This is a genomic window from Nocardia sp. NPDC050799 (assembly GCF_040654015.1).
Taxonomy (GTDB): domain Bacteria; phylum Actinomycetota; class Actinomycetes; order Mycobacteriales; family Mycobacteriaceae; genus Nocardia.
Window position 1 is genome coordinate 56,381 of sequence record NZ_JBFAHF010000024.1, and the last position, 57,671, is coordinate 114,051.

Below are 57,671 nucleotides of genomic sequence, written 5' to 3' on the forward strand. Positions count from 1 at the left end.
TCCTGGGAAGCGGCCCGCCGAGGGCCGGGAAAACCGGTGTTCCGCAGCGGAACCGGTCGGGGACGAACTGTTCGGCCCGCGCGGCACGCGGGGCTCGATCTGACAAACATGGCAGCGACGAGGTGACGGCACACCCGGGTTTCCGTTGAGCGGAAGGCTCGAGGTCCGCCGCTGACGATGTCGGTAGACAGGAGACCGGGCCGCCTACACAGGTGCCCGGAGGCTCGGAGAGGACCGATATGACCGACACCGCAGATCTGGTGGCCGCCCTGCTCGACCGGGTGCGGGCCCTCGAGGACAAAGCCGCTGTCCACGAGGTGCTCACCGCCTACGGCCCCGCCGTCGACGCCGGTGACGCCGACGCTGTCGGCCGGTTGTGGGCCGAGGACGCCGTATACGACATCGACATCCGGGTGATGGAAGGACGCGACGCGATCACCGAGATGGTGCGCACCGCGCCGCATCAGGACTACATCCACGAAGGCTGCGGGCACCTGCTCGATCCCGTACACATCCGGGTCGACGGCGACACCGCGGTGGCGACCTGTCATTCGCTGCTGCTGCGCCGCGACGCCGGGCAGGATTCGTTCCGGGTGTGGCGGGTCACCGCCAACCGCTTCGAACTCGTCCGCACCGACGGCACGTGGCTGATTCGGCGCCGCACCGCGCGACTGCTGGACGGCAGTGCCGCTGCGCGGGACCTGCTGGGCCGCGCCGGCCGTTGAGCCGGCCGCCGGGCAGCGGTACAGCAGATTCTCGAGGACGCGCTGAAGGCGATGGCCGACATGGGAGCCGCGAACATCGGCACCGGCGGGCTCGGCGTCGGGGTTCGCCGCCCGGGCGCCGGCCCGGGCGGCGGTGGGTCAGTGCAGGTTGCCTTCGTGGACTGCGCGGTCGAACGGCGTCAGCGGCGAGCCGGTGCGCAGAGTCGTCGCCAGCGCCGGATCGGCGAGATGCATGCGCCCGATCGCGATCAGGTCGAACTCACCGGTCTCGAGGCGGCGCTCCGCCTCGCCGATATTGTCGACCACTTCCGCGGTGCCCTCGATCCGGCTGTCGCGCAGCGGCTTTCCGAGGCCGACGCTGCCCACCGCCATGGCGTGCGCGCCCGTGAGTTCCTTGGCCCATCCGGCCAGCGACAGGTCACTGCCCTCGAACGCCGGTAGATCGAAGCGCCGGATGCTGGCATCGAAGACGTCCACCCCGGCATCGGCGAGCGATCCCAGGATCACCTGCAGTTCGTCGGGCGTCTCGGCGATGCGTGCGGTGTAGTCCTGCTGTTTGTGCTGGGAGAAGCGGAAGAAGATGGGCAGCTCGTCGCCGACGGCGCCGCGGACGGCCTCGACCACCCGGACGGGAAACCGGCTGCGCGCCGATGGATCACCGCCCCACCGGTCGGCACGGATGTTGGTGTCGGGCCAGAGGAACGAATCCAGCAGATAGCCGTGGCCACCGTGCAGTGCGATACCGTCGAAGCCGAGTTCGGCCGCGTTGACCGCGGCGGCCGCGAAGGCCGCGACGACCTCGGCGATATCGTCCTCGGTCATCGGCCGGGTGAGCCGGGCGGCACGCGCGACATAGTCGTCGGGATAGGACGTGATGCCCACGGTCCCCCACCGTCCGGACGGCCGCATCGGCGTGATCGCCGGGTCGACCGCACCCATCGCGCCCCAGAGTGGTCCGACGTGCCAGAGCTGTGGAACGATCCGGCCGCCTGCCGCGTGCACCTCGTCGACCACGGTCCGCCACCCGGCCAGCGCGGCCTCGCCGTACATCCGGGGCACCCGCGGGTTGTCGACCGCGGCGGGGTGTTCGATAGCGACGCCCTCGGTGATGATCAGGCCGGTTCCGCCGGCGGCACGACGCCGGTAGTACCGGGCGACCTCGGGGCCGGGTATGCCGGCGGGCGAGGCCGAACGGGTCATCGCGGACATGACGATCCGGTTCGGCAGTGCCAGGGAGCGGATGGTCAGCGGCCGGAACAGGGCGGCATGGTGATCGGTCATCGTATGTCACAGGGCTTTCATGAAGCGGAAGAAGTCCGGCGGGGCGTCGACCCGCAGGCGGGTGAGCTTGCGGTAGCCGATCAGCCACCGCCCTGCCACCTTGCGGTATTCCTCGTGGTAGTGGCCGTATCCGTGCAGGTGCAGTTCCGCGTCGCCGTCGGACCACCAGAGCAGGTCTTCCATCGCCCAGACACCGCGGGCGGTGGTGGCCGAGGTCAGCTCGATCTCCGGGGTGTGCCCGTGATGCACCGTGGTCACCGGCACCGGGCCGTCGAGCAGGGCACGGATCGTATCGGCCAGGACCTGGTTGCCGACCACGCGGTTCGTGGTGCCGCCGCTGCGGGGTTGTTTATCGCCGGGGAGGCCGCCCCAGGTCTCACTGATCACGTCCTCGGTGTGCAGTCCGGCGTACCTGTGCCACTGCTTGGTGTCCATATACCGCAGACGGGCCGCGAAGACGCGTTTGATCTCTTCTGTCGCCAGCACGGCCGCAGCGGCCGAGAGGCCGGGCGGAAGATGATTCGACGTAGGTTCCGACATGGCTGAGCACACCTTTCTAGGCGCTGAGCAGATCTGCGCGCGGATCGATTCCGAACTTGCCCCGGAAGAAGATCATCGGACCTTTCCGGGCGACGGTTTCCAGCTCCAGCACCCGGCCGATCACCACATCGTGATCTCCGGCCCGGTGCACCTCGGACACCTCGGCGTGCACCCGCATGAGCACACCGGGCAACGATGGAGTCGACCACTTCGAGGTCTCGCAGTCGAGTCCGTCGAACTTGCGCCCGTCGCGCGAGCCGAACCGCGCGCACAGGTCGGCCTGCTCCTCGTTGAGCACATTGACGGTGAAAAATCCGGACGTGCGGATGCGCGGCCAGGAACGGCCCCGGTGATCGGCACAGAAGAGGATGAGCGGCGGGTCGAGCGAGACCGACGCGAACGATTGGCAGGCGAACCCGACCGGGCCCTGTTCGTCGCTCCCCGTCACCACGGTCACCCCGCTGGCGAATTGGCTCAATGCGCTGCGCATCGCGGCCGGCGACACCGACTCCATGGTCATCCGAGCTACCTCCGTTTCCGTTGTGCGGTCGCAAGCTCCGACTGCGTCGACGCTGCGAGCGTATGGCCGGCCGGGGCCGGACCCCACCCTCCTCTCGCTCAGTGGAAGCCTTTGCCGGACGAGGAGCATCCGCTTTCTCGCTCATCGGAAGCGGTGCTGTGGGGGGCACGCCCGCCGCCTGGCACCTCCGCCTCATGAGCACCGACCCGGGCGACAAGCGCAGCCGCGGAGCATTCCGGCCGCACGGCGTCCGCGGCCAGCGCTCGCCGACGCCGACGCGCCCTACCGGGCGCGGATCGAGCGCGAACTCCGCGAACTGGCGTGCGGCACAGCGACCGGCTCTCGGTCACGCACTGGCTCGAAAGCATTCAGGGCCTGCCCACCGCCGCGCACCTGGCCGCCCTGATCGCGACACATCGGGATCACCCGGTCTACCTGTGCGGCCCGCAGCCGTTCATGGACGCCGTCCACGATGCGGCCGCCCGTGCGCGTATACCCCGCAACCGGGTACACGCCGAGACCTTCACCTCACTGTCTGGTGATCCCTTCGCCGAGGTCACGCTTTCCGAGGCCGCCGAGGATGCCGCCGACGCGGCGACCGTCTCGGTCGGCCTCGACGGGGTGGAGCACGAGCTCCGCTGGCCGCGGTTCACTACGACCTGCCCGCCGGGCACCAGGGGCCCGCACCCGACGCCTCGTTCGCACTCACCAGGGCGATGCTGCTCGGGGTGCTGCTGGCGGGCCGAAATGGCGGCGAGGCGGTCCGGGCCGGAAGTATCGGTGTCAGCGGGAACCCCGGAATATTGGCAGAGTTGAAGGAATTGCTCCACACCCCGGACCGGAACTTCCCCATCGTGACACCCTGACCCGGTCGTGGCCGGGGGCGCGCACACCACCCCTTCCGCTCTGTCTCAGTGCCGATAGGACGCCAGCCGATAAATCGGGCAATAGCTACAAAGTTCACATTCCGGGCGCGCAAAACCGCGAGGCGCCGCCGCTGCATTAGCCGCATTTCAGAAGAAATATCGCACGGTACGGATCAGCACGCCGGGATGACACTCGGAAGCCATCCGGTCGACCGGCCCGAAACTTCGTTACGGAACCCCTTGTTCCGCCGAGCGATTACCGGAAATCGGCACGCAAAGCGTTGACAACGCGCAATGAATCCCTTCGCTGTCATTTATCGGAACGTGACATCTGCCGATATTTTGCACGAAGCTCGACACGGTCGATACTGAAAGACTGAATTCGGTTACGGCACACGCTGCCGATTTCGGGGCCTCGGGAAAGAACTCGGGACGCTAAACGAAATTTCGGTCTGTACTCGGGCAAAAACCTCTGCTTACACTGAGGGCGGCCGCTTATGGAGGAGAGCTATGAACCGCTCGGACCCCTATTTCGAGCCAGGATCGGGCGGGAACGGGACGGACCGGTCCGGGACTACGGTCGGAAATCCCGTTCCCCTGTCCGCCGGGCAGCGGGGACTGTGGCTCGCGCAGCAGCTGCAACCGGATATCCCGATATCCGAGGCGCAGTACATCGAACTACACGGTGACCTGGATATCGAGCTACTGCGCCGCAGTCTGCTTCGAGCGGGCCACGAATTCCAATCCGGCTATCTACGTCTGGTGGAAAACGGCGGCGAACCGCAGCAGTTGTACGACCCGTATCTGGCGTCGACGGGGCCGGTCCTCGATATGCGGGGCGAACCGGATCCGGTGGCGGCGGGTCTGCAGTGGATGCGCCGCGAATACACGGCGCCTCTCGATATACTCCGGGACCGCCTGTTCGCCGGGGCGCTGTTGCAGGTCGGCGACAGACATAACCTGTGGTACAACCGGGTTCACCATGTCGCACTGGACGGCTACGGCGCGATGACCATGGTGAACCGGGTCGCGGCGCTGTACACCGCGGCAGTGCAGGACGGGACCGGGGAGCGCGGCGCCCCGGTGGAGGCGTGCCGCGCGGCGGATCTGCGCACCTTGTACGAAGCGGATCGCAGCTATCGGGAATCGAAGAGGTTCACCGATGACCGGGCGTACTGGCTGAAGCGGCTCGCCGGTGCGAAGGAGGGATCGAGTCTCGCGACCGGTTACGCGCCCGCGTGCGCGGAAAGTGTGACCGTGCTCGGCGAACTGGCGCCGGAGACGGTGGCCCGGATCGACCGGTCCGCGACAGCGCTGGCCGCGAGCCCGGCCGCCGTGGTGATCGCCGCCTTCGGATGCTATCTGGCCCGGATGACCGGCCGGGACGACGTTCTGGTCGATATCCCGGTATCGGGGCGTACCAACGCCGTACTGCGGCGCTCCGGGGGCGTGTTCGTCAATGTCGCGCCGTTCCCGATCGCGCTCGGCAACGGAGACACGGTGGCGACGCTGGTGCGGCACGTGCAATCCGACCTGATCGGCGCCCTGCGGCATCAGCGCTGCGGCCTCTACGATATCCGCGCCGCCGCCGGGAGCAACGGACAGCATCGCTACGCCGGCCCGATGGTGAACGTCATGTTCTTCCCCCAGGAGATACGGTTCGGGCCGGTCACCGGGGAATTCCATATCCTCAGTTCCGGACCGGTCGACGATCTGCTGGTCGATCTCTACCAGACCGGCGATCCACCGCGGACGATCCTGCACTTCATGGCCAACCCCGACCTCTACACCGAGGCCGAAGTGGCGGCACACCGGACCGGATTCGCGCGGTTCCTGGATGCCTTCGCGGCTGCCGGGCCGGACACCGGCCTCGGGCAGGTCCACCCCGACAGTGCCCGGACCGGCGCCCGGCTCCGGCGCCACCGCGAAACCCTCACATTCTGGCAGGCCACGCTCGCCGATCTACCGGAGGAACTGCCGCTACCGTTCGATCGGCCGCGTCCGGCGGTGGCGTCGGACCGGCGCGGGCACCGCCGGCTCGGATTGGGCGCGGACCTCGCCGGTGCGCTGGAAGGATTCGCGCGGGACCGCGGCACCTCATTGTTCGCGGTGGTCCATGCCGCGACGGCGGTGCTGCTCGCCCGGTTGAGCGGTTCCGGTGATATCGCGGTCGGCGCCCCCGTGGTCCGGCGGGGCGCCCACGCCGCGGCCGGTGCGACCCCGGAGTTCGCCGATGCGGTGGTACTGCGGACCGAAATAGATCCCGGTGAACCGTTCGCCGGGTTTCTCGACCGCGTAGCGCGGGTCGATTCGACCGCCTTCGACCATGCCGGTATCCCGTTCGCGCGGCTGGTCGAGGAGCTGCGCCCACCCCGGTCACCGGCACGGCATCCGCTGTTCCAGGTGATGGTGGCCTGCGGGAGCCCGCCACACGCGGAGCCGGACCCGAGCGATCCGGACGCCGCGGCAACGGACCTTCTCGAGGCACCCGGGCTCGATCTGCGGGTCGCGGTGTCCGACGCCGGCACCGCCGGTTCGACCGTCACGGTCGACTACTCGGCGGACCTGTTCGATGCGGACACGGTCGACTCCCTGATGGACCGATGGATCCGGATCCTGGAATCGGTGGCCGCCGAACCGGAAGCCGCGGTGGGCTCGATAAACATACTGGACGCTACCGAACGCGCGGGGTTGCTGACCCGGTCCGGTCCCGGCGCCCCGGCTCCCCGTACCTTCCCCGAACTGCTGGCCGCGGCCGCCGCCCGGAACCCCGGCGCGCCGGCACTCGTATTCGGCGATGCCCGGATCGATTACCGGGAGCTGGACGAACGTTCCAACCGATCGGCCAGGGCGCTCATCGCGCGGGGCGCGGGGCCGGAAAGCGTCGTCGCCGTGGCGATGCCGCGCTCCCCCGATTCCGTTCTCGCCCTCTGGGCGGTGGCGAAGTCCGGGGCCGCGTTCCTGCCGATCGACCCGTCGTATCCGGCTGCCCGGATCACCCATATGATCACCGACTCCGGGGCCACACTCGGTCTCACGGTCGACGCGGTGCGCGAGAAACTACCCGGTACCGTCGACTGGCTGCTACCCGGCGCCCACGACCCGCCCGGCGACACCCGGCCGATCACCGACCGCGACCGGACCACCGTGCTACGGCCCGGGCATCCGGCCTACCTGATCTACACCTCCGGTTCCACCGGCACGCCGAAGGGCGTGACCGTGACACATGCCGGGCTGGCCGCCCTCGCCGCCGAACAGCGCGAACGCTATACGGTCACCGGCGATTCACGCACCCTGCACCTCGCCTCCCCGAGCTTCGACGCCTCGGTCTGGGAATTACTGCTCACGGTGGGTTCCGGCGCCACGATGGTCATCGCCGAGACCGGCACCTACGGCGGCACGGAGCTCGCCGATCTGGTACGCCGCCACGGGGTGACGCACGCGGTGGCGACCCCGGCCGCATTGGCCTCGGTGGATCCGGCCGGGCTGGACAGCCTGCGTGTCGTCGTCGCTGCCGGTGACGCCTGCCCGCCGGAGCTGGTACGGCGCTGGGCCGTCGGGGGACGCGAGTTCTTCGACGCCTACGGCCCGACCGAGGTCACGATCATGGCGAACCACAGCGCCTCGTTGGCGCCGGGAGACCCGGTCACCATCGGCGGCCCGATTCGTGGGGCCACGGAGTGGGTACTGGACCAGCGACTGGAGCCCGTCCCGGTGGGCGTGGCCGGTGAGTTGTACATCGCGGGCGCGCTCCTCGCCCGGGGCTACCACCACCGACCGGGCGCGACCGCCGCGCGCTTCGTCGCCTGCCCCTGGAAACCCGGTCAGCGGATGTACCGCACCGGGGACATGGTCCGCTGGACCGCCGCGGAAACCATCCAGTATGTGGGCCGGTCGGATTTCCAGGTCGAGATCCGGGGTGTGCGAATCGAACTCGGCGAGATCGATACCGCCTTGGCGGCCTGTGAGTCTGTGGCATTCGCCGTCACCGTCGGTCACCGTACCGGCTCCGGTACCGCCGCGCTGGCCTCCTATGTCGTACCCGTACCGGATCATTCGATCGATATCGCGTTCCTCACCGAATACCTGCGCGGCCTGCTGCCGGCCTATATGGTCCCGCCCTCGATCACGGTGCTCGAGCACCTTCCGCTCACACCGGCGGGCAAACTGGACCGCAAGGCGCTACCGGACCCCGTCGTCACCGGCACCGTGCCGTTCCGGCCGCCCGGGACACCGGTCGAACGGACCATCGCACGAGTTTTCGCCGAGGTGCTCGGTCTCGGCCCCGTCGGTCTCGACGATTCCTTCTTCGCGCTCGGCGGCGACAGCCTGACGGCCACCCGGGTCGCCGCCCGGCTCGGAACGGCACTGGGTGCCGAGATTCCGGTGCGGTTGTTGTTCGAGGCGCCACGGGTGTCGGCGCTGGCCACCCAGGTGGAGGGTCAGATGCGCACGGGGCGGCAACGCCCGCCGTTGATCGCCGGACCCCGCCCCGACCTCGTACCCCTGGCGCCCGCCCAGCAGCGGATGTGGTTCTTCAACCAGTACGACACCCGCTCCGGTGCCTACAACATGCCGATCGCGGTCCGGCTGCGCGGCGAACTCGACCTCGGCGCCCTGCGTGCGGCGATGACCGATGTCGTGGGCAGGCACGAATCGCTGCGGACGCGTTATCCGGAACGGAAGGGAACGCTGACCCAGGTGGTCGAATCGGTCGACGCCGTCGATCGTGCGTTGAGCCCGGCGCCGGTCGGGCCGGACCGGTTGATCGCCGCGATCACCGACCTCGTGCACGAAGGATTCGACGTGAGCGCCCGGGTACCGGTGCGTACCCGGTTGTTCCGCGTGACCGGCGGTACGGAGACCGAATACGTGCTGGCCGTGGTGGTGCACCATATCGCCGCGGACGGCTTCTCCATGGCGCCGCTGGCCCGCGATGTGGCGACCGCGTATGCCGCCCGTGTTCGTGGCGAGGCACCGTCGTGGCCGCCGCTGCCCGTCCAGTACGCCGACTACGCCCTGTGGCAGCGCGCTGTCCTGGGCGACCTTGCCGACCCCGGATCACTCAGCGCCCGGCAGATCCGGTACTGGACGGAAACGCTCGCCGATCTACCGGAGGAGCTGCGCCTGCCGTTCGACCGGCCGCGGCCGGCGGCCCGGTCCCACCGGGGTGCGAGTCACCGATTCGGGCTGAGCGCGGACCTGGTGGGGAAGCTGCGCGCGTTCGCCCGCAATCGCAGCTCGTCGTTGTTCATGGTGATCCACGGCGCGCTCGCGGCAACTCTCGCCCGGTCGAGCGGTTCCGGTGATATCGCGATCGGTACGCCGGTGGCCGGGCGGGGCGCCGCCGTCCTCGACGACGTGATCGGAATGTTCGTCAATACGGTGGTCCTGCGGACGGAGGTCGACCTCGGCGAGTCGTTCACCGCCTTCCTCGACCGGGTCGAGCGGATCGATCTGGCCGCGTTCGGGAATGCCGACGTTCCCTTCGAGCAGTTGGTGGACGAACTCGCTCCGGAGCGGTCCCAGTCGCGGCATCCACTGTTCCAGGTGCTGCTGGCCTTCCAGAACCTGGCCCGCGCCGATCTGGAACTACCCGGCCTGGACATATCGGTGCTCGACCTACCCGAGGACGTCTCCCGGTTCGATCTGCAACTGGTGCTGGCCGACGACGAGAGCGGCGGGCTGGCGGTGACGGTCACCTACTCGACGGAGCTGTTCGACGCGAGCACGGTCGAATCCCTGGTGCGCCGGTGGGTTCGGACACTGGACGCGGTGGCGGTCGATCCGACCGTCCCCGTGGGATCGATCGAGGTGCTCGAGCCCGCCGAACATGCCGATCTGCTGACGCGTTCCGGTCCGGCCGGTGTCGCGCCCCGCACCCTGGCCGAACTGCTGGCCGCCGGCGCCGCCCGGGATCCGGCGGCGACGGCGCTCGTCTTCGACGGCGCCCGCATCGATTACCGGGAACTGGGCGAACGCGCCGGCCGATGGGCCCGGATGCTCATCCGGCGGGGCGCCGGTCCCGGTGACATCGTCGCGGTGGCGATGCCGCGGTCCGCGGATTTCGTGCTCGCGGTCTGCGCGGTAGCCGCGTCCGGTGCCGCGTTCCTGCCGATCGACCCGGCGTATCCGACTGCCCGGATCACCCATATGATCACCGATTCCGGTGCCGTACTCGGTGTGACGATCGACTCGGTCCGCGACCAACTACCCGGCGCCATCGACTGGCTGACCCCGGACGACACCCCGGAGCAGGACGGCGGCACCGGGCCGATCTCCGACGCCGACCGGGTGCGCCCGCTACACCTCGACGATCTCGCCTACGTCATCTACACCTCCGGGTCGACCGGGCTGCCCAAAGCCGTCGCGGTCGGGCACCGCGGGCTGGCCGGCTGCGCGAGCGAGCACCACGACGGCCTGCACATCGGACCCGGTTCGCGCGTCCTGTGCCTGTCCTCGCCGAGCTTCGACGTCTCGATACTGGAACTGCTCTCGGCATTGGCCGCGGGCGCGACGATGGTCATCGCGCCCGGTGCGGTCTACGGCGGCGACGCTCTCGGCGAACTGCTCGACCGCGAGCAGGTCGGTCACATACTCATCACCCCCTCCGCGCTGTCCACCGTCGACGCCACCCGATGGCCGCTACCGCACCTGCGCACACTGATGGTCGGTGGCGAGAGCTACGGGACCCAATTGGTGCAGCGCTGGAGCCACGGCCACGAGGTGCTCAACACCTACGGGCCCACCGAGCTCACGGTCGCCGCGACCCGCCCGAACCGGATGGTGGCGGGCGAACCGGTGACGATCGGTGGCCCGATCCGCGGCGCCACGGTGTGGATTCTGGACCAGCGGCTGCAACCTGTCCCGGCCGGTGTCAGGGGTGAGCTGTATATCGCGGGCCCGCTGCTCGCCCGCGGCTACCATCGCCGGCCGGGCACGACCGCCGAACGCTTCATCGCCTGCCCCTGGAAACCCGGTCGGCGGATGTACCGCACCGGGGATATGGCCCGGTGGACCGCGAATGGAACCATCCAGTACCTGGGCCGGTCGGATTTCCAGGTCAAGATCCGCGGCCTGCGTATCGAACTCGGGGAGATCGACGCGGTATTGGGCGCCCACGAGTCCGTCGGATTCGCCACCACCGTCGGCCACCACAACCCCTCCGGCGCCATGGCGCTGGCCTCCTATGTCGTTCCCGCACCGGGTCGTTCGATCGATACAGCACAGCTGACCGAATTCCTCGGCGGCCACTTGCCGTCCTATATGATCCCGCCGTCGATCACCGTGCTCGAACACGTCCCGCTCACACCGGCGGGCAAATTGGACCGTAAGGCGCTGCCGGATCCGGTCCGCGCGGACAGCACACCATTCCGGGCGCCACAGACACCGCTCGAACGCACCATTGCCGGGGCATTCGCCGATGTACTGGGTATCGACACCGTCGGACTCGACGATTCGTTCTTCGCGCTCGGCGGCGACAGCATCATGTCGATCCTGCTGGTGACCCGGGCCCGGACGGCGGGCGTACTGTTCTCCGCGCGCGAGGTGTTCGACCACCGGACCGTCGCCGGGCTGGCCCGGGTCGCCGTCCGGGATGACGAGGTCGCGCGGGCTTCCGGTTCGGTGGAACCACCCGGCGCGGGTGTGGGACCGATCCCGCTGACGCCGGTCATGCACTGGTTCACCGAGCACACGCGATCCGGAGCAGGCCGCATCACCCAGGCCGTGCTGCTGGCTCTGCCCACCGGAACAGAGCGGCGGCGGCTGGCCGAAACCGTGCAGGCGGTCCTCGATCGGCACGATATGCTGCGCTCCCGGTTACGCCGGGCCGACAACGGAAGCTGGACCTGGGAGACGTTACCGGTCGGCGCGATCCGATCCGACGACATCATCCACCGGGTGGCCACCGCGGCGGCGCCGGGTAGCCCCGGGTTCCGCGCCGTGACCGCCGCGGAATCGGCGGCCGCGGCAAACCGGCTCGACCCGGGTGCGGGCATCGTGGCGCAGGTGGTCTGGTTCGATCCGATGGACCCCGCGGTGCCGGACCGGATGCTGATACTGGTGCATCATTCGGCGATCGACGGTGTCTCCTGGCGGGTGCTGGTGCCGGACCTCGCGATCGCGTGGGCGCGGACGGAATCCGGCGAGCCGCCCGATCTCACCCCGGCGGGGACATCGATGCGCGGCTGGGCGCACGGGCTTGTCGAGGCAGCCCACCGTCCGGAGCGAACCGCGGAACTCGGCCGGTGGCAGGCCGTATCCGCGGAACCCGATCCGGTGATCGGGTCCCGCCCCCTCGACCCCGGGGTCGACGTGGCCGAGACGGTGCGCACCGTAGAGGTCGAGCTCTCGGCCGAGGTCACCGCGGCGCTGTCGACCGATCTGCCCGCCGCATTCCACGGCACCGTAGCCGATGGCCTGCTGGCTGCGCTGGCGCTGGCAACAACGACGTGGCGCCGCGAGCGCGAACCCGCGGCCGCGGGCAACCGGCCCGCGGCAACGGTGATCGGTCTCGAAGGCCACGGTCGTGAGGAAGAGGTCGTCCCGGGCGCGGATCTGACGCGGACGGTCGGCTGGTTCACCACGAGTTTCCCCGTACGACTGGATCTTTCCGATATCGACCTCGACGACGCGTACGCCGGCGGGCCGGCGATCGGCGCAGCGGTCAAAGCCGTCAAGGAACAGTTGCGCGCCTTCCCGGACCATGGCATCGGCTACGGCCTGCTGCGCTATCTGAACGAGGACACCGCACCGGCGCTCCGCGCGCTGCCGACGCCGCAGATCGGGTTCAACTATCTCGGCCGCATCGTCGCCGGACCCCGCGGGCAGGCCCAGCCGTGGCAGCCGGTGGACGACGGCGGCGACTTCTCCGGCGCGGCACTCGCCCGTGCCCTGAATCCGGATATGCCGGTCACAGCGGCGCTCGATATCACCGCCCGGATCGTCGACGACGGGGTCCGGCAGCGCCTGCGGGCGATCTGGTCGTATCCCGCCGGAGTGCTGGACGCCGCGGAGGTCCGCCGGGTCGCACAGTCGTGGTCGGACGTGCTGACCGCGCTGGCGGCATACGCCCGGGATCCCGGGGCCGGCGGATGGACACCGTCGGATCTGGATCTGATCCCGCTGGGGCAGTCCGAGATCGAGCGGCTCGAGCAGCGATATCCCGCAGTACAGGACATCTGGCCGTTGACCCCGTTGCAGCAGGGTCTGTTGTTCCACGCGCTGGCCGCCGAGGAATCGGCGGACGCGTATGTGGTGCAGCTGGTCCTGGAACTCCGGGGCCGGGTCGATCCGGAGCGGCTGCGGCGGGCCGGACAGCTGCTGCTCGACCGGCATGCGAATCTGCGCACCGCATTCGTCACCGATATCGGACCGGTCCAGGTGGTCGACAGCGGTGTGGCGGCACCCTGGTCGGAGGTCGACCTGTCCGGTCTGGACGACGACGCGCGGGCCCGGGAATGGGAGCTCCTGACGGCCGCGGACCGGGCGACCCGGTTCGACCCGGCGCGCCCACCGCTGTTGCGCTGGATGCTGGTCACCACGGGGCCGGACAGCTACCGCCTGGTGCTGACCCAGCATCACCTATTGCTCGACGGCTGGTCCACCCCGCTGCTCCTGCGCGAGTTGCTGGTGCTCTACGCCACCGACGGCGACGTCGCGGTGCTGCCCCCGGTCCGGCCCTACCGGGACTTCCTGGCGTGGCTCGGCGCGCAGGACCGGACCGCGGCGCTCGAGGCCTGGGCCCGCGCCTTCGACGGCACCGATGAGCCGACTCTGGTGGCTCCGGCGAACCCCGGGCGCGGCTACACCGGATCCCGTGATGTGACCGGCGAACTGACCGAGGCACAGACCACGCGGCTGACCGGCCTCGCACAGGCCCGGGGAGTGACTCTCAATACGGTGGTTCAGGGGGTGTGGGCAATCGTACTGGGCCTGTTGACATCCCGCGACGATGTGACCTTCGGGTCGACGGTCTCCGGGCGTCCCCCGCAGATCCGGGATATCGAATCGATGATCGGGTTGTTCGTCAACACCCTGCCGGTGCGGGTCCGTCTCGATCCCGCCGAGAGCGTGGGACACCTGCTGGAGCGGATCCAGGCGGAGCAGGCCGCCCTGCTCGATCACCACCATGTGGGCCTGGCCGATGTCGAACATGCCGCCGGGCCGGGGGCGGTGTTCGACACGATGACGGTATTCGAGTCCTATCCGGTCGACCGCGGCGGGCTGACCGCGGAGACCGATATCGCCGGCCTGCGGGTTGCCGACGTGACCGGTACCGACGCCGCCCACTACCCGGTGGGCGTGGTCGCGCACACCGACACCCGGCTCCATCTCCGCGTCACGTACCTGCCGGAACTCTTCGACCAGGACGCGGCGGCCGCGATATTGCGCCGGATCCTGCACGTATTGGACCTCCTCGTCACAGACCCGGATCGGCCGCTGGGCCGGCTGGATCCGCTCTTCCCGGCGGAGTACCGCGAGCTGCTCTCGGTAGCGGGTGATCCGGCGGTGACCGAGCGGGTCCTCCCGGAACTACTGGCCGCCGGCCGAGACCCGGAGGCGGTCGCGGTGGTGTGCGGAGACCGCCGGTGGACCTACCGCGAACTCGACGCGCACTCGAATCGGCTGGCGCGGTGCCTGATCGCCCGGGGCGCCGGCCCGGAGACCGGTGTCGCGGTAGGGTTGCCGCGGTCGGTCGAGTCGGTGCTGGCGCTCTGGGCGGTGGCCAAATCGGGGGCGGCGTTCGTTCCGGTCGACCCCGCCTACCCCGCAGGCCGGCTCGAGTACATGCTCGCCGATTCCGGTGTGACAGTGGGCATCACCTCGGCACAGTGGCGGGATCGGCTGCCCGGACAGGTGCGCTGGCTGGTCCTCGACGAACCGGCGACGGCCGCGGACGTCGCGGCTACGGCGGCGGCGCCGGTCACCGATGCGGAGCGCACACTGCCGGTGCGGGCCGATCAGGTGGCGTATGTGATCTACACGTCCGGTTCGACCGGGGTGCCGAAAGGTGTGGTCGTCTCGCATCGAGGGTTGGCGAATCTGGTGGCTGAACAGCAGTCGCGTTTCGGTATCGGGCCGGCCACCCGGGTCCTGCATGCCGTCTCGCCGAGTTTCGACGTGGCAGTCATGGAACAGCTGTGCGCGTTCGGGTCGGGCGGACGGCTCGTGATAGCACCCCCGGCCGCCTACGGCGGTGACGAGCTGGCCCGGATTCTGCGCCGGGAGAAAGTGTCCCACGCCGCGCTCACCCCCACGGTGCTGGGGACGATCGACCCGGCCGGGCTGGCGTGCCTCGAAACGGTCGCGCTGGGCGGCGAGGTGCCTCCACCAGAACTGGTGTCGCAATGGGCACCGGGCCGGACTCTGCTCAACAACTACGGTCCCGCGGAGGCCACGGTCGAAACCCACGCCTCCGCACCACTGGTGGCGAACGAGCCGGTGACGATCGGTCGACCGCACCGCGGGGTCGGGCAGGCCGTCCTCGACACCTGGTTGCGCCCGGTGCCGGTCGGGGTCGTGGGCGAGTTGTACCTGGCCGGTCCGGGCCTGGCCCGCGGCTATCGCAACCGGACGGGTACGACCGCGGCGCGGTTCGTCGCGGATCCGTTCGCGGGGCCGGGACGGCGGATGTATCGGACCGGCGACCTGGTCCGCTGGTCGCGGCAACCGGACGGGAGCCTGGCACTCGAGTATGTGGGCCGGGCCGATGCGCAGGTGAAGATCCGTGGTTTCCGCATCGAACTCGGCGAGGTCGAAGCAGTGCTGCGGGCCTGCCCCGGTGTGGCCCGCGCCGCGGCGGCCCTACGCCGCGACCCCGCCACCGGAGACCGGTTGATCGGATATCTGGTGCCCGAACCCGGCGCCGAGATCGATCCCGCGACAGTTCTCGCCGACGCCGGCGAGCGATTGGCCGCGCATATGGTCCCCGCGCATGCGATGGTGCTCGACGCACTACCGCTGACCGCGACCGGCAAGCTCGATCGCGCCGCGCTCCCCGCGCCGGACCTCACCGCGGCCCGGACCGTATCCCGGGCCCCGGTCACCGGGTCGGAGAAGACGCTGGCGCGACTGTTCGGGGAGGTACTCGGACTCGACGAGGTCGGTGCGGACGATTCGTTCTTCGCGCTCGGCGGCGACAGCATCATGGCCATCCAGCTGGTGACCCGGGCCAGGGCGGCGGGACTGGTGTTCTCGGCAGGTGCGGTGTTCGACCACCGCACGGTCGCCGGGCTGGCCCGGATCGCGGTGCCCGACAACGGCTCCGCGGCACCTTCCCGTCCGGCGGAACTGCCGGGCGGCGGCGTGGGTCCGGTGCCACTCACCCCGATCATGTGCTGGATGTTCGAACGGGGCGGCTTCGACCGCTTCTGCCAATGGGTCGAGCTGACCCTGCCGGCCGGTATCGACGCCGCCGGTATCGGCGCCACCGTCCAGGCGGTACTCGATCACCACGACATGCTGCGGGCCCGGCTGTACCCCGATCCGGCGCATCCGTCGGGGTGGGCGCTGCGCGTGGAACCGGCCGCGGTATCGGCCGCCGCGCTCATCCGGCACGTGCCGGCGGACTCGGCCCCCGGCAGCAGCGCGTTCGCCGCGCTCACCGCCGCCGAGGCGGACGCGGCGGCCGGACGCCTCGACCCCGCGGCGGGCGTGGTGCTGCAACTGGTCTGGCTGGATCCGGCCGGTGAGCCGGGCCGGTTGCTCGTCGTCGCACACCACCTCGTGGTCGATGGTGTGTCGTGGCAGATCCTCGTCCCCGATCTCGTCGCCGCGTGGGCCCAGGTGCGGGCCGGGCAACGACCGCGCCTCGCACCCGTCGGTACCTCGATGCGCCGCTGGGCGGACGCCTTGCACACCGCCGCCGGTGACCACAGCGAACTCGACCGGTGGCGGTCGGCTCTGGGCGCCGGCGATCCGCCGCTCGGCTCCCGGCCGATCGATCCGGCCGTGGATACGCAGGCCACCGTCGCCACCGCGCAGATCACGCTGTCTCCCGCGGTCACCCACGATGTGCTCACCACACTCCCCCGGGCCTTCCGCGGCAATGTGGACGACGCGCTCGTGACCGGGCTCGCGCTGGCACTGGCCCGGTGGCGGCACCGGCGCGGCGTCACCAGCGCGGAAACGCTGCTCACCCTGGAGAGTCACGGCCGCCACGACACCGTGCTCCCCGGCGCCGACCTCACCCGCACTGTCGGATGGTTCACCACCACCTATCCCGTGCGGCTCGACCTGTCCGGTATCGATATCGGCGACGCGTTCGCCGCCGGGGCCGCCGCCGGAGCGGCGGTCAAATCGGTCAAGGAACAGCTCCGGCAGGTACCCCGCCATGGAACCGGCTTCGGATTGCTGCGCTATCTCGACAGCGAGACCGCTCGCGAGCTGCGCGCACTGCCCACCCCGCAGGTGAGTTTCAACTACCTCGGCCGGTTCGACACGCTGCCCGCGGCCGCGTCGGCCGAGTGGATGCCGGCCGGCCCGCGAGCCGCCGGCGGTGCACAGAATCCGGAGGCACCCGCAGCCGCCCTGCTGGGCATCAACGCGGCCACCACCGACACACCCGGCGGGCCGGCGCTCACCGCCGCCTGGGAATATCCCACCGGCGTTCTCGACGCGGTCGAGGTCACCGAGCTCATGGAATTGTGGCGCGACGCGATAACCGCGCTGACCACACACGCGGCCCGCCCCGGCAGCGGTGGCCCGACCCCTTCGGATATAGATCTCCTCGACCTGGACCAGTCCACGATCGACCGGCTCGCGGCCCGGCAGCCGGGACTGGACGACATCTGGCCGGTCACCCCGCTGCAGGCCGGGTTACTGTTCCACGCCCAGCTGGCGGCCGGCGACCTCGACGCCTACGTGGTGCAACTCTGCCTGGAGCTCGGCGGAACCATCGACGCGGACCGTCTCCAGCGCGCCGTGCGGGAGCTCCTCGGACGGCATCCGAACCTGCGGACCGCCTTCGACCGCGACAGTGCCGGGAAACCGGTCCAGGTGGTGCGCCGGCACGTCGACGTACCGTTCGGCCGGATCGGGCTGCCGGGGCGGGACGAGGCGGCGCTCGAACTCGAACGGATCATGGCGGCCGATCGCCGCGCCGGTTTCGACCCGGCCGTCCCACCGCTGCTGCGGCTGACACTGATCGATCTGGCCCCGCGGCGGTACCGGCTGCTGGTGAGCATGCATCACCTCCTGATCGACGGATGGTCGACGCCCCTGCTCATCCGGGAGCTGCTGCAGCTCTACGTCGGCGACGGGGACCCCGCCCTGCTACCGCCCCCGGTACGCCCCTACCGCGACTATCTGACCTGGTTGCGGGCCCAGGACCGGGACGCGGCGGACGACGCGTGGGCCCGGGCCTTCACCGGCGCGGTCGAGCCGACCCTGCTGGCGCCCGCCGACCGCGGCCGCCGGCAGAGCGCCGCCGGGCGCGAGGTCCGCCGGCAGCTGAGCGAAGAGCGCACCGCGGCACTGGTCGCGGTGGCCCAGGGGGAGGAGATCACGCTCAACACCATCGTCCAGGCCGCCTGGGCGATAGTGCTCGCGACCGAGACCGGCCGCGAGGACGTGGTGTTCGGCGCCACCGTGTCCGGCCGCCCCCCACAGCTCGAGGGCATCGAATCGATGGTCGGGCTGTTCGTCGACACGGTGCCTGTCCGGGTACGGCTCGCCCCCGGCGACACCCTCGCCCGGCTGCTCCGGCGGATCCGGGCCGAACAGACCGCGCTGCTGGACCATCAGCATCTGGGGCTCGCCCGGATCCAGAACGTGGCAGGCCCCGGCGCCATCTTCGACACCGTGACCGTCTTCGAGTCCTACCCCATCGATCGGACCGGGCTGTCCGCGGCCGCCGATCTCGCCGGGCTCCGTGTCCTGGGCGTCCACGGCCGCGACGCCGCGCACTATCCACTCGGCCTGATCGTCGAGCACGGCACCCGGTTGCGCCTGGGCTTCGAATACCTGCCCGAACTCTTCACCGCGGACCGCATCGAAGCACTCGCCGACCGGCTACTGCGGGTACTGGACGCCGTCGCCGAACATGTCGATCTTCCGCTCACCCGGCTCCGGCTGCTGTCACCGGACGAGCACGCCACTCTGGTACCCGTCCGGGGCCGGCCCGGTACGGCGCCGTCGGTGCTACCGCAGGTGCTGACATCGGCGATGACACCCGATACCGAAGCAGTGGCAGGCGACGGCGTACGCCTGACCTACCGTGAACTCGACGAGCGCTCGAACCGATGGGCGCGGATCCTGCTGGACGCCGGAGTCGGGCCGGAGTCGTTCGTGGCACTGGTGCTGCCGCGTTCGGTCGATGCCGTCGTCGCCGTCTGGGCGGTCGCGAAAACCGGCGGCGCGTTCGTCCAACTCGACCCGGCGGATCCGGACGACCGGATCGCCCGCATTCTCACCGATTCCGGCGCCGCCACCGGACTCACCTCTGGGGACGTCCGGCAACGGCTGCCGCACACGGTCGAATGGCTCACCCTCGACAGTCCGTCCTTCGCGACGGCGACGGCCGCGGCATCACCCGCCGCGATCACCGATTCCGCACGCACGACCGTGCTCCGCCCGGAGCACCCGGCGTATCTGATCTACACCTCGGGCTCCACCGGCACCCCGAAAGGCGTGGTGGTCACCCATGCCGGAACCGCGAATCTGGCCGCCGAAGCACGGGAGCGGTTCGGTCTCACCTCCGCCTCCCGGGTACTGGCCGCCGCCTCACCCAGCTTCGATGTCTCGATTCTGGAGTGGCTCGGCGCCGCGGCCGCCGGAGCCACCGCGGTCCTCGCCCCGCCCCGAGTGGTCGCGGGCGCCGAACTGGCCGCGGCGATCGACGCCGGGCACATCACTCATGCGGCGCTCACGCCGACCGTGCTCGCCTCGCTGGACCCCGGCCCGCCCGGCACACTCGAGACCCTGGTTCTCGGCGGGGAAACATGCCCGCCCGAGCTGGCGGCCCGATGGACGGCGGGCCACACGGTGATCAACACCTATGGAGCCACCGAGACCACGATCATGAGCTGCGCCGCCGCGCCGCTGCGCACCGCCCCGGAGGGTCCTCTCCCGATCGGCGGCCCGATCCGGGGCTTCACCGCCGTGGTGCTCGACCGCGGCCTGCGTCCCGTCCCGCCCGGAGCGGTCGGCGAGCTGTATCTGTCCGGACCGGGCCTCGCCCGGGGCTACCACCGGCGCCCCGCCACCACCGCCGCCGGGTTCGTCCCGGATCCGTACGGACAGCCCGGCACACGGATGTATCGGACCGGCGACCTGGTCGCCTGGAACTCCGATGGGTCACTCCGGTACGCGGGCCGCAGCGATCGGCAGCTCGAGATCGCGGGCAATCGCGTCGAACCCGGTGAGGTCGAGGCCGCCCTGCGCGGCGAGCCGGATATCGCCCAGGCCGCCGTTGCGGTCCACGACCGGGGTGACGGCATCGGCCGGCTCGTCGGATATGTCGTCCCCGCCCCCGGCACCACCCCCGATATCCCCGCCCTGACCACCCACCTCGCGACACGGCTGCCCACCCAGATGATCCCGGCGGCCGTGCTCACCCTCGACCGGCTCCCGCTCACCGCCACCGGCAAGCTGGACTACCGGGCACTCCCCGCCCCCGACCGGCCGTCCGCGGTGTACCGGCCGCCGGCCACGCCGCTCGAGGCCACGGTGTGCGACGCCTTCGCCGGCATCCTCGAGCTGGAGCGGGCCGGTGCCGACGACAACTTCTTCGACCGCGGCGGCAACTCACTGGACGCGGCCCGATTGGCGGCGCGGCTGGGTGAAACGACCGGTGCCGACGTGCCACTCCACTGGGTGTTCACCGATCCGACGCCACAGGCGCTGGCCCACCGAATCGAGTCCCGCCACCTCGGTGACGAACCGGCACCCGAGGACGTGTTCGCGGTGCTGCTTCCGCTGCGCGGCACCGGACACGGCCCGCCGCTGTTCTGTATCCACCCCGCCATCGGTCTGGCCTGGGGATTCAGCGGACTGGTGCGTTATCTCGATTCCGATCGCCCGGTCCACGGGTTGCAATCACCGGCGCTCACCGAACCCGATACGCAGTTCGCCACCCTGGATCGGCTCGCGGACCGCTATGTCCAGGAGATCAGGGCCGTCCAGCCACACGGCCCGTACCACTTGCTCGGCTATTCACTCGGCGGCACCATCGCCCACGCGATCGCCGTCCGATTGCGCCGGGACGGCGAGCCGGTGGCGACGCTGGCCATGATGGACACGCGCGTCGTCACCGCCGACAGCGTTCGCGCGCCCACACCCACCATCGGAGAGATGCTGACCGAGGCCGGTGCCGCCGACCCGGACTCCGCCGAACTCACGATGGCGGCCGCGGCCGAACTGCTGCACCGGCAGGGGGGGCTCGGCACCCTCCTGACCGCGGAACACCTCGCGCGACTGCACCACGACTACACCCGGCTGGTCGACCTGACCTGGCACCACCGGCCCGAACTCTTCGACGGTGACCTGATCTATTTCAGCGCCGCACCGGAGGGCACGGATGACGGCGCCGCGCCGGCTCTCGCCTGGGCCGACCACATCACCGGCCGGATCACCGAACACCGTATTCCGATCCGGCACGAACAGATGACCGCCCCCGACGCACTCCGCGCCATCGGACTCGCCCTCACCCAGCACTTCCACTCCGCCCGGACTTCCCCGTCGCCCGGCCCCGACTCCAGCAAGGACAGCGATCATGACTACCGACCGAGCCATAGGTAGACGCTCCGGAATCGAACCTGCCAGCCTGTTCGCGCCCGACCCGGTGAGCGCTGCCCTCGAGCACCCCCGCACCTCCGAACTCCGGCGATGGACTCTCGATTACCTGTGCCGACCTCATTCGGACCTCGGCCGCCACGGTCCCGTCTGTCCGTATATGAGCCACGCCGTGGAGCGCCGGTTCCTGTGGGCGGCGTTCTTCGACGGTCCCCGGATCGATATCGAGCGCATCGCCGGGATCGTCGACGACCTCTACGAACTGTTCCCCGTCCTGCAGCCGACCAAAGAGCCCGACGCACGGTTCAAAGCTGTCCTCGTGGTCTTCCCCGATGTCACCGATTACACCGGTATCGAGGCCGTCCAACACGACCAGAAGACACGTTTCGTCCACGACGGTCTGATGCTCGGGCAGTTCTACCCCGGCTGCACTGTCGCCGGCCTGCACAATCCGCACTTCCCGGCCCTTGATTCGCCGCTCCCCCTGCTCGCCGTCCGGCACATGGTGGCCAGCGACTTCCTGTTTCTCGACACCAGCCGAGAATGGATCGATATCTACCTCCATATCTTCGCCCCGGCCATTCCCGAATTCATCACCTCGGCCATGGCCGACCGGCTGGTGCACGAACCCGCTGTCCCGGAAAACGCTGCGGCCGCGGCCGAACCGGTGGGTGCGCACGTCGGTGCACCGCGGCCCCCGTGATCACCGGTCGCGCGCCCGCGGCCGGTCACCCGCACTATGCCGCTGGGCCCGGATTCCGCACCGCGGACAGGTACCGCGGTCGTTCCCAGTGCTGCTCGAGTTCTTCGGGGAGATCCGGAAGAGCTACACCGTAGGTGGCGGCCAGATCGGCGGGTGCGGCGGCCTGCACCGACCATCCGTGCCCGCTCAGCCACTGTTCCGGATCCGTTCTGTCGTCGGTGTAGAACAGTTCGGCCGGGTCGATGTCGCCGAACGGATTCTTGTCGAGGTACTTCGTTTCGATCTGGGCGAAATTGCTGCTCGCCGACCCGTCCGGGACGCTCTCCACCGCGATCCGGCTGCCGGCCGGGCTCAGTCCGCCGATATGCGTGAACAATGCGTCCTGAGCCGCCCCGGGCAGGTACGGCAGCAGCCCCTCGGCCGACCATGCTGTGGCCGCGGCCGGATCCGCTCCGGCCGCGGCCAGCGCGGCCGGCCAGTCGGAACGCAGGTCCACGGCCACCGTGCGGCGTTCGGCGCGCGGTGTCGCCCCGTGTTCGGCCAGTACCCGGTTCTTGAACTCGAGCACATCGGGTTGATCGATCTCGTAGACAACGGTTCCCGGCGGCCAGTCGAGCCGATACGCTCGCGCGTCCAACCCCGCGGCAAGTATCACCACCTGCGCGATTCCGTCCCCGGCGGCCGACAGGAAGAAATCGTCGAAGAATTTGGTCCGCAACCCCATGAAGCCGGGGACGAGCGGAGCGCCGGCGAGGGTCGGCGGATCCGCCAGTATGTCCAGAAAGTGCGGCTCACCGGCGGCGCGGACGAACAGTTCCGCGTAATCGTCGCGGATGAGCGGGTCCGGGAGTGCGGATTCCAGTGCTCGGAATGTCGCCACCCCCAACGCGGTGAGCCCGACACCGGTGACGATATCCCAGACATCTCCTTCGGTTCGCACAACAGAACCTCCCGATCGACGGTGGATACGGACAAGATGATCACGCGCGAAAGAGCACATCGTTTCCGCCGGCGGCCCCGAAGCAGAACCGCGAGCGGAGGAGGCCGGCCACCGCCGATTCTACGTCCGGAAAGGGGAGGTCGCGCTGTCCGACCAGGCATTACTCCGGCACGGCCCCGGCTCGTCGCGGCCGACGGTGCGTACGTCCCGGGTGACCGACGATCATCGAGTCCTGTCGCCGACGGCCCGCGCGGCGAGATCACTGCGCCGGCGCTGCCGGTACTCCCGCGGCGTCTCTCCCGTCGCCTCCTTGAACGCGGTGGAGAACCACGAGGCGTTGAACCCGCACCGGGCGGCCAGATCACCGATCGGCACCTCGGAGTAGGCGGGATCCCCGAGGAACGAACACGCGGCACGCAGGGCTTCTTCGCGCCGCAGATCACGGAAGGTGATCCCACTGCGGTGCAGGATGGTGCGCACCTGGCGGGGCGACCAGCCCAGCGCCGCGGCGACGGCGGGCAGGCGGACGTCCCGGTGACCGATATGGGTGCGCACATACCGCCGTACCTGTTCGGTCACCTCGCCGTGCTGGCCCCGCTGCGGGCTCACCTCACCGGCCGACAGCATGCACAGCAGTTCCCCGATGCGACGGCACACCGCCTCGAACTCGCCCTCCGACAGTGCCGCCTGCTCGGCATGGGTGCTCCGGATGAGCGTCCGGGTGATCCGGCCGAGACCGGACGACATATCGAGTTCCGCGGTGCGCGTCCCGAATGAACCGGCGCGGTCCTCCATTTCGTCGCGCGGCACCTGGAACGCGTAGGCGGACGACCGCGGGATGTGGAGATGACACACGGTATCGAGGACGGTGACCGCTCCCTGACCGGGGCCGGCACCGGTGACACTGCCATCCCGGTACCGGACCGTGTAGGTGCCCTGCTCGGGAAGCACGACCCAGTAGAAATCGTCGCCCGCGACCCGGCGGATATGCGGCCGGGTCCGGCTCGACGTCCGCGATCCGCGTTGATCCCAGCGCAGCAGCCGGTAGCCGGCGCTCTCCTGCACCGACATCGTCGCACTCCACCGGTCGGGTTCGTGGTAGTCGTGGTCCATCGGCATCAAACTGTCGGCGATGGTGGTCCACGATGCCGAACTCCGCGCGGTCACACTGTAGAACTCCACGGTCCCGTCCTGGACGATGCTCCGGCGGGACCGGCCGGCCGGTGGGCTGCGGTCACCGCGGCTCGCCGAGCGAGATCGGTATGGACAGCGGCCCGATGGTGAAGAACGAGGGCGTGTAGGGGACCTCGTCCGGATCGATGGCGAGGCGCAGATCCGGCAGCCGTCGATACAGCGACGCCAGCGCCAGCCGCCCCTCGAGCCGGGCGAGTCCGGCGCCGATGCAGTAGCGCGGGCCGTGCCCGAAGCCCAGATGACCGGCCCGCTGGACGCGGGTGATATCGAACCGGTCGGCCGTTTCGCCGTACTCCGCGGGATCGATTCCGCACGCCTGGTAGACCACGCCCACCGCATTGCCCTTCGGAATCGCCACACCCGCAATGGTCACATCTGTCAGGGTGAACCGCCAGCTGGTCATCATCACCGAATGGCGGTAGCGCACGGTCTCTTCCACGACATCGGCCCACCGATCGCCCGCTTTCGCCAGGCGGAGCTGCTCGGGATCCCGGGCCAGCGCGAGGATGGCATACCCCAGCATATGCACGGTGGTCTCGTGACCGGCGACCAGCATGATCCACAGGACCGCCACCAGTTCCTCGGTGGTGAGCCTGTCGTCCCGCTCCCGCGCCTGCACCAGGCCCGAGGTCAGATCGGTCCCCGGCTCCCGCTCCTTCCGCTCGACGAGGTCGTACAGGTAGGCCTGCAGCCCGTTCTGCGCCGCGAAGGCCTGCTCCGGAGAACTGTTGTGCGCCAGCAGGGTTGCCGTCCAGCCGCGCAAACGGCCGCGGTCCTGTTCGGGGACACCGAACAGTTCGCAGATCACCGCCATCGGCAGCGCTTCGGTGAAGGCGGGCACCAGATCGACCCCGTCACCGGCGGCGACCACCCCGTCGAGGAGTTCATCGATGATCGTCTGGATCCGCGGCTCCAGCGCCAGCACCCGGCCCGGCGTGAACGCCTTGCCGATCAAACCGCGCAGCCGGCGATGGTCGGCACCGTCCTTGGTCGACAGATGTTCGCCCTGGACCACCGCGCGCAACGGCCAGTCCTGGGGAATAGCTCCGTTGTGCAGGGCGGGCCAGTGCCGGGGATCCCGGGCGAATGTGGTGTTGTCACCGGCGAGGACTTCGCGTACGGCGGCGTAGGTCAGCGCCAGATAGCCGGGTACCCCGCCGGGGAATTCGACCTCGACGACGGGCGCGGTCTCCCGCAACCGACGGCACGTATCGAGCGGATTCTCGTTCACAGCGGGGAAAGCGGGAAGTGTGGTCGACACGTGCATTCCTTTCGACAGGCCCGGGCGTCACCGGATGCTCGCCGAGGAGTATCGCGCTCCGGCGGTCCGGTCGAGGACCGCGCGGCCCGACTGTGCCCCGAACCCGAAGAAGGTGGGCGGTAACCCGAAATACGCTGCCGCCGAGACGGGTACCGCCCCGGGGTCGGGCCGGTTTGTCCCCGCGCCGAGCACTCTCCTCGCGGCCCTGGTCGGCGGGGCACTGCGCGGACTGGCCGGCGCGTTGGTGGCCATCCCCGTCGCCGCCGCCCTGCACCTGATCGCCCAGGAGGTGCTCTTCCCACGCCTCGACAAGGCGTGAGGCACGACGCGCCACGTCCTCGGCGGTGCCGGTACCGATCACGGCCCGGCGATTCACTTCGTGGGTTCCTCGGGACGATCACTCGACATGGTGCTCCATCTGGGTCGCCGGTGTCGCGGCCGCGTCGGCGCCCACGGTCTCGGGCCGCGAGGCGGGTTTCCGCAGGCGGCCGACGATCAGCCCGGTCGCCGCGAGCGCACCGGCGATGGGCCACTCGACCGCTCCCACGACGGTGAGCGCACCGAGCCCGCCGTAGTAGAGATAGCGGGTGGGCAGGGACAGCTCGACCGGCCCCGCCTTCATCTTGATGCCCTGGCCGGGAATCGCGACCTCGGCGTCGAAGAAGGGCAGGGCCAGTGTGGCCGCGGGGGCGGCCTCGGTGGTGGGCTGCCCGGCCGGTTTCTCCTGGGACCCGGAGGTCTTCTCGCGGGCCGATCCGCCGGCGGCGGCCGCGGCGGTCCGGGGGGTACTGTTCGCTTTACCTTGTGTAGGCACGGGACACGATCCTCTCGTCGTCGAGAACTACCGGTTCCGGCCTCCCCGGCGCGCGCCGGAGAGGTGTGACAGCGAGCGTGAACGTCATCGATGATCGCGCTCAGATGGGGTGGAAGGCAACCGATCGACCCGATCGATCAGCTCCTCGGTGCGCCGGGCGAACCACGCAGGGGAGAGCACGACCAGCGCGGTGGCGGCGGTGACCGCCGTGAGCACACCGGCCCAGGCCACCGGACCCAGCGGTGTGCACCCGAAGAACTGGCTGATGCCGGGTATCTCGACGACGGCCACGAGCACCGCCGCACTACCGACCGCCGTGGCCACCACGAGCGGATCATCGTGCCGCAGTAACAGCGTTTGGGCGAGTTGGGCACCGACCAATGCCGTCAACCCCATAGTCGCGGAGCGCCGCCGGGTACCCGGCGTCCATCGGCCGATCGCCCACGCGACGGTCGCCGCGGCGGCGGTGGCCGCCCCACGACGAACTATCGCCTCGACCAATGGGCGGCCGAGCGAAGGAGCGGGTGCGGACAGCACCGAATCCGGATAGCCCGTACCGGTCGCGGCCGGCTCCGCCGCGGCCGCGGGACTCGGCGGTGACACCGCGATGGCAAGCGCCGGGAACATATCCGTGAGCAGGTTGACCAGCAGGAGCTGCCGGGTACTCACCGGGGCGCCGCCGCGGCCGAGGGCGGTGCCGAGGATGGTGAACACCACTTCACCCGCATTGCCCCCGAGCAACAGGGTCAGGGCATCGCGGACCCCGATCCACATATTGCGGCCTTCGACGAGAGCGTCGAGCAGAGCGGTGAGGTTCTCGCCGGTCAGGACCAGATCTGCGGCCTCGCGGGCGGGTGAGGAGCCGCGCCCCGTCACCCCGATACCGGCATCGGCCATCCGGATCGCGGCAGCGTCGTTGGCGCCGTCGCCGACCATGGCGACCACCCGGCCGCACTGCTGCAGGGCCGCGATCACCTGCACCTTCTGTTCCGGTCCGACCCGCGCGAAAACCTGGGCCGAGGCCGCCAGTTCGGCGCGGCCGTTCTCGTCGGCGGCGGCCAGTTCGGCACCGGTGACGACCCGGGCGTCGGCCGGGAAACCGAGTTGGCGGGCGATGGCACGGGCGGTGACGGGGTGATCCCCGGTGATCAGCGCGACGGCGCAGTGGGCGGTGGCCAACTGCTGCAGGAGGGGGCGCGCCGAATCGCGGACGGTATCGGCGAGACCGACGTAACCCGTGACGGTCAGATCGGTTGCCAGTTCCTCGATCCGGTCCTGATCGAAACGCGTCCCGTCCGCGATCGAGTCGAGTTCGCACTGGGCGACGGCGAGCACCCGAAGGCCCTGATCCGCCAGGTGGTGGACGAGATCATCCGCTGCGTCCCGGCCGGAGGATCCGCTGTCGAACCGGCAGCGCGGCACGATCACCTCCGGGGCGCCCTTGAGCACCAACCGTGCCGACGCGCCCGGTCCGCCGGCGCCGTCGACGATGACGGCCGCCGCGTAACCGCGGCAGGATTCGAAGGGCAGCTCCGCGATCACGATCGGATCGGGGCCGTCCTCGGGCAGGCGGGCGGCCGCGGTGAGAACGGCCTCGTCCGTGGCATGTGTATGACCCTCACCCGTGTGCGGACGGGGACACGCCCACCCGGCGGCCCGCACCACCGCGGCCGCCGGCGGGTCGGTGACCTCCGGATAGCCACCACCCGGCGGGAAATCCGGTGGCACCGCCGTCACGACGGCGAGCCGGTTCAGTGTCAACGTCCCCGTCTTGTCGAAGCAGACGGTGTCGACCCGGCCGATGGCCTCCAGCGCCCGGGGCGCCCGGACCAGCACCCCCAGTTTCGACAGCCGGCGGGCGGCGGCGAGCTGTGCCATGGTCGCCACCAGCGGTAACCCTTCCGGAACGGCTGCCACCGCAATGGCCACCCCGTCGGCCACCGCCCGGCGCAGCGGTCCACGACGCACCAGCGACAAACCGGTGACCACCGCGCCGCCGGCCAGCGTGAGTGGCAGCACCCGGCCGGTGAGATCGCGCAGCCTGCCCTGGACCCCGGTGGCCGGTGCCACGCCGGACACCGTGGAGATCGCGCGATTCGCGACCGTGGCGGGACCGGTGGCCACAACGATCGCGCGGGCCCGCCCGGCGACTATCGTGCTGCCCTGGAACAGCATGCTGGCGCGTTCCGCGGCGTGGCCGGCCACCGGTTCGACGTGTTTGAGCACCGGCACCGACTCGCCGGTCATCGACGACTCGTCGACCTCGAGATCCTCGGCGACCAGCAGCCGGGCATCGGCGGGGACCACATCCGGCGCCCGCAGCTCGAGGACGTCGCCGGGCCGCAGCCGGGCCGCGGAGACGACACTGAACCGGTCCGAGGTCCGCGCCGCTTCCAGTCGGTTCTCCGTGGCCGCCTTCGGAACGACCACCCGGCGGACAGCCTGTTCCTGTTCGGCGAACAGGGCTGCCGCGGCGTCCTCCGCGCGCAGCCGCTGGATACCGCTGACCAGCGCGTTGACGCTCATTACGCCCGCGACCAGCAGCGCGTCGACATTGCTGCCCAGGATCGCGGCGGCCGCGGCGCCGATGGCGAGAACCGGGGTGAGCGGATCGCTCAGTTCCCGGCGTGCCGCACCGGCCAGCCGGCCCAGCAGCGCTGTGGGTACGCGCAGGCGTTCACCCACCACGCTGTGCGATAGGAGGGAGATCCTCCGGCGCCGGCCCGGCGCGGGGTTCGGAATCGGAGCCCGCCGGCCACGGAGGACGCGCGCGTACACGATCGCGGGGTCGAGGGCGTGCCAGGCGGTGAGCGGTTGCGGCGGCGGATCCGGTGACCGCACCACCCGCTGCGCGGCCAGCCCGCACAGGATCCAGGCGGTGGCGCCCGCGGCGTCGACCGGAGCGAGCCACCGCCCCGGCCCGAGCCGACTCCGCCGGCCGGTTTCCCCGGTCACCACGAGCAGGCCCGCCAATGTGCTGCCCGCCTTGGCCAGGCGCACCGCGGCGTCGATCGCCGGACGCGCGGCCACGACCGCCGCGAGCACCCGGACAGCGTCGGCCAGGTCGGCGCCGGTGAGGAGGTCGGCGGTCCACGGTGCCGCTGCCGCGGGATCGTCGACGGCGACCCCGATATCGGCGAGCGCCAGGGCGGCCAGGGTATCCACCGCGTCGGCATCCGGATGCAACGACGAGATCAGCAGCACCGGGCCGCGGTCGGCGCGCAGTTCCCGGACGAGGTCGAGCAGACCGGTACCGGGGTCGTACGCGGCGGTGACGGAGGCGCCGAGTTCCTCGGTGCCGGCCACATTGCGCAGCACCACCCGCGCACCGGTACGCCGGGCGGTCTCGATCAGCGGAACGGCGCAGGGGTCGAGCTCCCACCCGATCGTCACGCTGGCGACCACCGCGCCGTCGGCGAGCAGGTCGGCACGGTCGGTCCCCGGCACCGTGGAATCCGGCGGTTCGTGCCACCGCAGGGTGGCGCTGTCGAAACCGGTCGCGCCGGCGGACGCGGGGATCTCCTCACCGTGCAGCAGGGCATCGGCGATCTCGAAGATCCGTCCCCGCTGCCACCCCGGCGCCGAAACCTCGACGTCGAGCACGGTCCGAGTCTCGCCACGCAGTGCCGCGCCGTCGATGACGACCACCCGAACCCGGTCGAGCCGGCGCAACACTCCCGGGTCCAGCACCAATGAGCCCGCCTTGGCCAATCCCCGGCCGAGGACGAGCGCGTAGGCCTCCCGGCCCATATGCGCCGCCTTCGGTATGCCGGCCAGCAGCGTATCGGCGATATCGTCGGCCGTACCGCCCCCGAGCAGGGTGCCCGCGGCCGCCACGAGCGACCCGTTGGCGGCTTGTTCGGCATACTCCTCGACCGGGCCGGCCGCCGCGGTGCCGACCGGATCCTCGGCCGCGGGGCGGAGATCCGAGCCGGCCTGCTCCGCCGCGAAGAGCGACGCGGAAGCCGGGCCGCGCGGCCGGGTGGCGGCCGCGAGCCCGGGTTCACGGTCGCACCAGGTCTGCCGGCGTGCCAGTGCCTCGGAGATCTGGGCGGTTCGCGCGACAAGATCCAGCAGCGGCGCGGCGGGCGCCAGACCGAGCCCGTGCGCGGTGGCGGAGAACATGGTTGTCAGCAGATCGGTGCCGGCACGTCCGAGCTTGGACTCCAGCAACGCGACGATCCGCGGCTGATGGTTGATCACCGCCGCGGCAGCCCGGGCGGCCCGCGGTGCCCGGGGGAACCGTCCCAGCCATCCGATCACCGAGGTACCGACCGCGAGGACATCGGCCACCGCGGCAACCACCGGAACGGCGACCGCCAGGGGGTCCCCGGGATCGGTTGCCGGCCTGCGGTATTGCGTCCCCGGCTCCTGCCCGGCACTCTGCGGGCCGGCCGCGGGGCGGATCATCCGGCGAATCTCGTCCGGATCGGCGGCCTCCGCCAGCTCGATCACCAATCGCCCGAGGATGTTCTCGACGTGCGCGGACACGACACCGGGCCCGGCGGCGATCAGCCGTTCGAGCTCCGCGGCGCCCTCGGCGCCGTTCGTCCCCGGCAGGACCCGGTCGAGATCGATGTGCAGTCTGCGTCCGGACGCCCACGCCGGCGGGACACCCGCCTCGTCCGTGCCCCCGCGCGGCGGACCGCCGAGTACGACGCGGGCCCAGTCGCGAACCGGCCCGACCGCCGGGCCCACGAGCGCGGGCGCGACCAGCGCGGTAGCGGATCCGATACGGACGGTCGACGCCATCGCCCCTGCCGCGAGCCGCGCGAACCCACCGAGATCGATGCCCCGCATGCGCTCAGGCTTCCCGAGTGATCGGTCGATGCATTCGGGCGAGTGTAGGCGGGAAAAAGGGCAGTCCAGGATGCGCGCGCCGCACGTTGCGGTATCGGGATCCAATTGTGCGCACCGGGTCCGGCCGCCGGCGGCGATACCGTCGAGCAGTTCGTCGCACAGCCGGACGATGCCGGGTTCCGCGCCCGGGATGACATCGGGTGCATGCGGTGGCCCGAAGTGGCCGGTTCACCGACCCGGATACCTACGACATCCGTCGGGCCGCCGGCCACCTGAGCTTCGGGCGCGGTACGCATTCCTGCCTCGGATCGGCACCGGCCCGCCTCGGGGGCCGGAGTCGCCTTCGAGGAGGTACTCGCGCGGTGGCCGGACCGGCAGGTCGACTACGCGCACACCGAACGAGCGCGCACCTCGAGCGTCCGGGGCGGAGCGCGCCTTCCGGCACCGACGCCTTGACGCAACCAGTTGATTGCAATAGTGTTTATCGCAATCAACTGGTTGCTATAAAGGAGTACGCAATGGGATTCCCCGATCAGATCGTCCGCACTATCGAACTCGCACACCCGCCCGCCAAGATCTGGGCCGCGATCACCACCGCCGAGGGGCTCGCTTCCTGGTTCGGCAACACGGCGACCATCGACCTGCGCCCCGGTGGCGCGGCACGGATGACGTGGGAGAGCGGGGACACCGCGAATATGCGGGTGGAGCGGGTGGAGGAGCCGAACATCTTCGGATTCACCTGGCAGATCTACGGATTACCCGAGGGCGACCCGCGACGCACCTATGTCGAGTTCACGCTCGAACCCGTCGACGCGGGCACGCGGCTCACCGTGGTGGAGACCGGTTTCGCGCAACTGCCCGAGGACGAGCACAAGATCGCCTTCGGTGGCAATACCGACGGCTGGGCCGGCGAACTCGCCGAACTCGTCCAGTACCTCGATGCAGCCTGACCAGGAAACCACCGCCGAACGGGTTTTCGTCGCTCTCGCCGATCCGAGCAGGCGCTCAGTCCTCGCCACCCTCGCCGCGGGCGGCCCGGCCACCGCGACCGATCTCGCCGATCGACTGCCCATCACTCGACAGGCGATCGCCAAACACCTTGCTCTGCTTTCGGACGCAGGCCTGGTGATCGCGGAACCCGGGGAACGGCGGCGCGTCCGATACCGTCTCGATTCCGCACCCATGCAGGTGGCGCAGCAATTCCTGGCCGCGATGGCGCGGGACTGGGACGGCCCACTCGACGCATTACGTAGACGGCTGGACAGCGGGTAATGAGCCGATGCCGGTGTGCTCAGCGTGTTCGAGGACGGTGGTACTGCTCGTCGGTCACCGGCTCATTCCAGGTGGTCTCTTCGGTGCCGTCGGCCGTGCCTTCCCAGAGGGCGAGATGTTCCGTAAAACGGCCGGGGGCGGCACCGTGCCAGTGCTCCTCGCCGGGTGGGCAGGTGACGGTCCGGCCGGGATGGGCTTCGAGGACGGTTCCGTCACGGGTGCCGATCAGGGCGGTACCGGAGACGATGTGCAGCGTTTGCCCCAGGGCATGAGAATGCCAATGGGTGCGGGCCCCGGGTGCGAAACGGACCATATTGGCGCGCATACGCGACGGCCCGCGACCGGCATAGATCACGTCGAACCAGACGTCACCGGTGAACCAGTCCGCGGGAGCCTTCGTGGTGTCCTGCTGCTGGATGAACTCCATGGTTTACCTTTCGTATCGTCGGAGGCCGGAGATCGAACAAGGCCTGGAGACCATGGCCGCGCCGCAGCCCGCCGCGGGCTCTGCGCATGGCTTGTGGCTCCGGCTCACCCAGCAGATCAGACAGTGAGCAGGACCTTGGTGGCACGGCGCCGGTCCATGGCGCGGTAGCCCTCGGCGGCCTCGTCGAGGGGCAGGGCGAGGTCGAACACCGCACCGGGGTCGATCTCGCCGCGCATGATGAGCTCGATCAGATCCGGCAGGAAGCGGCGCACCGGGGCGGGCCCGCCGTGCAGATGCACCCCGGAGAAGAACAGCTCCATACCGTCGAGCTGCACATCGTGGGTGACGCCGACGTAGCCGACGTGCCCACCCGGGCGGGCCGACCGGATCGCCTGCTGCATCGACTCCTGGGTACCGACGGCTTCGATCACCGAGTGCGCACCCAGGCCGCCGGTCAGTTCCCTGATCCGTGCCACACCGGCATCGCCGCGCTCCTCGACGATGTCGGTGGCCCCGAACTTGCGCGCCAGGGCCTGACGGTCGGCGTGGCGGCTCATGGCGATGATGCGGTCGGCGCCCAGTTGCTTCGCCGCGAGAACGCCCAGCAGCCCCACTGCCCCGTCACCGACGACCGCGACCGTTCTCCCCGGCCCGGCTTCGGCGGCCACCGCGGCGAACCATCCGGTGCCCAGTACATCGGATGCGGCGAGCAGGTGCGGCAGCTGCGCGTCGGTGGGCACGCCCGGGACGGGCACGAGGGTTCCGTCCGCCAGGGGAATGCGGGCGCGCTCGGCCTGCGTCCCGATCGAGCCGATGGGGACGTTGTGGACGCAGCGGGACTGGTAGCCGGCCCGGCAGATCTCGCAGGTGTTGTCGGAGGCGAAGAAGGACCCCACCACGTGATCGCCCACCTGCAGGGCGCGCACGGCGGAACCGATCTCCTCGACGACACCGACGTATTCGTGTCCCATCGGGGTCGGGCCGCCGATTTTCTCGATACCGCGATAGGGCCACAGATCCGACCCACAGATACACGTGGCGGTGATCCGGATCACCGCATCGGTGGGTTCGACGATCGCCGGTTCGGCGCGATCCTCGACGCGCACATCACCGGGGGCGTGCAGGACGACTCCACGCATCTTCAGCAACTCCTTTCAACGGAAATCTTCTGCGTGGCGCCCAGTCAACCCCCGCCGTCACCGGTCAGGGAGTCTCTGTTGTGGGGTGTACTGGCGGGACACCCCACCTGGAGCGATAGCTACTTACGATCGGGTCATGAGCAATCGAGCCGAGGTCCGCGAGTTCCTGATGACGCGGCGCGCCAAGCTCACCCCCGAGCGAGCCGGTATCCCGGTCACTGCTGGGCGGCGGGTGCCCGGTTTGCGGCGTTCGGAGGTGGCCGCCCTGGCGGGGGTCAGTGTCGAGTACTACGCCAAACTCGAACGTGGTGCCATCGCGGGCGCCTCGGCATCGGTCCTCGACGCCATCTCCGGCGCCCTGCAGCTCGACGACACCGAACGCGCCCACCTGCTCGACCTCGCCCGCACCGCCGACGGCATCCCCACCTCCGGCCGCCACCGCCGGCGTGCCACCAAGACCTCGATCGCCCGGCCCAGCCTGCAGTGGACGCTGGACAGCATCCGCGACGCGATCGCATTCGTCCGCAACCCACGCCAGGATCTGCTGGCCGTCAACCAGCTCGGCCGCGCCTTCTACTCCCCCGTACTCGGGGAGGCGGGTCGCCTCCCCAACCTCGCCCGCTTCCAATTTCTCGACCCCACGGCCCGCGAGTTCTATCCGGATTGGGAGCTGTTCGCCGAAATGTGCGTCGCGATCATGCGCACCGAAGCCGGCCGCGACCCCCACGACCGGGACCTGCAGAACCTCGTCGGCGAGCTGTCCACCCGCAGCGAAACGTTCCGGCGCCTCTGGGGCGCCCACAACGTCCGCACCCACGGCACCGGCACCAAACGATTCCACCACCCCGAGGTCGGCGAACTCGTCCTCGCCTACGAAGAACTCGCCATCACCGCCGAGCCGGGGCACATCCTCATGATCTACACCGCGGAACCCGGTTCCCCGTCGGCCGAGCGCCTGCAGATCCTCGCTTCCTGGGCACCCGCCCCCGATACCCTGCCCGCCCCGCCGGCCTGAACGGCTCTCCGCCCTGGCCGTCGTACCGCCGGGACCACCGACCTCACGCGGTCGGCACCACCGACGGCCGGGTGCCCCGGGGCGCACAGGGCCCGAGGCCTCGATGACGATGGCGGATGCTATCCGTGGGCGCGACTGGGAAACTCGGGAGTCTCCCGGCAGGCGAACGCCCGGAGTCCCTCCCCGGCCGTCGAGCGAGCCGTGCCTTCTGCGTCGGCGCCGATCTCACCGGCTGGCCGATATGCCACTCGATGCCGCGTTCCACGCCGGAGCCCTGTCCGTCAGCTCGTGCTCGCGCCGCCGCAACCGTGACAGTTCACCGTGCAGGCGGCTCTGTCCCGCGAGGGCGCAGGCCTGGGGGCGCGTACAGCCCGGACTTCCCGAAAGAGACCTACTGCCCGTCCGGCTCCGCGCGCTCGCGGCGCTCGGTCGCGACGAAGACCAGGATCAGCGCCCCGGCGGCCAATGCCGCCACGAAGGCCACGACGGCAGGCCAGTGGCCATGGGCCCACGCCAGGCCCCCGGCCCAGCCGAAGATGCTCGCTCCCGCGTAATAGAAGATCGTGTACAGGGCCGTGGCCTGTGCCCGACCGGCTCGGGCGCGGATTCCGACCGCGCCGGAGGCCACGGCGTGCCCGATGAACATGCCCCCGGTCAGGATCACCACGCCGGTCAGGACGGCCACCAAAGGCTGGGCAAGACTCAGCGCGGTCCCGCCGAGGACCAGGACGCATGCCATGACCAGCACCACTCGCGGCCCCAGGCGGTCGGCCAGCCGTCCGGCCACCGGTGAGCCGACAGTGCCGGCCAGATAGGCGAGGAAGATCAGCGAGATCAGCGTCGGCGCCAGATGGTAGGGAGCGGCCTCGAGCCGGAACGGCAGATAGTTGAAGACGATGACCATGCAGCCGATGAGCAGCCCGGCGATACCGTACAGCGCCAGTTGCACGGGGTCACGGAGGTGCGCCGCCAGCAGTGCTCGAGTCGACTGCGACTCGGCCCGTCGCCCGACGGCTCGCGGCAGTAGCAGGACGAGCACCACCATGAGAAGCGCGACTCCCACGCCCATGACCGCGAGAGCCGGTCGCCAGCCGATCACCTCGGCCAGCGGAACGACGATCACGCGCCCGGCCAGGCCGCCCATGGACGTGGCCCCGACATACGAGCCGGCCAAGGCCGCGGCGCGTCCCGGGGCGGCGACCTCGTGTATCAGCGCCATGGCCAGCGAAGGAATACCGCCGAGCGCCACCCCCTGTACGAATCGGCCGGCGACCAGCAGATCGAACGTCCACAGCCAGGGCACGAGGAGCCCGGTCAGTGCGGCGGCGGCGGCCGCGTAGCGCATGGCCGCCGGCCGCCCGACCCGATCCGACAGCCACGCCCAGGGCAGCACCGACAACGCCAAGCCCAGTGTGGTCGCCGAAACCGTCAGCGCGGCGCGCGACGGGCTCACCGCGGCCTCGGTGCCGATCTGGGTGAGCAATCCCTGCGGCGCGTACATCAGGGAGAACGTCGCTACACCCGCGCAGCCGAGCGCGGCGGACAGCCGGCGCTCGGGGTCACCGGAGGATTGGGACTCGTCGATACCGATCGGGGCGGGGCGAGTCCCCTGCCCCGCGGGCGCGGAAACCGGCATGCAGTCGACCGTAGGAGCCGCCGATTGATGAGTCCAATGCAATCCTGCCGGGATACTCATATCATTTGCGTTATGAATAGTGCGGCAGTACAGGCGCTACTTCCCCACTTGCCCCTGATCGTCACCCTCGGCGAGGTCGAGCACGTCACCCTGGCCGCCGCCATGCTCGGCATGCCGCAGCCCACGGTGAGTCGCACAATTCGCAGGTTGGAGGCACAGCTCGGCACGAAGCTCGTCGAGCCGGACGGCCGGGGCGTGCGCCTGACAGCGGAGGCTCGTCTCCTCGTGCCCTACGCCCAGCGTGCACTCGATGCGGTACGTGACGGCGTCGAGTCCGTCGAATCCGCCGACCGCAGAACCCGGGCGACGGTACGCCTCGCCTTCCAGACCTCTCTCGGGGAATACCTGGTCCCGCAACTGATCCGCGCGGTCCGCGACCGCGACCCGGAGATCCGGTTCGTGCTGAGCCAGGGCGCACGCAGTACCTGTCTGGATATGCTCGACAACCACGCGGCCGACCTGGCACTGGTCTCGCGGATGAGCCCGCCACCGGGTCACCTGGTCGTCGAGCGACTCTTCGAAGAGCCGCTGATCGTCCTGGTCCCTGCCGATCATCCGCGCGCGCTACGGACGTCGATGACAGTGCACGACCTCGCCGGCGAGTCGCTCATCACCTTCAAGAACGGCTACGGACTCCGCGGCTCGGTCGACGAGATCTTCGCCCGCGCGGGGGTGCTGCCGAAGATCACCTTCGAGGGTGAGGACCTGCACACGGTCTACGGGTTGGTCGCCGCCGGGCTCGGGGTGAGCATTGTGCCGCCCATCCGCATACCGGAGGGGTGCGTCGGCCTACCCCTCGACAACCCCCATGCCTTCCGCGATATCAGCGCGGCTCTGCTTCCGGATACGCGCGCGGACGCGATCGATACGGTACTGACAGCGCTTCGTTCCCTCGCGGCACGAACGCGCAGCCGGGATGGTCTTGCGGACGCTCCCACCGAGCCCGCACAGCACGCCGCGCCCGGCCGGGACAGCACGCTGCGCCCGGCCCGAGCCGGCGAGGTGACTAGCACATCAACGGTGCCCGGATACGGCTGCGCGGGCGCGGCCGGGTGTCCTTAACTCGCGCAGCGCACGGTCTACGAACGAATACCCGGCGCGCGCCGACAGCATCCGAGGTGTTGTGGCGGATTCACACGGCACCCCGAGACCGTGGTGAAAAATCCGGACCTGACGGTCGGTGACCGGGCCACCGGGCGGAACATATATCCTCGAGTCACCCGACCAGCGTGCACATCAACGCATTTCGCCGAGACGGACTGCGGGCACGCGGCGGGTTTCTGCGTGTCTTCGACGGCGATGACCCGAAGACATGTTCACCGATCTCGAGAGGTAGCTCTATGAATTGGGTCCGTGCGCGAACAGGTCTCGCGCGGGCGCTGACGGGTGTGACCACGGCATGCTGCCTGCTCCTTGCGGGACAGCCGTCGGCGGTTGCCGAGGAGGGGCCGACCCCACCGGTCCCCTCCGGCCTGCAGCGCGGTATCGACGATGCCCTCCCCCCGCCGGCACTGCCCGCCGCACCCGCATCGCCCATCGGCGATCTGCCGCCGGAACTGGCAGCACTGTGGCACGCGGTGCAGTCCCCGCCGACCGGCGACCCGATCTTCGACACCTGGCCGGCCGGATTGGACGCGATGGCCGCCGGTGCGGTGATCGAACAGCGAGACATCACCGCGATCGCCGCGCCGCGCATCGATGCGCCGATCGGCCGCGCCGTACTGCTGAAGTTCCGATCGACGTCCGCGGCGGGTGCGCCCTCCTTCGGTACGGCCACCCTGGTGGTTCCCGCGGCGGCGTGGGCAGGCCCCGGCGACCGGCCGGTCCTGGTGGACAACAAGCCGATCAACTCCCTCGGCCTGCGATGTACGCCCGGGTATACGATGGCGCACGGGGAGGACGGCACCAGCAGCAGTGCCATCGATGCGCTGACACCGACGACCGCGTCGGCGGTGAGCCGTGGGTACGCGGTGCTGATTCCCGATCACGAAGGCCCGTTCATGGCCTATGCGGAACCGAATGTCGCCGCACATGTCATCCTCGACAGCATTCGCGCCGTGCGCTCGCTGCCCGGATCCGAGTTCGCTGCCGGCCGTTTCGCACTGACCGGCTACTCCGGGGGCGCGATCGCCTCCTACGCGGCGGCGATGCTGCTCGACGACTACGCACCGGAACTGGCCGAGGTGGTGGTGGGCGCGTCGATGGGCGGACTGGTCACCGACAACCGGGTCGTCGCGAACAGTTTCGACGGCAAGTTCGCCTCCGGAGTGCTGCTGGCGGTCGTGCTCGCCTACGCCCGCGAGCACCCCGAGATCCTCGCCAACATGAACCATCTGGCCCAATGGGTGGCCACCTCGCCGCTCAACAATGTGTGCGGTGAGGCGCTCGGCCCGCTGGGTGTGGTCGGGATACCACTCGAAATCGCCGCGAATATCCCCCACCCGCTCGACAGCGCCCTCGCCGACGATATCTTCGCGCGCACGGATCTCAGCGACCGGACGTCGGCGGTGCCGCTGTACATCTACCACGCCGCCCACGACCTCTGGATTCCGCTCGAGGGGGCACAGCAGCTGTATCGCACTCAGTGCGATCGCGGTGTCCCCGCGGTTTTCCGCAGCGAGCCGGGTGAGCACGTGACCGGCCTGACCACGGGGTTCCCCGGTGCGTTCGACTGGCTCGACGCGCGTCTACGCGGCGAGCCCGCACCAAACGAGTGCTCCTAGAACCGTCGGCGACGACAGGGGGTTTCGTTCGGGAGAGCCGCGCCGGTGACCGGCGCGGCTTTCCCGGGAGCGGGTTCAGCCTACTGTCGATTCGGGCGCGGGACCGAGCGGGCGGCCGCCCGCGTCCCCGTCGAATGTCGACCAGGCCTGAGTCGGTTGGTGTCCGATACCGGGTTCGCCGAAATCACAGACACCCGCCGGGAAAACCCGCTGCATTCTGCCGCGGCGGGGCCGCCGCGGCGGCGGCCGGGGATACGCGCGACCACCGGCCCGAGTCCCTGCCGTACGAGGCTGATCACGCCGTAGGGCAGGACGAAGATGAACAGGATCAGCGCCACACCGTGGGTGATTCCGGCGGCCGACTGGTTGATGTCGGCGGTCCACTGCGGGACGTACACGACGAAGAAGGCCCCGAACACCACGCCGGGCACCGTGCCGAGCCCACCGACGACGATCATCGTGATGAAGGCGATCGCGAGCGGCAGCCCGAACGCCTCCGGGCCCACGTACTGGACCACGAAGCTGTAGAGCACACCGCCCACCCCGGCGAGCGCGGCACTGAACGCGAAAATCGTTGTCTTGGTGCGGGTCGCGGGGACACCTAGGGTGGTGGCGACCGCTTCGTAGTCCCGGATCGCGATCAGCGACCGCCCGATCCGGCCGGTGGCGAGGCGGCGCACCACCAGGTACGCGACGAGCGCCACGACCAGGCACAGATAGTAGACCCACTGGTCCCGGGCCAGTCCGGTGAACTCGGGGGCCTCGGCACCGAAGATGTTGATACCCGCCTGCCCGTCGGTGATGTGCTCGAACCGCTTGATGACCGCGGGCGTCACCAGCGCGAGACCCAGTGTGGCCAGCGCCAGCTGGAGTCCGTGCAACCGCAGCGCCGGCAGCCCGAACAGATAGCCCACGACATAGCCGACCGTGAACGCGATCGGGATCAGCAGCAGATACGGCACCCCGTGGTTCTCCGCCAGCACGGCGCTCAGGTACGCGCCGAGCGCGAAGAAGAAGCCGTGGCCCAGGGAGATCTGACCGGTGTTGCCGGTCAACAGGTTCAGCCCGAGCCCGACGACGATGTACACCAGCACCATCGAGCGATCGAAGTTCACATACGGCGCGGACACCAGCGGCGCGACCGCGGCGACGAGCACGACCAGGATCATCGTGGCGCGCGAAAGCCACACCGGCGCGTCGAGTTCGGCGCGGGGGCGGCGGAGTAGTTCGAAGATCCTCATACCCGTGCCACCTTCCGGGCGCCGAACAGCCCCTGCGGCTTCAGCAACAGCACGCCGAGAATGAGGACGAGCGCGACCGCCTGCTTGAAATCGTGGCCGATCCAGGAGATATAGGTACCGGCGAGGTTCTCGGCCACCCCCACGCACAGGCCGCCGACGATCGCGCCGACCGGGCTGTCGAGCCCGCCCAGGACCGCGGCCGCGAACGAGTAGATCAGCGACGCCACGAGCATATTCGGCTGGAGGAACAGCTGCGGCGCCGCCAGGGACGCGGCGAGCGCCCCGATGGCGGCGGCCAGCCCCCAGCCGATCATCAACATCCGGCCGACCGGCACGCCGATCAGGTGCGCGGAGTCCGGGTTACCGGCGGCCGCCCGCATCGCCAGTCCCACCCGCGTCCGCTGGAACAGCACGAACAGCAGTGCGGCGACCACTACGACCGCGCCGACGATCACCACGGACTGCCGGGACATCACCACCGGGCCCAGCGTGATCACCGGCCCCGACACCATCGCCGGGAATTCCCTGCTCTGTACTCCCCAGATCCAGCCGGCGGCACTGTTGAGCACGAGCATCAGTCCGAGCGTGATGATGACGAGCGGCATATGGTCCGGCGACCCGGCGAGCGGCCGGATCAGCACCCGCTCGGTAGCGGCGCCGGCGAGGAACGCCACCACCATGGCACCCAGGATCGCGAGGTACAGCGGGGCACCCCACTGGTGGAACTGCCACGCGAAGAACGCCGAGAACATCGCCATCTCGCCCTGGGCGAAGTTGACGATCCCGGACGCCCGGTATACCAGGACGATGCTGAGCGCGAACGCGGCGTACAGCGCGCCCCACGTCAGCCCGTCCACCACTTGTTGCGCAAAGACTTGCATGAACAGCTCTCCTGTGGTCAATAACCGAGGTAGGCGCGCCGCACCGATTCGTCGCGGGCGAGGCTCTCCGCGGGGCGCTGGGCGACGACGCGACCGGCGTCGACGAGTACCGCCGACGTACCGATGTCGAGCGCGAGATGGGCGTTCTGCTCGACGACGAGAATCGTGGTGCCGGTGTCCTCGTTGATCCGGGCGAGCGCCCGGAACACCTCCTGGGTGATGCGGGGCGCCAATCCGAGCGAAGGCTCGTCGAGCAGCAGCAACCGCGGTCCGGCCACCAGGGCCCGGGCGATGGCGAGCATCTGCTGCTCGCCGCCGCTGAGGCCGGCCGCGGGCTGACGCCGCCGTTCCCGTAGCCGCGGGAAGAAGTCGTACCACCGATCGATCGCCCGCTCGATGGCCGCGGTGGAGGTCGTGTATCCGCCGATTCGCAGGTTCTCCTCGACGGTCAGGTCGCCGAATGTTCCGCGTCCCTGCGGCACGTGCGCGACGCCGAGGCGGGCGATCCGGTCCGTGCGCAGGCCGAAGATATCGCGCCCGTCGAACACGATCCGCCCGGTGGTGTGCACCATCGCGCAGATCGACCGCAGGATGGTGGTCTTCCCGGCACCGTTGGCGCCGAGCACCACCGTCACCTCGCCGGCGGGCACCGCGAAGTCGATGCCGTGCAGCACTTCCGCGCTGCCGTAGCGAGCGTGCAGCCCCTCGACGTCGAGCAGGCTCACGCCGCACCTCCCAGGTACGCTTCGACGACCTCGGGATGCGCTGCCACCTCGGCGGGTGCGCCCTCGGTGACCTTCTGACCGAAGTTGAGCACCACCGCCCGGTCCAAGATCGACATCACCATGGCCATGTGGTGCTCGACGAGCAGCACCGAGAATCCCCGTTCGTCACACAGGGCGCGGACCGTGGCGGCGAGCTCGAGCACCTCCTCGTGGATGAGCCCGTTCGCCGGTTCGTCGAGCATGAGCAGCCTCGGTTGCTGCATCAGTGCCCGGGCGAGCTCGATCCGCTTGAGGGTGCCGTAGGACAGGTTCCCCGCCGGCTCCAGTCCGACGTGCGCGAGTTGCATCGAATCGAGCAGCGACCACGCCTGTTCGCGTTCGCGACGCTCCTCCCGCCGGGTCACCGGCAGGCCGAGGGCGGTGCGGAGGAATCCGGCCCGGGTGCGCGAGTACACACCGGTGAGTACGTTCTCCACCACCGACATCGTCGGGAACAGCCCGATGTTCTGGAAGGTGCGCGCGATCCCGGCCTCCGCGATCCCGGCCGCGGGCAGGGCCAGCAGATCGGTGTCACCGAAGGTGATACGTCCCGAATCCGGCTGATAGAGACGGCTGATGCAGTTGAACAGTGTCGTCTTGCCCGCACCGTTGGGGCCGATGAGCCCGACGACGCGGCCGGATTCGATCGTGAACGAGGGCCCGTCGAGCGCGACGACGCCCCCGAAGCGCAGGCGCACCTCCTCGACGCGCAGTGCGGGGACCGCCCCGGCGGCAGCTGCGTCCGGCACGGTCGTCATCCCTCGGTGCCGCGCGTGACCACAGCGTCGTAGTGCCAGCTGCCGTCGCGGAACGTCATCGGTGCCATGGAGGTGATCACGTACGGGTAGGCCGGCGTGGTGTCGAAGGTGACACCCTCGATGGACAGGTCGGTGGTCACGCCCCGCATGTTCCCGACCGCGTCGAGGAGGTCGGCGCGCAGGCAACCCTTCATCTGTTCGAGGGCGGTGACGAGCAGCTGCGCGGTGTTGTAGCCGGTGGCCGCGATGGTGTCGGTGGTTTTCACCTTGCCCGCGTTGCGCTCGGCGAACGCCCGCCAGTTCTGCACACCCGGATGGTCGTCGTGCTCGGTGCTGCTGACGTCGTAGATCCAGTAGAAGGAGTGGATCCCTTCCGCGGCACCGGGGCCGGCCGGCGCGAGCACGAAGTTCGTATCGGTGGCGCCCGAGTAGATGTAGGTGTCGGGTTTCCAGCTCAGCTCGTTCGCCTTCTTCAGCGACTGGGTCACGAAGCTCGCGGTCGCGAAGTTGACGAAGACGTCGGCGCCGGAACTCGCGAGGTTGACGATCTGCGAGTCCACCGACGGCGTCGTCTGCTCGTACGACTGCTCGGCGACGATCCGGGTCCCACTACCTTCGAGTGCGGACTTCAGTGCGTCGAGGCTCCCGACACCGAGGCTGTCGTTCGGGTAGAGCACCGCGACCTTCGCCTGCGGATGGTCGCGGCGGATCTGTTCGGCTCGTTCCGACACCTCCCAGCCGGTCTGCGGATTCACCGCTCCGGCGACGACGGGACGCTTGTCGTGCGTCGCGAGCAGTTCGTCGGTGCCGGTCATCGGGAACACCAGCGGAACGTTCTTCTGGGTCAGGTAGTCGACAACCGCGAGGGTCGAGGCGGTGCCGATCAGATTCTGGATGGCGAACACCTGGTCCTGCTCGACCAGCGACCGCACATTACCGACGGTGCGCGCCGGGTCGTAGCCGTCGTCCATCGCGGTGTACGCGATCGTGCGGGATTTGCCGTCGCCCATAATGACTCCGCCCGCTGCGTTGATCTCGTCGAACAGCGCGGCCGCCGCGGTGGCCTGCGCACCGGCGACGGACTGCATGAGGCTGGTGCCGAACCTGATCTCGGTATCGGTGATCCCGGGATCGCAATCGCCCGACGCGGTCGCGGTGTCGCGACCCGAGCAGGCGGTGAGGGCGGCGGTGGCGCACAGGGCTGTCAAACCCACGGCGAGAGTACGTTTCATGGTCGTTCCCAGGGTGCGAAGGGGCGAAAAGCAGGAGAGGTCGCCGCATCGCGGGTTGCGGCGGCGAGGCATCGGAAGGGGTCGTGTCAGGCGCGCGGATCGATCCCCGGCTCCCACCTATCGGTTACGGATGGGGTCATGCTGCCTCCTCGGCATTTCATTTTTCTGACGTGACAGTCATGTCAACTTTCGGAAGTGTGACCGGGAACACGAGACCTGTCAACCACCCGGACGACCGGGTGAGATCCACCCCGGGCCACCGGCCGCGCCGACCACCCGGAGAGCACCGGGATCGAACCCGGCCCGACTTCGGCGTCCGCGCCCCCGCCGATCCGGATCGCCGATACAAGAACGAACACTGCCGACAGGCAGAGCACGGCTGGGGTGTCCCGACGCCGGGTGCCACCGCTCATCGCCATGCTCCCGAGCAAACCGATCCGCATTACCCCGACAGAATCGGAGTTCTGCGCGCGGCGCGGCCGAGCATGTTCCATTTGGCTCGCACTGATTGTTATCTGCGACGAGCACCGGAATCGACCCTATGATGATCACTGCGTTTCGGGGGACGAAGTCGAGCTGCGAAATCCCGAGCGTGCAGTATTCGCGTGACAGCAACCCGGCCTTCACCCAGAAAGAACAATGACTACCTGTTGCCTGCCTTCGCCTGTCTGGAATCCGACGCTCCTGCCGCCTTTGTGTCGTAACAGCAAAGACTGTTTCTGACTACTTGCACCCCGGTCCACGACACGGGGCGAAGAAACCGCACTACCGGCGCCGAATTGCGCAGTTCCTGCTTCTTCCGGCGCCGGACAACGGCCGCCACAACGTCGGAGGAAGACGGGGGGCGCAAGCGAAAGGTTCAGGTGGACAACCCTCTTGATGGTCTGCGTAAGGCGCTACTCCAGCGAATGGTCGACGCCGCTCGAAGCATCGGATCGGGCGCGAGCAAAGCGACAAAGGACACCAGTGGTAAAGTCCGCGGTGGGGTAAATCATATTGCCGGCGAAACGGACTCGAACGCAAGTAAGGGGATTTCACATGAGCGACCCGATTCCGGAACTGGATCGACCGGAGCGCGAGGAGTTCTGGAGAACCCTGGGCTGGAAACCGGATCTCCCGGAGCCGGAACGTCGGCTGATCGAGGAACGCTGGACGGACGAGGCGATTCACATGGCGAAGTTCTACGGGTTCTGAATTTCGGCGACCGCGAGATCCGCCCCATTGCGGAACATACCCTCCCGGATGATTACGCCGCATTTCTTCGTGAACACGGCCGGAGCACGCCGAAGCTGTACGAATTGGATCCCGCCGACGCCGATTATTTCCGGAGTCAGATGCAGGCGCTGAAGGACAGCAGTCGCTATTCCGCCTCGGTCAATGTGCACAGCCTGGAGGAATACCGCAATATGCGGCTGTTCGTCACAGACGACGGGAAGGCCGGCGGCGCGCTGCGGGGTGACGAACTGTTGTCTCTGTGGGCACACAAGGATGGTGCGCACCCACATGTATCGAGCGCTCTGCTGGGCCTTCGCGTATCCCTGGGTGGACGGATCCTCAACTGCTTCGACACCGTACTACCCGACCTGTACTCCTTTTGTGGCTTCAAGCCGGTCGCACGCTTGCCCTGGGATGACCGCTACGCGCCGGAGGGGTGGGATTACGACACCTACAGCCGCTACAACGGGGGGCGGCCCGACGTCGTCTTCATGACCTACGACCCCGATCGGCTCGGCTCGAGATACGAACCGGGCAGCGGAAGCGTCGTCGAAAGCTACGACGACGGCGTCGAAGCCGCCCGCCGAGCATACGAATGACCGGCCGTACGTTTCTGGTCAACCTGAGCGTAACCATCGCTTTGGGTTCTCGCCCGGGGATATAACGAATCCTTGTGCCAGGACACCGATTTCGTGCTCCAAGTCTCCACCGGGCTGTGACGCGCCTCCTAGACCGCAAGGATCTTGCCGGACGTCTGCGATATCCGGTCGCCGCTTCCTCGGTCGATGCCTCCACCGCGGCCTCGATCGAGGCGCTGTGGGCCCAACTGACGCACCCGGGTGCGCCGACCCCACCCGGGCATACGGAGAAATTCCTCGTCGGGGACGAGATCTTCTCTCCCTCAGTGGTGCTCGGGCGGTTCGAGACGTGGGCCTGGGCCGATCTGGTACTGAGGGCCCTGGCCCGGGAGACGAACCTGTTGCTGCCCGGTACCCGCATCCTGCTGCTGGGTACCGGCACTCTCGCCGAGGCCCTGGCAAGTGCGATCGCGCGCTTCGGCGGTCAGCTCGAAGTCGCTGCCCAGGACCCCGTCGGACTGATCGATATCGCGGGCCGTCACGGAGTTCCGGTATGGACCGTCACGGACAGGGAAATCGTTTCGAGCGGTATCGATATCATCCTGGTCACCGGGCGAAATCATCCCCCGTTGGTTCGTGACGCGATCGCGCCGACGCGACGATCACTGGTGGCCATCGACGGCACTGCTCCGGGGCCCACGGAAGGGTTCACCGCTGTCGGTGACACGGTCGGTACGGTCCGCGGTCTGACCGAGTTGTCCGGAGCGCGGCCCATTTTCGTGGTGCCGCGGCCTTCGCCTGCCGCCCTGGGCAGTGTCAGCGCGGATATCAGAGCTCTGTACGCCGTATTACGGTCCGCCTTGGAGCCGGGCGACGCCGACATCGCCTTGGCAGAGGTGTTGCTGGCATGAACACGGCCGTACGGACGCCCGGTGCATGGCGGCACGGGCAAGAGAAGATCGACTGGGCACGCCGGTTCATGCCGGTAACCGAAAACCTCGCCGGCGAACTCCGCCGCGCACGGACCCTCGCCGGACTGCGGGTGGGGTTGTCACTGGTCCTGGAACCCAAAACCGCCAATCTGGCATTGCGGCTGGCCGAGGCCGGCGCCGATGTGTCGGTGGTGTGTCGCGCGGTGAACACTCGTGACGATGTGGCAGCCGCGCTGGCCCGGGCGGGTATCGCTGTTTTCGCTCGTTCCGACGCGTCGGCCGCGACCGAGCAGCTGCTCCGGACCGAGTTCCTCGAGCGCCGCCAGCACATACTCGTCGACGACGGCGCGCGCTCGATCCGTCTGGCCCATTCGGCATCCGATGATGTCCTCGAGACCCTCCGGGGCGCGTCCGAAGAGACAACCAGTGGTCTGCGCCCACTGCGGGCGATGGCCGGAGCGGGACGGTTGCGGTTTCCGGTGGTCGCGGCCAATGACGCCCGCAGCAAGACCCTGTTCGACAACGATCACGGTACCGGGCAGTCGACGGTTCTCACCGTCGCCGATCTCCTCGGCACGGTGTTGACCGGAAAATCGGTCGTTGTCGCGGGATACGGGTACGTGGGACGCGGCGTGGCGCGTTCGGCGCGCGCCCTCGGCGCGCGGATCACCGTGGCCGAGATCGACCCGATCCGCGCACTCGAGGCGCTGCACGCCGGCTATCGGGTCGCGCCGCTCGTGGAGGCCGCGGCCGCCGCCGACATACTGATCTCCGCGACCGGCTTCGCCCACACCGTGGATGTCGCGCACCTCTCGGCACTCCCGGACGGCGCGGCAGTCGCGGTGGCCGGCGGTGTCGACCAGGAAATAGCCCTCGAGGCCGCGTTCGCGGCGGGGGCGTCGACGCGGCGCACCGCCGATCGTATCGATGAAATCTCCCTGCCCAACGGACGGACCGTCCTCGTCCTCGACAACGCTGGTTGCATCAACTGCACAGCAGGAGAGGGCAATCCGATCGAGATAATGGATCTCTCGTTCGGTGTCCAGGTACTGGCGGTCGAATATCTGGCCCGCGAGGGCGACGGACTCGCCCCCGATGTCCATGCGCTCCCGGCCTCGGCCGATGCCCGGGTCGCCCACGCCAAGCTCCGCAGTGCGGGAATCCGGATAGACACCGGGGAGGCGGTTCGATGAACGCGCTGATCGCGCTCGACGATGTCACGGTCACATACTCCTCGTCCGCGGTGCCCGCGCTGGACGGAGTGAGTTTCCGGATCGATCCGGGCGAGTTGGTCTTGATCACCGGCCCGTCCGGGTGCGGCAAGAGCACCTTGATGCGCGTGATCAACGGTTTGGTACCGCATGCCTACAACGCCGAGGTCACCGGTGCGGTCACCGTGGCCGGTACGTCCGCCTCGACGCTGAGCGTAGGGCAGATCTCCGAAACCGTGGGCACGTTGCTCCAGGACCCGGCGAAACAGGTCGTGGGTCACTCGGTGACCGCCGATATTGCTTTCGGGCCGGAAAACCGCCGGCTCGATCCGGACGAGATCCGAGCGCGCATACAACGGGTCGCGGAAACACTCGGTTTGTCCCCGGAGCTGCTCGCCGCGGGAACACACGAATTATCCGGCGGCCAACTGCAACTCGTCGCGTTCGCCGGCATCCTCGTGCTGGAGCCGCGCGTCATCATCGTGGACGAGCCGCTGGCCAATCTCGACCCCGACGCGGCTGTACAGGTCCTGCGGGCCTTGCGCGAGTATGTCGATCGCGGTGGCGCCGGTGTGGTGATCGAACACCGGGTGGACGAGGTTCTCCCGGTGGAACCGGATCGCGTGGTGTTTCTCGACCGCGGCCGGATCACCTACTCCGGTGACGTCCCGGGGTTTCTGCGAACAGCCGATCCCGAGGTGGTGCGGTTACCGTTCGCCACCCTGGTCGCACGCGCCGACGCTCTCGGCCCTCAGCACCAGCCGGGCCGGCGCCCCACCGGCGAGTCACGCGTGCGGTACACGAACGCCCGGTTGGGATACGGGGCCACCACTGTTCTCGACGGTGTCACCGCCGACCTGGCGGCCGGGGAACGGATCGCCGTCCTGGGGCACAACGGCGCGGGAAAATCGACGCTGCTGCGCGCCGCGGTGGGTCTGGTCGATGTATCGGCCGGTGCCGTCGACTTGAACGGCCGCCCCGTGGACAGCTACCCGGCAACGCAGTTGGCCGCCGCGACCGGATACCTGTTCCAGAATCCGGCGCTGGCGTTCTTCGCCGCCACCGTCGCCGACGAACTGGCCTTCGGGCCCCGCAACCTGGGTGTGGCGGCCGGCGAAATCGAGAAGATCTCGGGGCAAGTACTGGAAATGGTCGGTCTGGCCGATGAGCCGGACATTCTGAACAGACCTCCGCGAACGCTGTCGTTCGGTCAGCAACGCAGACTCGCGCTCGCCCTGGCACTGACCCTGCGTCCCCGCACCCTGATACTCGACGAACCCACCGCGGGACAGGACCTGCGCTCGGCGGCCCGCTTTCTCGATGCCATTTCGACCCTGCCGAGCGTGGACAGCATCTATCTGATCACCCACGATGTAGACCTCGCCCTGTGGCGTTCGGACCGACTGCTCGTTGTCGCCGGCGGCCGGATCCTCGCCGACGGTACTCCGTACGACATCGTCCACGACCCGTCCCTGTGGCACAGCGGTAGCCCCGCCACCGACCGCGCGGTACTCCGCGAAACCGACTATGTCCGGGCCGCGCGTAGCTCTCGTTCGGCACCGGGTTCGATACCGCCACCGAACATCCTCGCCCGCGAACTCGGCTCGGCTCGTTCGGCAGCAGAAACCATTTCCGCGGGAAGTTCCGCACAGACGAAGAGGAGCACAGCGCATGACCGCGGTTAGAGATGTGATCACCCGACCCTGGCATGTCGACTCGCGAACCGTGGTGTTCGGAGCGGTCGGCGCGGCACTCTATGGTGCGCTCGGGATATTCAGCTTCATTCTGCCGGGCACGGCGAATGTGGCGATCCGCCCGGCGCTGGCTCTCGTGCCCTTCGTCGGTATCAGGTTCGGGCCGGTGGCCGGTTTCTTCACCGGTGTGGTGGGCACCGCGATCACCGATCAGATCCAAGGGTTCGGTTTTCTGACCTTCTGGAACTGGAGCCTGGCCAACGGCCTGATCGGTGTGATCGCGAGCCTGCTCTCCCATTACCTTCCCGAGGTGAAGCGTAAATCGTTCCAGGCGGTTCGCCTGGCGGGACTGACCTTCGTCGCGGTAGCGGCCGGTCTGGCCTTCACCATCACCGAGGTGCTCCTCGGACATACTTTCGTCTACTGGTTCACCGGCGCCTACCTCCCGGCCGTCGCTACGACGGCTACGGTGTCCCTACTTTTGGTGCCCGTGCTGGACCGGGCGTGGCAGCCGCTCGCGAACCGTGCGGGGCGATAGTGGAGGCTGCTCGCTATCTCGCCGGGGACTCGTTTCTCGGCCGCAGAGACCCGCGGGTCCTGATCGTCGTTCCCGCCCTGACCGTCGTCCTCGTCACACAGATCCGGGATTTCCGGCTCATGGCAGCGGCGGCGGTACTCGCCTTCGCCTTCTACGCGTCCGCCCGGATCCCGTTTCGGGCCGTCCGTTCCAATTGGTTCTTCGTCGGCTTTTTCGTATTGGTCTTCGCGAGCATCAACGGCATCATCGTCGGCGCCAGAAAATACGGTGACAGTTCGACCGAACTGGTCCAGATCCCGGTCATCGACGTGAGTATTTCGACGGCGTCCATCTCGTACACGCTCAATATGGCGACGCGCTTTCTGGCGATCGCGATGACCGGTTTCCCACTGGCTTTCGCCGTGCGGCCGGGAGACCTCTCGGTCGCTTTCGCCCGGTTGGGCGTCCCCGCCCGGTTCGCCTACGCGATCGACCTGACGTTCCGCTTTCTTCCGACCACTTCCGCCAATCTGCGGGAAACAATCGCCGCGCAGCGGTTACGCGGCTACGAACCCGCACCGACCCGTAATCCGGTCCGGCGGATCCGTCAGCTCCAGCCGTTGATCGTTCCGGTGACCGTGGGTGCGTTCGTCGACGCCGAGGACGTCGCCGACGCGCTGGAGTTACGCGGCTTCGCCAACGACCGGCGGACCTGGCTCCGTACCCTCCGGTTCGACACCGCCGACCGAACTGTGCTGGCAATATTCGTCGCTGTGACGGCCGCCGCCACAGCGGCGAATATCAGCGGAGTCATGCCGGGGCTGTGGTTGTGGTGAAGCCGGCCGCACCGGGTGCCGTGGAAACGACGATACATACCGCCCCGTGGGTTCTCGCCGGAAGCAATCACGCATTCCGCCACGGGGCCGTGGCGGTGGCTCACGGAAATATCGTGCAGGTGGGCCGGTTCGACGAGGTGCGCCGGGATCTGAGTACCGGAGGCACTGTCGTCGAATGGCCCGGAGCACTGATTCCGGGGCTCGTGAACGCCCATACCCACCTGCAGTACACCGATATGGCGGACCTGGGCACCCGTTCCTACCCCAGTTTCGAGGCCTGGTCGAAAGTTTTCGCCGCCGACTACGCGAACCGTCGTGCATGGCGCCGGTCCGCGGAGCGCGGCCTGGACGCGGTACTACGCGCCGGGACCACGGCGGTCAGCGATGTGGTCACCCATGTCGAAGCCCTCGATGTGCTCTGGGCAGGCGGCCTGCACGGTATCGCCTTCTGGGAGGTGATCGGCATGCGCTACACCGACTGGACCGATCGCGGCCGGCAACGAACGGTCGAGATTCTCGACAACGCGGCCGCGAGCAGCTACGGCGCTGTCGGACTCTCGCCGCACGCACCGTATTCGCTGGACGGCCGGGTACTCGCCGAGGTGAGTGCGCTGTCGCGCGCCCGACGACAGCGCAGTCATATCCACCTGGCCGAATCACGCGCCGAATACGAATACGTGGTCCGGGCGGCGGGGCCGTTGGCCGACTTCTGGCGCAACCGCGGATATGGCGATTTCTCACTACTCCGTCAGGGCGGGGCCGGAACGAGTCCGGTGGCCTACGCCGAGTCGGCCGGCGTGCTCGATTCGTGCACGCATATCGCGCACGGCGTCTATGTCGACGGTGACGATCGCGAAATCTTGCGCAGGACGAATACGGTCGTCGCACTGTGTCCCCGCTCGAATGCCGTGCTCGGCCTGGACGACGCCCCGGTGGCCGATTACCTCCGCGAGGGCAACCACCTCGCTGTCGGTACGGATTCCTTGTCGTCCAGCCCCTCGCTGGATGTCCTGGCCGATACCGCGGAGTTGTACAGGATCGCCCGTCGCCAGGGCTACCATCAGCGTGATCTACATTGCCGGCTGTTCCACGCCGTGACCGCGGGTGGTGCCGAGGCCATGGGTCTGGCCGGCCGTATCGGCAGGCTGGAGCCGGGACGGTCGGCCGATATGGCGGTGATCGACGTCGACGGGTCACGAGCACACGACATATGTGCCGCGATCGTCGAGGGCGGCGGCGGTATGACCGAGGCGACGATAGTGGCCGGCGAAGTACGCTTCCGGCGGGCGCGGCGGCGAACCGCTACAGCGACGGCCGGTGGTGCCGGCCCGCCGGGTTCGCTGCCCGCGGCTGTCCGGACCGATCGCGTCGGCTGACGCAGTACGCCGGTGCAGCTGTCCGGTCGGCGTGGGTCTGTTCGGGCTCGAGCCGCTCCCCTCACCGGGTTGCCCGGTCGCGGCTCCGCCACAGGTCGGGTGTCGTGCCGGCCGGCGCGGTCAGTCGACTCGGGAGAATGTGGCGGAGGCCGGTGTCCGGGTTGCTTCGGCCGACCAGTAATCGGTGTCGATCGACGTATCGAGTGCGCCGAGGAACGCTCTGCGCGCGGCGAGGTCGGCCGGATCGCCGGCGTACCGGGTGGCCGCCGCCGCCAGTCGGGTCGCCTGCTCGTCACCGATCCAGCGCAGGATTCGCGCGGCGTCGCCGGGCGAATAGTCGTCCGATTCCGTGCCCGATGCCACTTTCTGGATGCGGTCGAGCTTTGCGCGGGAAGGTGCCGCGAGATAGTCGGCGCCGACAGTGCGCGCCTTTCCCCGCAGCTCGATGCCTTCCCGCCCGAGTGCATAGGCGAGGGCGGCTCGTTCGACCTCGGCGTGGGCTGCCGGGGTGTTCATCGCGGAAGCGTACTGCGAAGCCACGACGACCTCGGCCAGATTCTTGTCCGACAGCGATACGTCTCCCGCATGATTCAACACGTATCCCCGCGCTTCCACAGCGCGCTGGATCATATCCTCGTCGCGGAAGCCGGCTCCCCGTAGCGAGGCCGCCACCTGGCCGAGGAACGCACCGCCGCCGACGAGGACTCCGTCGACGGCTGCCGCCGCGCCCCGGACGGTATCCACCCCACCGCGTCCATCCCGCGCCGCCACGCCGACCGCGTCCCTGGCAGCGTGCGACAAATGCAGTCGATCCAAATAGAAATGCGTGAACAAACCGTCGGCCCCACCGATTTTCGCGCCGTTCCATCGGGCGTTCCAGGCGGCCCACTGATCGGTCTGTGCGCGTTGCCGCTGGGCCGAGTAGGGCTCCAGCGGCCTGACCCGATTGAACAGCCACGCGGTGGCCGGGGTGCTGTTGAATGTCTGGAGTGCGGCGGCCCCCGCGAGGATCCCGAGCCCGGGCACGCCTGAGTTGGCGACACCACTCGGCCCCATGCCCACCGCGGTCGAGCCTCCGCCCACCGCGGTCGAGCCTCCGCCCGGCGCGCTCGATCCGCCGCCTCCGCTACTCGGCCCCTGCTGCAAGGCGAGGGAGAATCGGCCAACGATCCACTCGTTGCCCTGGTGCAGCGCGCGTACCAGGCGCCGGAACTGCAGCACGCCGACGATCTCGACGATGGCCCCCAGGATCAGCACCACCATGGTCTGCCCTGGCGCCCGGTCGAACAGGTTACCGAGGAAAAGGACGTAGAGGCCCAGATAGATGACATAGACGGCCATGGCCGCGGCACTGTAGAAACTGTCCACCAGATTGCGGACCAGAAAGGTCTGTGTGGGGCCGTAGACGAACCCGCCTGCGGCGAAACCGAAGATCGCCGCGAAACCGTGGAAGAGGGAGTCGAGTGCGGACCAGATGATCCTGACCGACAGATAGACGCCGAAGGCGAGCAGGATCGCGGCGCAGATCAGCAGGACCGAGCCGGAGCCGATCTGGCCCATGCTCGGATTCTGAGTCGCCTGATACGCCGCGGTGTCACCGCACCCGCGGATGCCGGACATGACGGCTTCTTCCGAATCCGACTGCATTCCGGAGGACCAGGTGGCGGCGCAACTCGGCCGGTCATCGACCACATGTCCGAAGTTCCACACCTGAACGGACCGTCGGGCGAAGTTGTCGACCAGTGTGTTCTGCATGGACGCAACAATTCCGGCGGGATCCGCGTTCGTCTTTCCGTTCAATCCGGCCGCGACGGCTATTCCGAGATCACGGCCCTGTGCGAGCAGGCCGTGCGAGGACAGCACATCCTCGAGCGGTGCGGCCAGGAATACCGGCCCGATCACGGCCACCGCCACCATGGTGACCGCCTGTGTCGCGGCCCGAGTGTGGAGGCCGCGTAGCACGAACCAGCCGACGAAGAATGCGCCGATCGACGCCGCGACGAGCAGCAGCATCGGGATACCCAATTGCCCGGTGAGGCTTTTCGCGACTCCCGCCAGCGCGTCCCCGATCGGGTCCAGCCAGCGAAAGCTCATCGTGTATCCGATCACCCAGACGGCGCAGGTCACGAGGACGATATAACCTGCGAATTCCAAGCTCAGAAGGACTGATATCGCAGTCTCCAGCGGTTCGAACGGTCCGCCGTCGGAGGCGACGAAATCGTAGTCGGTGACTGCAACCCCGTCGGAATCCCGGATGTTCATCCAATTCAGCGCCGGGTACCCGGCGGGCGCGATCGACTCGCCGTCCCCGGCGGCGAACGCGGTGGCGCCCACCGCGGCCGGAAGTACCAGCAGCAGTGCCGCGAGGGCGGTCACGCGGTACCGCCACCGCCGAAGTTTCCCCGACGTTCGGGGGCCTCGCCCGGAGGTATCTGTGCGGTCGCTTCGCGCACGGTGAGCAGCCGAAACGATCCGGCGGTTCATGGTCCTCCAACAGTCGGCGATGCCGGGACCGTCGACAGCTTCGGCGAACGGTGCGCAAGTACGCTATTCACTACCGTTCAGATGAAGGACATATCCGCGCACCGTGATCCGAATGCCACACTCGCCCTCGTGTGGGGCCCGCAGTAGAAGCGGTGCTGTTCCGGCGGTGCGTGCGCGGCCTGCCATCACTGCATGGCGCAGCCCGGACGGCGTGTCTTATGCAGGTATCCCGAGTCCCTCGGCGAGTAGCGGCCAAGAACGGTAGAACGCGTCACGCCAGTAACCCCAGGAGTGCGTGCCCGACGGCGCGTAGTCGAAGGTGGCCGGAATCCGGAGTTGAGCGAGCCGGTCCTGGAGATTGCGGGTGCACCACCCGGTGGCGGCCTCGATGACACCGCCTACCAAGAGCTGATTGGCCAGACCCTGGGGGCCCGGCAGCGCGTAGTCGCCGTCGACGGTGTCCCACTGCCCCGGCAGTCCGTTGCCGGTCGAAACGAACAACCTGGTACCGCGCAGCGCCTCGGCGTTCACCACCGGATCGTTGGCGACCCACGCCGGATCGTCGTCTTCGCCGTACATATTGCGGACATCGCCGCCACCGTAGAGTTCGACGACGAGTTTGGTGAACTGCCGCCCGATGGGGTCCGCGATCTGGGCGCAGCCGCTGTACCCGGCGACGCTCCGGTAGAAACCGGGGGCGGCCTCGGCCATTTGCAGAATCGCGGTGGCGGTCATCGAGTTCGCGGCGATGGCATTGATCCCATTGGTGCCCAGTGCTGCGTCGACCAGCGGCGGCAGCTCGTCGAGGAAGAAGGTGCGCCACTTGTTGCGGCCGAGCACCGGATCATCGTGCTTCCAGTCGGTGTAGTAGGCGAACGCACCACCGACCGGCATCACGACATTCACGTCCTTGGTGGCCAGGTATTCGCCGACATCGGTATTGGCCCACCAGGTCGCCGCGTCGGTGCCCCCGCCTGCCCCGTTCACCAGGTACAGCACCGGCCGGGGTTGTGAAGCGTCGCGGGGGCGCTGCACCCGGACGGTGATGTTCTCGTCCATCGCCGCGGAGTGGACCAGGATGGTCAGGCTGCGGCCGTCGACTCTGCTCGCGACGATTCGCGAGCCGTTCGGAGAGACCGGATCGGCGAGCAACTTCTTCGTGTCGACGATCGGATCGCCACTGTCGGCGGCGCCGTGCCCGGCACCGAACACCGTGACGGATGCGGCGAACATCGCAGCGGCAACAGCGACCAGCAGCGCGGGCCTCATACGTCGGCGTCTCACATCGAACCCCAGGTCTCGACTCACGACAGACAGTGCGTCGGTCGGGAATGGGAATCTACCCGATGCCGCTGCGGGACAGCCATTCCCGGCCGGGGACGAGCGGGGGAAGCCTCCGCTCAGGGGCATACGGTTCGCTGTCCGGGGTGGTGCACCGCGCGATACACCACCCCGGACGCCACCGACTCACAAGGAGAGTGCTCGGTTGTCGACCAGTTTCTTGAAGTCGGAGCCGGATTCGATCAGACCCCACTTCAGGAGCCAGCGGTAGGTCTGGTCGAACTGTTCGGGCGCGTACGGCTGCGGATCCGCGAAGCGCAGTCGCCACGTGCTGATATCCGACTCTTCCAGCGTGCCCAGCTCTTCCGGGATCTCCGCGGTGAAGTAGTGCAGGTACGGCGTGACATCGGCATTGATATCGGCGACGGCCCGGCGGACCCCGCGGTCGATCGCCGCGTAGACCTCGGGATCGACCTTTTCGTCGGCGATCTCGGCGCCGGTGTAGAACGCTTCGGCGATGAGCCGGTAGCCCTGCTTCAGCGCCAGGCTGATGTACGGCTCCATCAGTGCTACGGCTTCGACGGTGCCGTCGCGCAAGGCGCGGAACCGGTCGGCCGGACCACCGACGTGCACGACCTTCAGTTCGTCGGGCTCGATGAACCCTTCGAGCGTCTGGATCGCGAGGTAGTGGGAGCCGTGGTGGAAGTTCACCGCGACCTGCTGGTTGCGCAGACCCTGCGGGTGGAACACCTCCGAGTCGGGGCGTACGAAGATCGCCTGGCTGGCGATGGCCGCCCGCTGGGTCACGATCTGGCCGCCGCGACCCGAATCCTGTGCCCGCCGGACCTGCCCCCATTCGCAGGCACGGTACAGCGAGACGTCACCGTCTTCGAAGCCGCGGGAGATGCCACCGAACGAACTCACCAGATGATGGTCTTCGATCGGCTTGACACTGACGTTGTAGGCGCCGGGCGCGACCAGCTCCAGATCAACGCCCTCGTCGAGAAAGTAACCCTCCT

At 69.1% G+C, this 57,671-nt stretch carries 37 protein-coding genes and 2 pseudogenes (1 of these 39 cut by a window edge); 20 read left to right on the plus strand and 19 right to left on the minus strand.

Annotated features, from left to right (window positions below; translation table 11 throughout):
* Positions 1 to 239: 239 nt before the first annotated feature.
* Positions 240 to 725 carry a nuclear transport factor 2 family protein gene (locus AB0H42_RS23525; RefSeq protein WP_357059175.1) on the plus strand — a complete coding sequence of 162 codons (486 nt, stop codon included), beginning with the start codon at positions 240 to 242 and terminating at the stop codon, positions 723 to 725.
* Between the two features lie 138 nt (positions 726 to 863).
* On the opposite strand, the gene AB0H42_RS23530 is transcribed toward AB0H42_RS23525, so the two are convergent.
* Genes AB0H42_RS23530 through AB0H42_RS23540 form a run of 3 tightly spaced genes read right to left on the minus strand, consistent with a single transcriptional unit; the run spans position 864 to position 3,066 of the window.
* Positions 864 to 2,006 (minus strand): 12-oxophytodienoate reductase, encoded by a 1,143-nt coding sequence (locus AB0H42_RS23530; protein WP_357059177.1) that lies wholly within the window; start codon positions 2,004 to 2,006, stop codon positions 864 to 866.
* A 6-nt stretch (positions 2,007 to 2,012) separates the two neighbouring features.
* Entirely contained in the window at positions 2,013 to 2,546 is a 534-nt protein-coding gene (locus AB0H42_RS23535) for a nuclear transport factor 2 family protein (protein ID WP_357059180.1), read from the minus strand.
* A 16-nt stretch (positions 2,547 to 2,562) separates the two neighbouring features.
* A complete protein-coding gene (locus tag AB0H42_RS23540; RefSeq protein WP_357059183.1) occupies positions 2,563 to 3,066 on the minus strand; it encodes a flavin reductase family protein in 504 nt (167 codons plus the stop codon).
* Positions 3,067 to 3,390: 324 nt separating this feature from the next.
* Between AB0H42_RS23540 and AB0H42_RS23545 the strand changes: the two are divergent.
* The 4 genes and pseudogenes from AB0H42_RS23545 to AB0H42_RS23560 form a co-directional block, all read left to right on the plus strand.
* Positions 3,391 to 3,714: pseudogene (locus AB0H42_RS23545) on the plus strand (3-ketosteroid-9-alpha-hydroxylase); the annotation flags it as partial.
* An 11-nt stretch (positions 3,715 to 3,725) separates the two neighbouring features.
* Positions 3,726 to 3,932, plus strand: coding sequence for an alkyl sulfatase C-terminal domain-containing protein (locus AB0H42_RS23550; RefSeq protein ID WP_357059309.1), 207 nt, complete (start codon positions 3,726 to 3,728; stop codon positions 3,930 to 3,932).
* A 510-nt stretch (positions 3,933 to 4,442) separates the two neighbouring features.
* On the plus strand, positions 4,443 to 21,674 hold the full coding sequence (locus tag AB0H42_RS23555; RefSeq protein WP_357059186.1) for an amino acid adenylation domain-containing protein: 17,232 nt from the start codon (positions 4,443 to 4,445) through the stop codon (positions 21,672 to 21,674).
* The gene (locus tag AB0H42_RS23560; protein WP_357059190.1) at positions 21,649 to 22,371 is read left to right on the plus strand and encodes a DUF6875 domain-containing protein; all 723 of its coding nucleotides are present in this window, start codon (positions 21,649 to 21,651) and stop codon (positions 22,369 to 22,371) included. Before AB0H42_RS23555 ends, AB0H42_RS23560 begins: the two co-directional genes overlap by 26 nt.
* Positions 22,372 to 22,405: 34 nt before the next feature.
* Here the strand turns inward: AB0H42_RS23560 and AB0H42_RS23565 are convergent, their stop codons facing one another.
* From AB0H42_RS23565 to AB0H42_RS23575, 3 genes are all read right to left on the minus strand, one after another.
* A complete protein-coding gene (locus AB0H42_RS23565; RefSeq protein WP_357059193.1) occupies positions 22,406 to 23,371 on the minus strand; it encodes a class I SAM-dependent methyltransferase in 966 nt (321 codons plus the stop codon).
* 162 nt (positions 23,372 to 23,533) lie between these two features.
* The gene (locus AB0H42_RS23570) at positions 23,534 to 24,493 is read right to left on the minus strand and encodes an AraC family transcriptional regulator (RefSeq protein ID WP_357059196.1); all 960 of its coding nucleotides are present in this window, start codon (positions 24,491 to 24,493) and stop codon (positions 23,534 to 23,536) included.
* A gap of 52 nt (positions 24,494 to 24,545) precedes the next feature.
* Positions 24,546 to 25,766 (minus strand): cytochrome P450, encoded by a 1,221-nt coding sequence (locus tag AB0H42_RS23575; RefSeq protein ID WP_357059199.1) that lies wholly within the window; start codon positions 25,764 to 25,766, stop codon positions 24,546 to 24,548.
* A gap of 34 nt (positions 25,767 to 25,800) precedes the next feature.
* Between AB0H42_RS23575 and AB0H42_RS23580 the strand changes: the two genes are divergently transcribed.
* Complete coding sequence (locus AB0H42_RS23580; protein WP_357059201.1) at positions 25,801 to 26,085, plus strand: hypothetical protein; 285 nt, start codon at positions 25,801 to 25,803, stop codon at positions 26,083 to 26,085.
* Positions 26,086 to 26,163: 78 nt separating this feature from the next.
* Here the strand turns inward: AB0H42_RS23580 and AB0H42_RS23585 are convergent, their stop codons facing one another.
* Both AB0H42_RS23585 and AB0H42_RS23590 read right to left on the minus strand, forming a co-directional pair.
* The gene (locus tag AB0H42_RS23585) at positions 26,164 to 26,580 is read right to left on the minus strand and encodes a hypothetical protein (RefSeq protein ID WP_357059204.1); all 417 of its coding nucleotides are present in this window, start codon (positions 26,578 to 26,580) and stop codon (positions 26,164 to 26,166) included.
* An 84-nt stretch (positions 26,581 to 26,664) separates the two neighbouring features.
* Positions 26,665 to 31,380, minus strand: coding sequence for a cation-translocating P-type ATPase (locus tag AB0H42_RS23590; protein WP_357059207.1), 4,716 nt, complete (start codon positions 31,378 to 31,380; stop codon positions 26,665 to 26,667).
* Positions 31,381 to 31,594: 214 nt separating this feature from the next.
* On the opposite strand from AB0H42_RS23590, the pseudogene AB0H42_RS23595 reads away from it, so the two are divergent.
* From AB0H42_RS23595 to AB0H42_RS23605, 3 genes and pseudogenes are all read left to right on the plus strand, one after another.
* Positions 31,595 to 31,836, plus strand: a pseudogene (locus tag AB0H42_RS23595) (cytochrome P450); the annotation flags it as partial.
* A gap of 62 nt (positions 31,837 to 31,898) precedes the next feature.
* The gene (locus AB0H42_RS23600; RefSeq protein WP_357059210.1) at positions 31,899 to 32,330 is read left to right on the plus strand and encodes an SRPBCC domain-containing protein; all 432 of its coding nucleotides are present in this window, start codon (positions 31,899 to 31,901) and stop codon (positions 32,328 to 32,330) included.
* Entirely contained in the window at positions 32,320 to 32,652 is a 333-nt protein-coding gene (locus tag AB0H42_RS23605) for a metalloregulator ArsR/SmtB family transcription factor (RefSeq protein WP_357059213.1), read from the plus strand. The genes AB0H42_RS23600 and AB0H42_RS23605 overlap by 11 nt, the downstream gene beginning before the upstream one ends.
* Before the next feature lie 19 nt (positions 32,653 to 32,671).
* Here the strand turns inward: AB0H42_RS23605 and AB0H42_RS23610 are convergent, their stop codons facing one another.
* Both AB0H42_RS23610 and AB0H42_RS23615 read right to left on the minus strand, forming a co-directional pair.
* Positions 32,672 to 33,079: a cupin domain-containing protein gene (locus AB0H42_RS23610; protein WP_357059216.1), complete on the minus strand. Its 408-nt coding sequence runs from the start codon at positions 33,077 to 33,079 to the stop codon at positions 32,672 to 32,674.
* 116 nt (positions 33,080 to 33,195) lie between these two features.
* Positions 33,196 to 34,218 carry a zinc-dependent alcohol dehydrogenase family protein gene (locus tag AB0H42_RS23615; protein WP_357059218.1) on the minus strand — a complete coding sequence of 341 codons (1,023 nt, stop codon included), beginning with the start codon at positions 34,216 to 34,218 and terminating at the stop codon, positions 33,196 to 33,198.
* A gap of 136 nt (positions 34,219 to 34,354) precedes the next feature.
* Here AB0H42_RS23615 and AB0H42_RS23620 point away from each other — a divergent pair, with 136 nt between their 5' ends.
* The gene (locus AB0H42_RS23620; RefSeq protein ID WP_357059221.1) at positions 34,355 to 35,233 is read left to right on the plus strand and encodes a helix-turn-helix transcriptional regulator; all 879 of its coding nucleotides are present in this window, start codon (positions 34,355 to 34,357) and stop codon (positions 35,231 to 35,233) included.
* A gap of 391 nt (positions 35,234 to 35,624) precedes the next feature.
* On the opposite strand, the gene AB0H42_RS23625 is transcribed toward AB0H42_RS23620, so the two are convergent.
* A complete protein-coding gene (locus tag AB0H42_RS23625) occupies positions 35,625 to 36,869 on the minus strand; it encodes an MFS transporter (RefSeq protein ID WP_357059224.1) in 1,245 nt (414 codons plus the stop codon).
* A gap of 72 nt (positions 36,870 to 36,941) precedes the next feature.
* Between AB0H42_RS23625 and AB0H42_RS23630 the strand changes: the two genes are divergently transcribed.
* Both AB0H42_RS23630 and AB0H42_RS23635 read left to right on the plus strand, forming a co-directional pair.
* Positions 36,942 to 37,991 carry a LysR family transcriptional regulator gene (locus AB0H42_RS23630; protein WP_357059227.1) on the plus strand — a complete coding sequence of 350 codons (1,050 nt, stop codon included), beginning with the start codon at positions 36,942 to 36,944 and terminating at the stop codon, positions 37,989 to 37,991.
* A 278-nt stretch (positions 37,992 to 38,269) separates the two neighbouring features.
* Positions 38,270 to 39,652 (plus strand): lipase family protein, encoded by a 1,383-nt coding sequence (locus AB0H42_RS23635; RefSeq protein ID WP_357059229.1) that lies wholly within the window; start codon positions 38,270 to 38,272, stop codon positions 39,650 to 39,652.
* A gap of 80 nt (positions 39,653 to 39,732) precedes the next feature.
* Here the strand turns inward: AB0H42_RS23635 and AB0H42_RS23640 are convergent, their stop codons facing one another.
* From AB0H42_RS23640 to AB0H42_RS23660, 5 genes are read right to left on the minus strand one after another with little or no spacing between them, the layout of a single operon-like run.
* Positions 39,733 to 40,893, minus strand: coding sequence for a branched-chain amino acid ABC transporter permease (locus AB0H42_RS23640; protein ID WP_357059232.1), 1,161 nt, complete (start codon positions 40,891 to 40,893; stop codon positions 39,733 to 39,735).
* Positions 40,890 to 41,774 (minus strand): branched-chain amino acid ABC transporter permease, encoded by an 885-nt coding sequence (locus tag AB0H42_RS23645; RefSeq protein ID WP_357059235.1) that lies wholly within the window; start codon positions 41,772 to 41,774, stop codon positions 40,890 to 40,892. The genes AB0H42_RS23640 and AB0H42_RS23645 overlap by 4 nt, the downstream gene beginning before the upstream one ends.
* Positions 41,775 to 41,791: 17 nt before the next feature.
* Positions 41,792 to 42,499: an ABC transporter ATP-binding protein gene (locus AB0H42_RS23650; protein WP_357059238.1), complete on the minus strand. Its 708-nt coding sequence runs from the start codon at positions 42,497 to 42,499 to the stop codon at positions 41,792 to 41,794.
* Positions 42,496 to 43,296: an ABC transporter ATP-binding protein gene (locus AB0H42_RS23655; RefSeq protein WP_357059241.1), complete on the minus strand. Its 801-nt coding sequence runs from the start codon at positions 43,294 to 43,296 to the stop codon at positions 42,496 to 42,498. The genes AB0H42_RS23650 and AB0H42_RS23655 overlap by 4 nt, the downstream gene beginning before the upstream one ends.
* Positions 43,293 to 44,528 carry an ABC transporter substrate-binding protein gene (locus tag AB0H42_RS23660; RefSeq protein ID WP_357059244.1) on the minus strand — a complete coding sequence of 412 codons (1,236 nt, stop codon included), beginning with the start codon at positions 44,526 to 44,528 and terminating at the stop codon, positions 43,293 to 43,295. Before AB0H42_RS23660 ends, AB0H42_RS23655 begins: the two co-directional genes overlap by 4 nt.
* A 1,038-nt stretch (positions 44,529 to 45,566) precedes the next feature.
* Between AB0H42_RS23660 and AB0H42_RS23665 the strand changes: the two genes are divergently transcribed.
* The 8 genes from AB0H42_RS23665 to AB0H42_RS23700 all read left to right on the plus strand — a co-directional run bounded on the left by AB0H42_RS23665 (position 45,567) and on the right by AB0H42_RS23700 (position 52,887).
* A complete protein-coding gene (locus AB0H42_RS23665; RefSeq protein WP_357059247.1) occupies positions 45,567 to 45,722 on the plus strand; it encodes a hypothetical protein in 156 nt (51 codons plus the stop codon).
* 104 nt (positions 45,723 to 45,826) lie between these two features.
* The gene (locus tag AB0H42_RS23670) at positions 45,827 to 46,342 is read left to right on the plus strand and encodes a hypothetical protein (RefSeq protein ID WP_357059249.1); all 516 of its coding nucleotides are present in this window, start codon (positions 45,827 to 45,829) and stop codon (positions 46,340 to 46,342) included.
* Positions 46,343 to 46,458: 116 nt separating this feature from the next.
* Positions 46,459 to 47,232 carry a hypothetical protein gene (locus AB0H42_RS23675; RefSeq protein ID WP_357059252.1) on the plus strand — a complete coding sequence of 258 codons (774 nt, stop codon included), beginning with the start codon at positions 46,459 to 46,461 and terminating at the stop codon, positions 47,230 to 47,232.
* Positions 47,229 to 48,446 (plus strand): adenosylhomocysteinase, encoded by a 1,218-nt coding sequence (locus AB0H42_RS23680; protein WP_357059255.1) that lies wholly within the window; start codon positions 47,229 to 47,231, stop codon positions 48,444 to 48,446. The genes AB0H42_RS23675 and AB0H42_RS23680 overlap by 4 nt, the downstream gene beginning before the upstream one ends.
* On the plus strand, positions 48,443 to 50,149 hold the full coding sequence (locus AB0H42_RS23685) for an ATP-binding cassette domain-containing protein (protein WP_357059258.1): 1,707 nt from the start codon (positions 48,443 to 48,445) through the stop codon (positions 50,147 to 50,149). Before AB0H42_RS23680 ends, AB0H42_RS23685 begins: the two co-directional genes overlap by 4 nt.
* A complete protein-coding gene (locus AB0H42_RS23690; RefSeq protein WP_357059261.1) occupies positions 50,136 to 50,696 on the plus strand; it encodes an ECF transporter S component in 561 nt (186 codons plus the stop codon). Before AB0H42_RS23685 ends, AB0H42_RS23690 begins: the two co-directional genes overlap by 14 nt.
* Positions 50,663 to 51,511: an energy-coupling factor transporter transmembrane component T gene (locus AB0H42_RS23695; protein ID WP_357059264.1), complete on the plus strand. Its 849-nt coding sequence runs from the start codon at positions 50,663 to 50,665 to the stop codon at positions 51,509 to 51,511. Before AB0H42_RS23690 ends, AB0H42_RS23695 begins: the two co-directional genes overlap by 34 nt.
* Before the next feature lie 95 nt (positions 51,512 to 51,606).
* Positions 51,607 to 52,887, plus strand: a complete 1,281-nt coding sequence (locus tag AB0H42_RS23700) for an amidohydrolase family protein (RefSeq protein ID WP_357059267.1) — start codon at positions 51,607 to 51,609, stop codon at positions 52,885 to 52,887.
* Between the two features lie 120 nt (positions 52,888 to 53,007).
* Here AB0H42_RS23700 and AB0H42_RS23705 read toward each other — a convergent pair whose 3' ends face one another.
* The 3 genes from AB0H42_RS23705 to AB0H42_RS23715 form a co-directional block, all read right to left on the minus strand.
* Positions 53,008 to 55,263 carry a hypothetical protein gene (locus AB0H42_RS23705; RefSeq protein ID WP_357059270.1) on the minus strand — a complete coding sequence of 752 codons (2,256 nt, stop codon included), beginning with the start codon at positions 55,261 to 55,263 and terminating at the stop codon, positions 53,008 to 53,010.
* 324 nt (positions 55,264 to 55,587) lie between these two features.
* Complete coding sequence (locus AB0H42_RS23710) at positions 55,588 to 56,640, minus strand: alpha/beta hydrolase family protein (protein ID WP_357059273.1); 1,053 nt, start codon at positions 56,638 to 56,640, stop codon at positions 55,588 to 55,590.
* Between the two features lie 1,000 nt (positions 56,641 to 57,640).
* On the minus strand, positions 57,641 to 57,671 hold the end of the coding sequence (locus AB0H42_RS23715) for an MFS transporter (protein WP_357059276.1). The gene runs 1,547 nt beyond the window's last position; 31 of the gene's 1,578 nt are visible here — the last part of the coding sequence; the start codon falls outside the window, past its right edge; the stop codon is at positions 57,641 to 57,643.

Bases quoted from the DNA above. Each gene is read 5' to 3' on its own strand.
- AB0H42_RS23710 (WP_357059273.1), bottom strand. From the start codon at position 56,640: ATGAGGCCCGCGCTGCTGGTCGCTGTTGCCGCTGCGATGTTCGCCGCA.
- AB0H42_RS23530 (WP_357059177.1), bottom strand. From the start codon at position 2,006: ATGACCGATCACCATGCCGCCCTGTTCCGGCCGCTGACCATCCGCTCC.
- AB0H42_RS23600 (WP_357059210.1), top strand. From the start codon at position 31,899: ATGGGATTCCCCGATCAGATCGTCCGCACTATCGAACTCGCACACCCG.
- AB0H42_RS23635 (WP_357059229.1), top strand. From the start codon at position 38,270: ATGAATTGGGTCCGTGCGCGAACAGGTCTCGCGCGGGCGCTGACGGGT.
- AB0H42_RS23660 (WP_357059244.1), bottom strand. From the start codon at position 44,528: ATGAAACGTACTCTCGCCGTGGGTTTGACAGCCCTGTGCGCCACCGCC.
- AB0H42_RS23590 (WP_357059207.1), bottom strand. From the start codon at position 31,380: ATGCGGGGCATCGATCTCGGTGGGTTCGCGCGGCTCGCGGCAGGGGCG.
- AB0H42_RS23620 (WP_357059221.1), top strand. From the start codon at position 34,355: ATGAGCAATCGAGCCGAGGTCCGCGAGTTCCTGATGACGCGGCGCGCC.
- AB0H42_RS23555 (WP_357059186.1), top strand. From the start codon at position 4,443: ATGAACCGCTCGGACCCCTATTTCGAGCCAGGATCGGGCGGGAACGGG.
- AB0H42_RS23535 (WP_357059180.1), bottom strand. From the start codon at position 2,546: ATGTCGGAACCTACGTCGAATCATCTTCCGCCCGGCCTCTCGGCCGCT.
- AB0H42_RS23680 (WP_357059255.1), top strand. From the start codon at position 47,229: ATGAACACGGCCGTACGGACGCCCGGTGCATGGCGGCACGGGCAAGAG.
- AB0H42_RS23645 (WP_357059235.1), bottom strand. From the start codon at position 41,774: ATGCAAGTCTTTGCGCAACAAGTGGTGGACGGGCTGACGTGGGGCGCG.
- AB0H42_RS23565 (WP_357059193.1), bottom strand. From the start codon at position 23,371: ATGTGCTCTTTCGCGCGTGATCATCTTGTCCGTATCCACCGTCGATCG.
- AB0H42_RS23630 (WP_357059227.1), top strand. From the start codon at position 36,942: ATGAATAGTGCGGCAGTACAGGCGCTACTTCCCCACTTGCCCCTGATC.
- AB0H42_RS23540 (WP_357059183.1), bottom strand. From the start codon at position 3,066: ATGACCATGGAGTCGGTGTCGCCGGCCGCGATGCGCAGCGCATTGAGC.
- AB0H42_RS23605 (WP_357059213.1), top strand. From the start codon at position 32,320: ATGCAGCCTGACCAGGAAACCACCGCCGAACGGGTTTTCGTCGCTCTC.
- AB0H42_RS23640 (WP_357059232.1), bottom strand. From the start codon at position 40,893: ATGAGGATCTTCGAACTACTCCGCCGCCCCCGCGCCGAACTCGACGCG.
- AB0H42_RS23685 (WP_357059258.1), top strand. From the start codon at position 48,443: ATGAACGCGCTGATCGCGCTCGACGATGTCACGGTCACATACTCCTCG.
- AB0H42_RS23560 (WP_357059190.1), top strand. From the start codon at position 21,649: ATGACTACCGACCGAGCCATAGGTAGACGCTCCGGAATCGAACCTGCC.
- AB0H42_RS23625 (WP_357059224.1), bottom strand. From the start codon at position 36,869: ATGCCGGTTTCCGCGCCCGCGGGGCAGGGGACTCGCCCCGCCCCGATC.
- AB0H42_RS23615 (WP_357059218.1), bottom strand. From the start codon at position 34,218: ATGCGTGGAGTCGTCCTGCACGCCCCCGGTGATGTGCGCGTCGAGGAT.
- AB0H42_RS23655 (WP_357059241.1), bottom strand. From the start codon at position 43,296: ATGACGACCGTGCCGGACGCAGCTGCCGCCGGGGCGGTCCCCGCACTG.
- AB0H42_RS23580 (WP_357059201.1), top strand. From the start codon at position 25,801: ATGCTCGCCGAGGAGTATCGCGCTCCGGCGGTCCGGTCGAGGACCGCG.
- AB0H42_RS23665 (WP_357059247.1), top strand. From the start codon at position 45,567: ATGAGCGACCCGATTCCGGAACTGGATCGACCGGAGCGCGAGGAGTTC.
- AB0H42_RS23690 (WP_357059261.1), top strand. From the start codon at position 50,136: ATGACCGCGGTTAGAGATGTGATCACCCGACCCTGGCATGTCGACTCG.
- AB0H42_RS23525 (WP_357059175.1), top strand. From the start codon at position 240: ATGACCGACACCGCAGATCTGGTGGCCGCCCTGCTCGACCGGGTGCGG.
- AB0H42_RS23610 (WP_357059216.1), bottom strand. From the start codon at position 33,079: ATGGAGTTCATCCAGCAGCAGGACACCACGAAGGCTCCCGCGGACTGG.